Annotated in this window: 50 protein-coding genes (2 of these 50 running past the window's edge); 23 read left to right on the top strand and 27 right to left on the bottom strand. The window is 72.0% G+C overall.

Going from position 1 to position 57,208, the window contains the following annotated elements:
• Positions 1-145 carry the 5' portion of a sigma-70 family RNA polymerase sigma factor gene (locus tag OP04_RS05025; protein ID WP_033338282.1) on the bottom strand. Its footprint begins 734 nt before the window's first position, so the window shows 145 of its 879 coding nt (coding positions 1-145); it begins with the start codon at positions 143-145; its stop codon lies beyond the left edge, outside the window.
• 134 nt (positions 146-279) lie between these two features.
• On the opposite strand from OP04_RS05025, the gene OP04_RS05020 reads away from it, so the two are divergent.
• The gene (locus tag OP04_RS05020) at positions 280-1,341 is read left to right on the top strand and encodes a lysylphosphatidylglycerol synthase transmembrane domain-containing protein (protein WP_063746542.1); all 1,062 of its coding nucleotides are present in this window, start codon (positions 280-282) and stop codon (positions 1,339-1,341) included.
• Positions 1,342-1,500: 159 nt separating this feature from the next.
• On the top strand, positions 1,501-2,949 hold the full coding sequence (locus OP04_RS49165; RefSeq protein WP_051797106.1) for a diguanylate cyclase domain-containing protein: 1,449 nt from the start codon (positions 1,501-1,503) through the stop codon (positions 2,947-2,949).
• Here OP04_RS49165 and OP04_RS05010 read toward each other — a convergent pair whose 3' ends face one another.
• Positions 2,950-3,738 carry a Rossmann-fold NAD(P)-binding domain-containing protein gene (locus tag OP04_RS05010; protein WP_033338281.1) on the bottom strand — a complete coding sequence of 263 codons (789 nt, stop codon included), beginning with the start codon at positions 3,736-3,738 and terminating at the stop codon, positions 2,950-2,952. It lies immediately after the preceding gene.
• Positions 3,735-4,715 carry an NADP-dependent oxidoreductase gene (locus OP04_RS05005; protein WP_033338280.1) on the bottom strand — a complete coding sequence of 327 codons (981 nt, stop codon included), beginning with the start codon at positions 4,713-4,715 and terminating at the stop codon, positions 3,735-3,737. The genes OP04_RS05010 and OP04_RS05005 overlap by 4 nt, the downstream gene beginning before the upstream one ends.
• Positions 4,716-4,785: 70 nt before the next feature.
• On the opposite strand from OP04_RS05005, the gene OP04_RS05000 reads away from it, so the two are divergent.
• Both OP04_RS05000 and OP04_RS04995 read left to right on the top strand, forming a co-directional pair.
• On the top strand, positions 4,786-5,766 hold the full coding sequence (locus OP04_RS05000; protein ID WP_033338279.1) for a GlxA family transcriptional regulator: 981 nt from the start codon (positions 4,786-4,788) through the stop codon (positions 5,764-5,766).
• Positions 5,767-5,894: 128 nt separating this feature from the next.
• Positions 5,895-6,935: an alpha/beta hydrolase family esterase gene (locus tag OP04_RS04995; RefSeq protein WP_051797105.1), complete on the top strand. Its 1,041-nt coding sequence runs from the start codon at positions 5,895-5,897 to the stop codon at positions 6,933-6,935.
• Here OP04_RS04995 and OP04_RS04990 read toward each other — a convergent pair.
• The 7 genes from OP04_RS04990 to OP04_RS04960 all read right to left on the bottom strand — a co-directional run bounded on the left by OP04_RS04990 (position 6,885) and on the right by OP04_RS04960 (position 13,728).
• Entirely contained in the window at positions 6,885-7,259 is a 375-nt protein-coding gene (locus OP04_RS04990; RefSeq protein WP_033338278.1) for a hypothetical protein, read from the bottom strand. The two genes, OP04_RS04995 and OP04_RS04990, sit on opposite strands and share 51 nt — an antisense overlap.
• Positions 7,260-7,300: 41 nt before the next feature.
• Positions 7,301-7,798 (bottom strand): hypothetical protein, encoded by a 498-nt coding sequence (locus OP04_RS04985; RefSeq protein ID WP_157239298.1) that lies wholly within the window; start codon positions 7,796-7,798, stop codon positions 7,301-7,303.
• 53 nt (positions 7,799-7,851) lie between these two features.
• The gene (locus OP04_RS04980) at positions 7,852-8,691 is read right to left on the bottom strand and encodes an extracellular catalytic domain type 1 short-chain-length polyhydroxyalkanoate depolymerase (protein ID WP_198153721.1); all 840 of its coding nucleotides are present in this window, start codon (positions 8,689-8,691) and stop codon (positions 7,852-7,854) included.
• A gap of 23 nt (positions 8,692-8,714) precedes the next feature.
• Positions 8,715-9,152, bottom strand: coding sequence for an NUDIX domain-containing protein (locus OP04_RS04975; protein WP_051797104.1), 438 nt, complete (start codon positions 9,150-9,152; stop codon positions 8,715-8,717).
• A 2-nt stretch (positions 9,153-9,154) separates the two neighbouring features.
• Positions 9,155-9,919, bottom strand: a complete 765-nt coding sequence (locus OP04_RS04970; protein WP_232323480.1) for a dienelactone hydrolase family protein — start codon at positions 9,917-9,919, stop codon at positions 9,155-9,157.
• A 127-nt stretch (positions 9,920-10,046) separates the two neighbouring features.
• Positions 10,047-11,975 (bottom strand): putative bifunctional diguanylate cyclase/phosphodiesterase, encoded by a 1,929-nt coding sequence (locus OP04_RS04965; protein WP_051797103.1) that lies wholly within the window; start codon positions 11,973-11,975, stop codon positions 10,047-10,049.
• Positions 11,976-12,045: 70 nt separating this feature from the next.
• Positions 12,046-13,728 (bottom strand): sensor histidine kinase, encoded by a 1,683-nt coding sequence (locus OP04_RS04960; protein ID WP_033338275.1) that lies wholly within the window; start codon positions 13,726-13,728, stop codon positions 12,046-12,048.
• 180 nt (positions 13,729-13,908) lie between these two features.
• On the opposite strand from OP04_RS04960, the gene OP04_RS04955 reads away from it, so the two are divergent.
• From OP04_RS04955 to arfB, 4 genes are all read left to right on the top strand, one after another.
• Entirely contained in the window at positions 13,909-14,580 is a 672-nt protein-coding gene (locus tag OP04_RS04955) for a hypothetical protein (RefSeq protein ID WP_033338274.1), read from the top strand.
• Between the two features lie 10 nt (positions 14,581-14,590).
• Positions 14,591-15,460 carry a class F sortase gene (locus OP04_RS04950; protein ID WP_051797102.1) on the top strand — a complete coding sequence of 290 codons (870 nt, stop codon included), beginning with the start codon at positions 14,591-14,593 and terminating at the stop codon, positions 15,458-15,460.
• 268 nt (positions 15,461-15,728) lie between these two features.
• A complete protein-coding gene (locus OP04_RS04945; protein WP_085066231.1) occupies positions 15,729-17,117 on the top strand; it encodes an NAD(P)/FAD-dependent oxidoreductase in 1,389 nt (462 codons plus the stop codon).
• A gap of 48 nt (positions 17,118-17,165) precedes the next feature.
• Entirely contained in the window at positions 17,166-17,591 is a 426-nt protein-coding gene (gene arfB / locus OP04_RS04940; RefSeq protein WP_033338273.1) for an alternative ribosome rescue aminoacyl-tRNA hydrolase ArfB, read from the top strand.
• Between the two features lie 636 nt (positions 17,592-18,227).
• Here the strand turns inward: arfB and OP04_RS04935 are convergent.
• Positions 18,228-19,160, bottom strand: a complete 933-nt coding sequence (locus OP04_RS04935) for a LysR family transcriptional regulator (RefSeq protein ID WP_033338272.1) — start codon at positions 19,158-19,160, stop codon at positions 18,228-18,230.
• A 157-nt stretch (positions 19,161-19,317) separates the two neighbouring features.
• Here OP04_RS04935 and OP04_RS04930 point away from each other — a divergent pair, with 157 nt between their 5' ends.
• Genes OP04_RS04930 through OP04_RS04920 form a run of 3 tightly spaced genes read left to right on the top strand, consistent with a single transcriptional unit; the run spans position 19,318 to position 22,539 of the window.
• Complete coding sequence (locus OP04_RS04930; protein WP_157239296.1) at positions 19,318-19,752, top strand: hypothetical protein; 435 nt, start codon at positions 19,318-19,320, stop codon at positions 19,750-19,752.
• Between the two features lie 10 nt (positions 19,753-19,762).
• Positions 19,763-21,199: a TldD/PmbA family protein gene (locus OP04_RS04925; RefSeq protein ID WP_033338270.1), complete on the top strand. Its 1,437-nt coding sequence runs from the start codon at positions 19,763-19,765 to the stop codon at positions 21,197-21,199.
• The gene (locus tag OP04_RS04920; protein WP_033338269.1) at positions 21,196-22,539 is read left to right on the top strand and encodes a metallopeptidase TldD-related protein; all 1,344 of its coding nucleotides are present in this window, start codon (positions 21,196-21,198) and stop codon (positions 22,537-22,539) included. Before OP04_RS04925 ends, OP04_RS04920 begins: the two co-directional genes overlap by 4 nt.
• 3 nt (positions 22,540-22,542) lie before the next feature.
• On the opposite strand, the gene OP04_RS04915 is transcribed toward OP04_RS04920, so the two are convergent.
• Complete coding sequence (locus OP04_RS04915; RefSeq protein WP_033338268.1) at positions 22,543-23,622, bottom strand: winged helix DNA-binding domain-containing protein; 1,080 nt, start codon at positions 23,620-23,622, stop codon at positions 22,543-22,545.
• Between the two features lie 29 nt (positions 23,623-23,651).
• Between OP04_RS04915 and OP04_RS04910 the strand changes: the two genes are divergently transcribed.
• The 3 genes from OP04_RS04910 to OP04_RS04900 all read left to right on the top strand — a co-directional run bounded on the left by OP04_RS04910 (position 23,652) and on the right by OP04_RS04900 (position 29,033).
• Complete coding sequence (locus tag OP04_RS04910; protein WP_033338267.1) at positions 23,652-24,803, top strand: MFS transporter; 1,152 nt, start codon at positions 23,652-23,654, stop codon at positions 24,801-24,803.
• 8 nt (positions 24,804-24,811) lie between these two features.
• The gene (locus tag OP04_RS04905) at positions 24,812-25,693 is read left to right on the top strand and encodes an aminoglycoside phosphotransferase family protein (protein WP_198153720.1); all 882 of its coding nucleotides are present in this window, start codon (positions 24,812-24,814) and stop codon (positions 25,691-25,693) included.
• Positions 25,694-25,757: 64 nt separating this feature from the next.
• Positions 25,758-29,033, top strand: coding sequence for an NACHT domain-containing protein (locus OP04_RS04900; RefSeq protein ID WP_051797101.1), 3,276 nt, complete (start codon positions 25,758-25,760; stop codon positions 29,031-29,033).
• Here OP04_RS04900 and OP04_RS04895 read toward each other — a convergent pair.
• Positions 29,018-29,461, bottom strand: a complete 444-nt coding sequence (locus OP04_RS04895; RefSeq protein WP_033338432.1) for a DUF5990 family protein — start codon at positions 29,459-29,461, stop codon at positions 29,018-29,020. The genes OP04_RS04900 and OP04_RS04895 overlap by 16 nt on opposite strands.
• Before the next feature lie 100 nt (positions 29,462-29,561).
• On the opposite strand from OP04_RS04895, the gene OP04_RS04890 reads away from it, so the two are divergent.
• The gene (locus OP04_RS04890) at positions 29,562-30,344 is read left to right on the top strand and encodes an alpha/beta fold hydrolase (protein ID WP_198153719.1); all 783 of its coding nucleotides are present in this window, start codon (positions 29,562-29,564) and stop codon (positions 30,342-30,344) included.
• Here the strand turns inward: OP04_RS04890 and OP04_RS04885 are convergent.
• A complete protein-coding gene (locus OP04_RS04885) occupies positions 30,322-30,825 on the bottom strand; it encodes a hypothetical protein (protein ID WP_033338265.1) in 504 nt (167 codons plus the stop codon). The genes OP04_RS04890 and OP04_RS04885 overlap by 23 nt on opposite strands.
• Positions 30,826-30,896: 71 nt before the next feature.
• Here OP04_RS04885 and OP04_RS04880 point away from each other — a divergent pair, with 71 nt between their 5' ends.
• Positions 30,897-32,132, top strand: a complete 1,236-nt coding sequence (locus OP04_RS04880) for a Gfo/Idh/MocA family protein (protein WP_033338264.1) — start codon at positions 30,897-30,899, stop codon at positions 32,130-32,132.
• 202 nt (positions 32,133-32,334) lie between these two features.
• On the opposite strand, the gene OP04_RS04875 is transcribed toward OP04_RS04880, so the two are convergent.
• The 8 genes from OP04_RS04875 to OP04_RS04840 all read right to left on the bottom strand — a co-directional run bounded on the left by OP04_RS04875 (position 32,335) and on the right by OP04_RS04840 (position 43,771).
• Positions 32,335-33,339, bottom strand: coding sequence for a beta propeller repeat protein (locus OP04_RS04875; protein ID WP_033338263.1), 1,005 nt, complete (start codon positions 33,337-33,339; stop codon positions 32,335-32,337).
• A 21-nt stretch (positions 33,340-33,360) separates the two neighbouring features.
• Entirely contained in the window at positions 33,361-34,065 is a 705-nt protein-coding gene (locus OP04_RS04870) for a hypothetical protein (protein ID WP_033338262.1), read from the bottom strand.
• 89 nt (positions 34,066-34,154) lie between these two features.
• Positions 34,155-35,648, bottom strand: a complete 1,494-nt coding sequence (locus tag OP04_RS04865) for a class I SAM-dependent methyltransferase (RefSeq protein ID WP_033338261.1) — start codon at positions 35,646-35,648, stop codon at positions 34,155-34,157.
• Positions 35,649-36,624: 976 nt separating this feature from the next.
• Positions 36,625-38,061: a DUF1996 domain-containing protein gene (locus OP04_RS04860; protein WP_232323479.1), complete on the bottom strand. Its 1,437-nt coding sequence runs from the start codon at positions 38,059-38,061 to the stop codon at positions 36,625-36,627.
• Between the two features lie 381 nt (positions 38,062-38,442).
• Positions 38,443-40,452 (bottom strand): beta-galactosidase, encoded by a 2,010-nt coding sequence (locus tag OP04_RS04855; protein WP_051797146.1) that lies wholly within the window; start codon positions 40,450-40,452, stop codon positions 38,443-38,445.
• A gap of 126 nt (positions 40,453-40,578) precedes the next feature.
• Positions 40,579-41,919: an ABC transporter substrate-binding protein gene (locus OP04_RS04850; RefSeq protein ID WP_033338259.1), complete on the bottom strand. Its 1,341-nt coding sequence runs from the start codon at positions 41,917-41,919 to the stop codon at positions 40,579-40,581.
• 46 nt (positions 41,920-41,965) lie between these two features.
• Positions 41,966-42,868 carry a carbohydrate ABC transporter permease gene (locus OP04_RS04845; protein WP_051797100.1) on the bottom strand — a complete coding sequence of 301 codons (903 nt, stop codon included), beginning with the start codon at positions 42,866-42,868 and terminating at the stop codon, positions 41,966-41,968.
• A gap of 3 nt (positions 42,869-42,871) precedes the next feature.
• The gene (locus tag OP04_RS04840) at positions 42,872-43,771 is read right to left on the bottom strand and encodes a carbohydrate ABC transporter permease (protein WP_033338258.1); all 900 of its coding nucleotides are present in this window, start codon (positions 43,769-43,771) and stop codon (positions 42,872-42,874) included.
• Positions 43,772-44,013: 242 nt separating this feature from the next.
• On the opposite strand from OP04_RS04840, the gene OP04_RS04835 reads away from it, so the two are divergent.
• The 5 genes from OP04_RS04835 (at position 44,014) to OP04_RS04815 (ending at position 49,258) form a co-directional block, all read left to right on the top strand.
• Positions 44,014-45,003, top strand: a complete 990-nt coding sequence (locus OP04_RS04835) for a LacI family DNA-binding transcriptional regulator (protein WP_033338257.1) — start codon at positions 44,014-44,016, stop codon at positions 45,001-45,003.
• A gap of 635 nt (positions 45,004-45,638) precedes the next feature.
• Entirely contained in the window at positions 45,639-46,559 is a 921-nt protein-coding gene (locus OP04_RS04830; RefSeq protein ID WP_033338256.1) for an SDR family oxidoreductase, read from the top strand.
• A gap of 86 nt (positions 46,560-46,645) precedes the next feature.
• Positions 46,646-47,869: an MFS transporter gene (locus OP04_RS04825; RefSeq protein ID WP_051797099.1), complete on the top strand. Its 1,224-nt coding sequence runs from the start codon at positions 46,646-46,648 to the stop codon at positions 47,867-47,869.
• A complete protein-coding gene (locus OP04_RS04820; protein ID WP_033338255.1) occupies positions 47,866-48,438 on the top strand; it encodes a TetR/AcrR family transcriptional regulator in 573 nt (190 codons plus the stop codon). Before OP04_RS04825 ends, OP04_RS04820 begins: the two co-directional genes overlap by 4 nt.
• A gap of 10 nt (positions 48,439-48,448) precedes the next feature.
• Positions 48,449-49,258: a PhzF family phenazine biosynthesis protein gene (locus OP04_RS04815; RefSeq protein ID WP_033338254.1), complete on the top strand. Its 810-nt coding sequence runs from the start codon at positions 48,449-48,451 to the stop codon at positions 49,256-49,258.
• A 157-nt stretch (positions 49,259-49,415) separates the two neighbouring features.
• Here the strand turns inward: OP04_RS04815 and OP04_RS04810 are convergent, their stop codons facing one another.
• Positions 49,416-50,750, bottom strand: coding sequence for an FAD-dependent oxidoreductase (locus tag OP04_RS04810; protein WP_033338253.1), 1,335 nt, complete (start codon positions 50,748-50,750; stop codon positions 49,416-49,418).
• A gap of 21 nt (positions 50,751-50,771) precedes the next feature.
• Positions 50,772-52,274, bottom strand: coding sequence for an arabinosylfuranosidase ArfA (arfA, locus tag OP04_RS04805; RefSeq protein ID WP_033338252.1), 1,503 nt, complete (start codon positions 52,272-52,274; stop codon positions 50,772-50,774).
• Between the two features lie 235 nt (positions 52,275-52,509).
• Between arfA and OP04_RS51015 the strand changes: the two genes are divergently transcribed.
• Positions 52,510-53,928, top strand: coding sequence for a lamin tail domain-containing protein (locus OP04_RS51015; RefSeq protein WP_085066248.1), 1,419 nt, complete (start codon positions 52,510-52,512; stop codon positions 53,926-53,928).
• On the opposite strand, the gene OP04_RS04795 is transcribed toward OP04_RS51015, so the two are convergent.
• The 3 genes from OP04_RS04795 to OP04_RS04785 form a co-directional block, all read right to left on the bottom strand.
• Entirely contained in the window at positions 53,925-54,542 is a 618-nt protein-coding gene (locus OP04_RS04795; protein ID WP_051797098.1) for a lipoprotein, read from the bottom strand. The two genes, OP04_RS51015 and OP04_RS04795, sit on opposite strands and share 4 nt — an antisense overlap.
• A gap of 156 nt (positions 54,543-54,698) precedes the next feature.
• Positions 54,699-55,778, bottom strand: a complete 1,080-nt coding sequence (locus OP04_RS49160; protein ID WP_157239294.1) for a hypothetical protein — start codon at positions 55,776-55,778, stop codon at positions 54,699-54,701.
• Positions 55,771-56,322: a hypothetical protein gene (locus OP04_RS04785; RefSeq protein ID WP_033338251.1), complete on the bottom strand. Its 552-nt coding sequence runs from the start codon at positions 56,320-56,322 to the stop codon at positions 55,771-55,773. Before OP04_RS04785 ends, OP04_RS49160 begins: the two co-directional genes overlap by 8 nt.
• 367 nt (positions 56,323-56,689) lie before the next feature.
• On the opposite strand from OP04_RS04785, the gene OP04_RS04780 reads away from it, so the two are divergent.
• Positions 56,690-57,208: the 5' portion of a hypothetical protein gene (locus OP04_RS04780; RefSeq protein ID WP_033338250.1), read on the top strand. Its footprint extends 204 nt past the window's final position; the window shows 519 of its 723 coding nt (coding positions 1-519); its start codon is at positions 56,690-56,692; the stop codon falls past the right edge of the window.

Below are 57,208 nucleotides of genomic sequence, written 5' to 3'. Positions count from 1 at the left end.
CGTCGCGGTTGACGTGCGCCGGGACCCGGCCGAGCATGTCACGCACCAGGTGGCCGACGAGCGGCATGTTGGCGCGGATGAGCTCCTCGCGCTCGCGGTCGTTCATCGACGCCGGTGCGCTCGCGGTCGTGGTCGTGGTGCTCATCTGCGGTTTCCCCCCGTTGGAAAGTCAGCACGTCGCTGGCCAGGGAGAACTTTCCGGTGCGTGGGGTGCGCCGCCGGTTGCCGAAAGTTGCGATCCGGTTGTACCGGGCCGGGAAAGCCTCAGCCGCGGGGATCATGGAGAAACCAAGAGCTTCCAGGGGGTACGAGACGGACCGCGCGACACACGGCCGATGGCGGCGCTGGCGCCCCGCGCTCCTGGTGGCGCTGGGCGCGGCCGCGGTGTTCCTGCTCCGCGACCGGCTGCCCGACCCCGATGAGGTCTGGACCGCGATCACCACCGCGAGCCCGTGGTGGCTGCTGCTCGGGGTGGCCGCCGAATGGGTGTCGCTGGCGATGTTCGCCCGGCAGCAGATGTGGCTGCTGCGCGGGCTGGGCGTGGCGGTCGGGATCGGCCCGGCGCTGGCCATGACGTACAGCCGCTCCGCGATCGCGATCACCATGCCGGCCGGGTCCGCGATGTCGGCCGGGTTCGCCTACCAGACGTTCCGGCGCTGGGGCGCGAGCCGGGAGGCGGCGACCACCGTGATGGTGCTGTCCGGCGCGTTCTCCGTGCTCGGGCTGGTCGTGCTCTACGTGCTCGGGTACGCGCTGATCGTGCTGGAGGACCCGGGTGCGGCCTGGTCCGCGCACCCGGTGGCCACGGTGGCCGCGGCCGCGGGCGTGCTGACGCTGGCCGCGATGATCACCGCGAGCGTGTTGCGTGACCGTCGGCGAGCCGGCCCGGTGGCCGCCCCGGCCGCGCTCGGTGATCCCCCGGCCGGGCGGATCGCCGCACTGCTCGCCACGCTGCGTGCGGTCGGGCCGGTCGCGCTGGGGATGCACGGGCGGTACCGGCGGATCGCGCTGCTGTTCGCGGTGATCAACTGGTTCACCGACCTGTGCTGCCTGGCCGCGGTCGCGTACGCGTTCCACCTGCCGCTCACGTTCGTGCAGCTCGGCGCCGTCTACGTGGTGGTGCAGCTGGTCCGGCAGATCCCGGTCACGCCCGGCGGCATCGGCGTGATCGAGGCGAGCCTGCTGGCCGCGCTGGTCTCGGCCGGCGCGGCGCAGGGGCCGGCCGCGGCTGCCGTGCTCGGCTACCGCCTCCTGTCCTGCTGGCTGATCATCCCGGCCGGGCTCTTCACCTGGGCCGTCCTGCGCCGATCGTCCTCCGGGGTGACCGTCCCCGCCCGCTGACTCCTCGGTCCGCGCACCTGAGACCGAGGACACCTCCCGTTTTCTCAGGCGAGCGGAGAGAACGCCGAAGGGGCAGCCACGCGAATCGCACCGTGAAGTTACGGAGAGCGACCCGGAACTCGGGAGCGGGGAGGAGGATGGGTCGTGGTGGCTGCAACCATGAGCGACACGGCGCGCCTGAGGGCGCTGGTCGGGATCGCGCGGGCGGCGAACAGCGCGCTCGCCGACCCCGCACGGCTGGCCGCCGTCGTCGTCCAGGCCGCCACCATCGTCGCGGACAGCGCGTCGGTCTGGACCCAGTCCAGCACGCACCGCACGCTCAACCGGGTCGGCGCCACCCACCGGGACCCGGACGCGGACGCGGCGCTGCGCGAGATGCCGGGCAGCATCACGATCGGTGACTACGACGGCTTCGTCACCGCGGTCACGGACAGCGGCGTGGCGGCCGTGCTCGATCCGGCGGAGATCCGTACCCACCTGGATGCTCTTGATCCGGCGCTGGTCGCCGGTCTGTCCATCCTCGGGATCAGCGCGGTCTCGATCCAGCCGCTGCGCGCGGAAGGCCACCCGACCGGGATCCTGGTCGTCACCCGCGACGAGGGCGGCGACGCGTTCTCCGAGTCCGATCTCGCGTTCCTGCAGGCCGTCGCGGACATGGCGGCGAACAGTCTGTCCACGGTCGACCTGCTCAACGGCTCCGCGGTCGCGTTCGAGGAGATGCGCGCGCAGGCCGAGATCGTCAACCAGGTCTCCGACGTGATCGTCTCCTGGGACGCCGACGGCCGCATCGTCACCTGGAACACCGCGGCCGAGGGCGTCTACTACTACAGCCTCGCGGACGCGGTCGGCTGCGACGCGCACGCGCTGCTGGACACGCGCTTCATCAGCGAGGACGGCGAGCCGCTGACGTTCGAGGACGTCATCCCGCTGATCCGCGACGCCGGCGTCTGGAACGGCGAGCTGCGCCAGCGCCGCGCGGACGGCGAGGAGGTGGAGATCCTCTGCTCGCTGACCGGCCTCCCGGAGCAGGCCGGCAACTCGTTCGCGGCGATCATGGTCAACCACGACGTGACCGAGCAGCGGCGCAAGGAACGGCTCGCGCTCAACGACGCGCTCACCGGGCTGCCGAACCGCCGCTTCCTCACCCACCACCTGGCCCAGACGCTGAAGCGCTGGCGTCCCGGCACCGCGCCCATGGGCGTCTACTTCCTGGACCTGGACGGGTTCAAGAAGGTCAACGACACCATGGGCCACGACGCCGGGGACGAGGTGCTGCGCGTCACCGCGGCCCGGCTGACCGAGGTGCTGCGCGGCGGCGACGTCGTGGCCCGGCTCGGCGGCGACGAGTTCGTGGTCGTCTGCCACGCGGTCGGCGACCGCGCGTCCGCCCGCGCCGTGGCCGACCGCCTGATCGAGAGCTGCGGCGTGCCGATCGCGGTCGGCGGCGACGAGGACGCCCGCGTGGTGCCCAGCATCGGCATCGCCATGGTCGACGACGAGTCCGCGCCGCCGGAGGGCCAGGAGTTCGAGGCCGACGAGGTGCTGAAACTCGCGGACGGCGCCATGTACGAGGCGAAGCGCGGCAAGGGCGGCCCGGTCTTCGCGTGACTAGTGGCTCTCCCACCAGTCCCGGAACGTGCGGGCCGGGCGACCGGTGACGGTCCGTACCGTGTCCGTGATCCGGGCCTGGCTGCCGGTGGCGATGATCCGGTCCAGCGCGGCCATCCGGTCCGCGCTCGGCGAGAACTCGGACAGGTACGCCACCAGCTCCTCCGCCGTGACGTCCTTCGCCGGCACGCCCATGATCGCGGCGACCTCGGCGTAGGTCAGCGCCTCCGGGCCGGTCAGCACCAGGTCTGCGTTCGGCGCGGTCGCGGACGTGAGCAGGGCCGCCGCCACGTCCGCGATGTCGCCCGCGTCGATCAGCGCGACGCGGGCGCCGTCCGTCGAGGTGAGCAGCGTGCCGCCCTCCCGGACACTCAGCGCGTGCGAGTGCGCGGGGGTGACCACGTTCTGCATGAACCAGGTGGGCCGCAGCACGGCCCACTCCGCGAAGCGGTTCCCGAGCAGCTCACGCACCGGGGCCGGGTCCGCGGGTGACGAGCTGAGCAACACCGCCCGCTGTACGCCCGCGCGCGACGCCGCGTCCAGGAACGGCGCCAGGTCCGCGCCGCCGGGCGGCGGCACCAGGTAGGCCGCGGTGCTCCCGCCGCTCCCGCTGATTCCGGTGCTCTCGGCCCTGCCGTTGAGCGTGGCCGGGAACGTCTCCGGGCGGGTCCAGTCGAAGCCGGTCGCACGCCGGGACACCGCGGTCACCGCGTGGCCCCGGTCGCGCAGCAGCGCGGCCACCCGGCTGCCGGTCGTGCCGAGCGCGGCCGTGACCAGCACGTGCGTCACGCCCGGTCCTCGGCGACGCGCAGCACGACCTTGCCGCGGGTGTGGCCCTCCGCGGCCACGCGCTGTGCCTCGCCGGCCTCGGCCAGCGCGAACTCGGCCGCGACCTCGACCTTCACCGCGCCCTCGTCGATCAGCGTGGCGATCCGGGCCAGCGCCGAGCCGTCCGGCTCGACCAGGAACGCGCTGGTGCGCACGCCCGCGGCGTCGGCGGCCGCGGCCAGCTCCGGCGAGACACCGGACGGCACCGCGATCAGCAGCCCGCCGGGCCGGAGCGTCTCGATCGCCCGGGTGCCGGTGCTGTCGTACGCGTCGCCGACCAGCTCAAGGACCACGTCGACGTCGCTGACCTCCTTCTCGAACCGGCCGGCGGTGTAGTCGACGACCTCGTCCGCGCCCAGGTCGCGCAGCCACTGCTGGTTGCGCGGGCCGGCGACCGCGATCACGTGGGCGCCCAGGTGCTTGGCGAACTGCACCGCGAAGTGCCCCACACCGCCGGCGGCCGCCGTGATCAGCACGCGCTGTCCGCCGCGCACGGCCGCGGTGTCGACCAGCGTCTGCCACGCGGTCAGCGCGGCCAGCGGCACGGCGGCGGCCTGCGCGAACGTGGCCGTGGCCGGCTTGCGGGTGAACTGCCGGGCCGGGGCGGTGACGTACTCGGCGTACGCCCCGGCCTGGCGCGGGAACCACGGCATGCCGTAGACCTCGTCGCCCGGTACCAGCGTGGTCACGCCGAAGCCGACCTCCTCCACCACGCCGGCCACGTCCCAGCCGAGGATGAAGGGCGGCGCGCCGAACACGTGTGCCATGCCGATGCCCTCGCGGGTCTTCCAGTCGGCCGGGTTGGTGCCGGCCGCGTACACCCGGACGAGCACCTCGGTGGGCAACGGGGCCGGGCGTGCGACGCGCTCCACGGTCAGGACCTCCGGGCCGCCGAAGGAGTGCTGGCGGACCGCGTTCATCAGGTTGTTCTCGCTCATGGGACAAGTCTGGATTTCATGATCGGCCGTCAACAGCGGCACGAATGACAATGAGCGTAATATTCGTGCCATGCCTCATCGTGTTGCCGTACTCGCCCTCGACGGCGTCATGCCCTTCGATCTCGGCATCCCCACCCGCGTGCTGAGCGAGGCGTGGGACGCGGACGGCGCGCCGCACTACGAGATCGTCATCTGCTCGCTGGACGGGGCGCCGGTGCGTACCAACGCGGGCTTCTCGATCTCCGTCGATCACGACCGGAGCGCGCTGGCCGGGGCGGACACGGTCGTCATCGCCACCCAGGAGCCGTCCGCCGCGATGCTGGCCAACGGCTCGGCCGACCCGCTGGTGGTCGAGGTGCTGCGGTCGCTGCCCCCGTCGACGCGCGTGGTGAGCACCTGCACGTCCGCGTTCGTGCTGGCCGCGGCCGGGCTGCTGGACGGGCGCGCCGCGACCACGCACTGGACACTGACCGACCGGTTCGCCGCGCTGTTCCCGTCCGTCGAGGTCCGGCCGGACGTGCTCTTCGTCGACGCGGGCCGCGTGCTGACCTCGGCGGGCGCGGCCGCGGGCATCGACCTGTTCGTGCACATCGTCCGGTCCGACCACGGCGCGGCCGTCGCCAACGACGCGGCCCGGCGCTGCGTGGTGGCACCGTGGCGGGACGGCGGGCAGGCGCAGTTCATCGCGCACCCGACGCCGCCGGAGTCGTCGCTGGGGACCGGGCCGACGCGGGCCTGGGCGCTCGGGCGGCTGCATCTGCCGCTGACGCTGGCGGAACTGGCCTCGCACGCGGCGATGGGCAAGCGCACGTTCAGCCGCCGGTTCGTGGCGGAGGTCGGGGTGACGCCGCTGCAGTGGCTGATCGCGCAGCGCGTCGACCGGGCCCGCACACTGCTGGAGAGCAGCGACCTGCCGGTGGAACGCATCGCGACCGAGGCCGGCTTCGGCAGCGCCACGCTGCTCCGCCAGCACATGCACGCGATCATGGGCATCACGCCCCAGCACTACCGCCGCACCTTCCAGGCCCCGGACGCGGTCCCGGCGCCATAGGGCCCCGGCCACCGGGCGATCCGGCGAACGGGACCGGCACCCCGATCAGGGATTCACGCTTGTTGATCTCATGCCCGGACATCGGTAATATCCACCCCGATCACTGTCAAGACGCCCATGAGGAGCCGATGGTGCCGGAACGCCCCGCTCGCAAGGCAGCGCTCGCCCTCCTCGCCGCCGCCACGTGCGTCGCCGCCATGGCATCGCCGGCGTCCGCGGCCGGGCGAGAGGCGGCCTGCACCAGGCCGGAGCCGACCGGTGACCTCACCGTCGACGTCGCGTTCGAGGGACGGACATATCCGGTGCTGGTGCACGTCCCGCCGGCTCTCCCCCGTACCGGCCGGGTGCCCCTGGTCCTGAATCTGCACGGCAGCAGCGGCAACGGACCCGGCCAGATGGACTACAGCGGCCTGCGGGTCGTGGCCGGTGAGGGTGGCTTCATCGTGGCGGCGCCCAGCGGCGCGATCGAGTTGCCGCAGAACCCGATGCCGCCCGCCGGCAGCTGGGCGTGGAACGTGCCGGGCGTGCCCACGACCGCCGGCCAGCTGCCGCCGCCGGACGCGCGGGACGACGTCGCCTACCTCGGTCACGTGATCGACGAGCTCGCCGCGCGCCTGTGCACCGACACGCGGCGCACCTACGCCACCGGGCACTCCGGCGGCGCGCGGATGTCGTCGGCGCTCGCCTGCCGTCTCTCCGGCCGGATCGCGGCGATCGCGGCCGGCGCCGGGCTGCGTGCCGGCCGCCCGGACCCGGACGACGTGAGCGTGCCGGAGCTGCAGGACTGCCTGCCGGAGCGGCCCGTGCCGGTCCTCGCCTGGCACGGGCAGCAGGACACGGTCAATCCGTACCCGGGCAACGGGGACCTGCGCTGGGGTTACGCCGTGCCGGTCGCGGCACAGTCCTGGGCGCGGCTCAACGGCTGCCGCAGCGGCCCGGAGGCCACCACGGTCACCGCGCACGTGACCCGGCTGACGTACACCGGCTGCCGGCAGGGCGCCGACGTCGTGCTCTACCGGATCAGCAACGGCGCGCACGTCTGGCCCGGCGTGACCGAGCCCGGCACCGAGATCGACGCCTCCCGGATCCTCTGGGACTTCTTCGCCCGGTTCCGCCGATCAGCGGAACCCGCCCATCAGCCTGCGGAAGAACCCGCCCTCCGGCGGTAGTGCCGGCCCGCGCAGCGGCGGCGACGACACCCGCCGCGCGATCGGCCGGTCGTAGTCCGTGTGCGCGATCGCGTCGACGGCCTGCTCCGGCGTGAAGTGCTCGGAGCCGTCGATGACCGGCACGAACCCGACCAGCATGCCGTTGCGCAGCACCTGCGCCTCGAGGCCGGCGGTGCCGTCCGTGTCCCAGACCGCCTCGCGGCCGTCGGGCAGGTTGATGCGGATGCCGTACTGCGTCTGGCCGGCGCGGGCGAGCTGCAGGTGCGCCGGCACACCGAGGGCCCGGAGCTGGTCGACCGCCCATCGTGCTCTGTGTTCGTCCACCTCCCGGACCGTAACGCGACCCGCTGAGAGAAAACTGAGTCCTACGTGGCCCGTACGTACGCGGTCACGGCCGACCCGTCGCTGAGCGCATGGACGAGCGCGTCGATGTGGTGGTCGGGCGCGGGGGCGGCGGTATACAGCACGAGACCGCCCTGGGCATCGATGGTCCAGCCGAGCGCGGCGGCCCGCCCGTCGACGGCCCAGTCCGGGAGCACGAGGGGCGCGTCCTGCTCGGCCAGCCTGTTCAGGCCGAGGAACCGGTCCATGCACGATTCGTTGCCGTTTACCTGCAGGTACAGGTCGTGGGACGGCCCCGGGACCGCGTAGCCGAGGTCGTGCGTGAGGCAGTCCGGGACGACCAGGTGCGAGCGGGCGAGCGCGCCGGTCAGCGAGATCGTGCCGCGGTCCGCGGGGTAGGCGCGCGCGTCGCGGCCCGGACCGGACGCCCGGGACACCGCGATCAGGATCGCGACGATCAGCGTGACGACCACCGCGACCGTGATCAGCGCGGTGGTGCGCTCGTGCAGGCGTACCCCCATGATCTTCATAGTGCCGCATCCGGTGGGCGGGTGTGGTGCACGACGTGTGCAGATCAGGTGGAGGAGAAGAACGCCCACAGCTCCGCGGTGGCGTCCAGCGCGTCCGACGGCGGGTCCAGGTCGAGCAGACGTTCCGCGGCGGGCTTGGCGGCGGAGCCGGGCCACTGGTGCCCGGCGCCGGCCACGGTGATCATCTCGACGCGGCGGCCGGACGCGCACGCGGCCCGGGACCGGGTCACCACACCGGTGACCGCGACGGACGGCGCCGCGCAGGCGTCGACGGCCTGCCACCGCGCGTGCAGCGCCGGGATCGGCGGGCCCTCGATGCGTACCCACTCGCTGTCACGTTTGCTCCGGCCGCCGTCGTACGGCACGCTGCGGTCCGCGTCGCCGTGGATGTGCAGCACGGAGATCGGGTCCGGCGCGGGGCAATCGCCGACCTGGGTGCCCGCGACCGGCCCGATCGCCGCGAACACGCCGTGGGTGTCGCAGGCCAGCCGGTAGGCGAGCATGCCGCCGTTGGAGATTCCGGTCGCGAAAACACGGGACGAGTCCACGCCCGGCACGTCCGCGACCAGCGCGGTGATGAACGCGACGTCGTCGACGCCGTCCCGGGCGGGCGGGCCGCAGCAGTGGTCGCTGACGTGCCAGGCCCGGTTGAGGCCGTCCGGGTAGGCGACGATCACGCCTTCCCGGTCGGCGAGCGAGTCCCACCCGTACGTCTCCTGCGCCTGCCGCCCGGACCCCGCGCCGCCGTGCAGCATGACGACGAGCGGAGCCGGCCCGTCCGGCAGCGAGGCCGGCCGGTACAGCCGGTACGTACGGTCACCGATCGTGTGTTCCGTCGTGGTGCTCGTCGCCGCCGGGCCGCCACACCCGGCGACGAGGAGCACGGCCAGAACGGCAAGAACCCTGCTCAGCGGTCCCACGGCAGCCCCAGCCGCGGGAAGACCCGGGAGAGCACCGCGTCGTAGTGGTCCGCCCAGCGCACGCCGGGCAGGTCCGCGATCGGGGTGAACTCCATGGCCGCGCCCTCGTTGCACTGCACCTGGTCCTGGGCGACGGTGGTGTGACCGAGGTAGATCGCGTACTCGGTGAGCGTGCCGGGGTCGCGCACGGACGGGGCCGTGCCGTTCCAGACCAGCTGCAGGTCGCCGTCCGCGCGCAGGCCGGTCTCCTCCTCCAGCTCGCGCGCGGCCGCCTCGATCAGCGTCTCGCCGGGCTCGACCGCACCGCCGGGAAGGCACCAGCGGTGCGGCGCGACCGGCGTGTTGCCGTCCCGTAGCTGCAACAGGACACGGTCGTGCGGGTCGCACAGCACCACGCCGGCGACGGTCAGGGAGATCTCGCTCATGGTCACGAGCGTACGAGCGCGACCTCGTCCAGGAAGTCCCGGAAGCGTGCCCAGCTGCGGATGTCGGCCTTCTCCCGGTACGCCGGGGTCTCCGGCAGCGTGAACGCGTGCGGCGCGCCCGCGTAGCTGACGATCTCGAAGTCGACGTCCGCGTCGCGCAGCTCGGACTGGAACGCCACCACGTCCGCGTCCGGGACGACCGGGTCGGCCGCGCCGGTCAGCACCAGGATCGGCGCGGTGATCGCGGCCGCGTCGCTCGGCTCCTGTGTGATCAGCCCGCCGTGGAACGACACGACGCCGGCCAGGTCCGCGCCGGTGCGGGCGAACTCGAGCGCGGCCGAGCCGCCGAAGCAGTAGCCGATGACGACGATCCGGGACGCGTCGACGCGCGGGTCGGCCGCGAGCACGTCGTAGGCGGCCCGGACACGCGCGCGCAGCAGCGGCAGGTCGCCGTAGTACTTCATGGCCTCGGCCTGGCAGTCCGCCATCTCGGTCGGCCGGATGCCCGCGCCGTAGAGGTCCGCCGCGAACGCGACGTAGCCGAGCCGGGCGATCATGTGGGCGCGCAGCCGCGTGTACTCCTGCGGCCCGGTCCAGTCGTGCAGCACCAGCACGGCCGGGCGCGGGCCGCTCACGGCCGCGTCGACGGTCAGGAAACCCTCCAGCGCGACGCCGTCGTGGTCGTAGGCGACGGTCTCGTCCGCCAGCTCCCCGGAGAACGGCACGGTCCGGAGCAGCGCGTCATGCTTCGCAGAAAAGTTGATCACTCAACTACTCTAGGCACACCGGAAGAGCGCGGGAACCAGGACCCGTTGTTCCCGCTCCCCGGGTGGTCACCTTCCGCGCGCTCCCGCGGCCGGCGGATCCGCGGGTGGTCACCACGAGCCACACCGATCAGGCCGTGGCCAGCCCGAGATCCGCGCCGGAGCCCGCGGGGTGGGTGCGCAGCCACTCCGACAGCGGCCCCGGCATCGCGATGCCGTACCCCTGCGCGTAGTCGACGCCGATCTCCTGCAGCCGCGCGAGCGTGGCCTGGTCCTCGACGAACTCCGCGACCGTGGACAGGCCCATCTGGTGCCCGAGGTCGTTGATCGTGCGGGTCATCACGCGGTCCAGCTCGTCGTGGACCAGGTTCTTGATGAACGCGCCGTCGATCTTGAGGAAGTCGACCGGCAGGTTCTTCAGGTACGTGAACGAGGACAGCCCGGTGCCGAAGTCGTCCAGCGCGAACCGGAACCCGAGGTTGCGCAGCTGGGAGATGAACTCCGCGGCCGCGCGCAGGTCCGTGATCGCCACCGACTCGGTGATCTCGAAGCAGATCAGCTCCGCCGGGATGCCGGAGATGGCCAGCTGCGCCTGCACGTAGTCGATGAACTCGGCGTCGCCGATCGACGGCCCGGACAGGTTGATCGACCAGTGGTCGCCGATCTTGCCGTCCGGGACCACGGCCGCATAGCCCTGGTAGTGCGCGGCCAGCACCTCGAACGCGTGCGCGACCACCCAGCGGTCCACGGCCGGCAGCAGGTCGTACCGCTCCGCCGCGGGCAGGAACAGGCCGGGCGGGATGATCTTGCCTTCCTCCGTGCGCATGCGCAGCAGCAGCTCACCGAACTGGTAGTCACCGTCCTGCACGCGGGCCCCGGGCACGCGCGCGATCGGCTGGTAGAACAGCTCGAACCGGTCGTCGCGCAGCGCGGTGACCAGGCGCCCGGCCCAGTCCATCTCCTCCTGGTGCTTGGCCAGCGCCGCGTTGTCCGCCCGGTACACCTCGACCCGGTCCCGGCCGCGCTCCTTCGCGGTGTAGCAGGCCGCCTCCGCCGCGATGATCAGCTCCTCCGGCCCGACCGCGAGCGGCGTCACCGGCACCACGCCGATGCTGGCGGTCAGCGCGACCGCCTGGCCGTCGACCTGGAACGCGAGGTCCGCGACGCCGCGCCGCATCCGCTCCGCGACCGTCACGCCGCCCTCGTCCGCGGTGGCCGGGATCAGCAGCCCGAACCGGTCGCCGCGCAGCCGCGCCACGATCGCGTCGTCGCCGGCCAGCTCCGTGATCAGCTCCGCGACCCGGCGCAGCAGCTCGTCGCCCTGCGTGTGCCGCCCGGCCTCGCTGATCAGCCGGAAGCGGTCCAGGTTCACCATGCACAGCGCGTACGGCGCGGAGCCGGACGCCACGATCGCGTCCGCCAGCCGGCGGTCGAACCCGGCACGGTTGAGCAACCCGGTGAGCGCGTCGTGGCTGGCCTGGTGCGCCAGCTCGTCCGCCGCGGCCTTGCTCATGTCCTGCGCGGACTCGGTCATCCGCCAGTTCGCGATCGCGGCGACCGCGGCCCCGGCGATGAACAGCGCATGGATCGCGGCCCACTTGATCGGCTCGGTCCTGGCGGCGTCGTGCGCGTAGACGTCGTGCGGCGCGAACACGCCCACGACCGCGTGCTCGACCAGGACGAACGCGGTGGCCAGCAGGAACGTGACCCACTCCTGGTAGAGCACGATCACGAAGAGCATGACGAAGAAGTGGAAGTGTGCCTCGGTCTGCCCGCCGGCCAGCCCGACCAGCACCGCGGACGAGCCCATCAGCCCGAGCGTGGTGATCGACGCCCGCCACCGCCGGGACAGCCCGCGATATCCGCCCAGCGCCACGGCCACGACCAGCGGGAACACGATGACGAGCGCGTCCGCCGCGTCCCGGCCGCGCATCACGCCGAAGACGTAGAGCGCGACCGCGTGCAACCCGAGCACCCACAGGATCACGCGATGGCGCCGCTCCCAGGCCTCCCCGGGGAGCGGCCGCCCCTGCGGCAGGACGGACCTGATGGCCCGCACCCAAGCTCTCAGCACGTCTTCCCTATCGGTCGCTCCGGACACCACCTGAGATCCAGAACACCACAAACCATCAGGGGGTACGGGCCGGAAGCGTGAACACGATCGTCGTGCCGCCGCCCGGCGTCTCCTCCGCCCGGATCCGCCCGCCGTGCCGCTGCACGATCCGCAGACAGGTGGAGAGCCCGATGCCGTGCCCGGTCGCCTTCGCCGGGTCGACCATGGCGAACATGTCGAACACCCGCTCGCGGTGCGCGGCCGGGATGCCGATGCCGTTGTCCGCGACCCGGACCAGCACGCCCTCGCCGGTCTCCTCGCCGCTGACCTCGATCAGCGGCGGCCGCTCCGGGCAGCGGTACTTGATCGCGTTGCCGACCAGGTTCTGCAGCAGCTGGCGGGCCAGCGTGGGGTCGCAGTCGACGTGCGGGAGCGCGCCCACGGGGCGTACCGTCGCCTGATTTTCCTTGATCGTGGTACGCAGGTCGACCATGGCCTGGCCGAGCACCTCCGCGAGATCGGTGGGCCGGCGGACCGTGGGCGCGTGCCCGGCGCGCGCGTAGGTCAGCAGCGACTGGATCAGCGCCTGCATCCGCACCACCGAGCGCGCGGCCGTGCCCACCCAGCCTCGGGCCTGCTCGTCCAGCTGCGCGCCGTAGAGGTCCGCGAGCAGCTCGAGGTAGCCGGCGACCACGGCCAGCGGCGACGCGAGATCGTGGCCGGCGACCGCGGCGAAGTTCGTCAGCTCCGTGTTGGAGCGCTCCAGCTCCGCGACCGTGGCGTTCAGCGCGGCGTGCGCGGCCTCCATCTCGGCGCGGTGCGCGCGGTCCGCGGACACGTCCGTCATCGCCACCACCGCGCCCAGCGGGATGCCGTCCGCGGCCTCGATCCGGCGGCCGGTCACCGACACGCGCCGCGCCGGGCGGTCCGGCGGCTGGATCACGATCTCCGCGTGGTCGACCGCGCCGTCGCGCAGCGCCCGCAGTGCCGGAATGTTCTCCAGGGTCAGCGGCGTCTCGCCGTCCGTCTCGTAGAGCGCGTACGACGCGGACAGCTCGTCCGGGCCGAGCGAGCCGTCCGCGTCCGTGCCGTGCCACTCGCGGGCCGCGCGGTTGAACAGCGCCAGCCGCCCGAACGGGTCCACGGCCACGATCGCCACGTCCACGCTGTCCAGCACCGCATCCAGCAGCTGCTGTCGCGACTCGGCCTCGCGAAGCGCCCGCTGGGCCACCGCGCGCGCCGACTCCGCCTCCGCGGCCAGGTCCGTGCGGATCCGGGCCTCGCGGCGGCGCGCGAACAGCGCCAGGATCACCCGGGCGAGGTCCTGCAGGCGGTCGATCTGCGCGCCGGTCAGCGTGCCCGGCGCGTCGTCGAAGACGCAGAGCGTGCCGAGCGCGTGCCCCTCCGGCGTGACCAGCGGGACGGAGGCGTAGAAGCGCACGCCGGCCAGCCGCCCGGTCACCCACGGGTTGTCCCGGTAGACCGGGTCCTCGCCGGCATCCGGCACCACGACCGTTCTGCCTTCGAGGAGGCGGATCGCGCACATGGAGTCCGTGCGCGCGGAGTCGCCGCCGTCGAAGCCGGTCGTGGTCAGCTGGCACTGCCGGTTCTCGTCGATCAGGTTGAGCGTGGCGTTCGGCACGCCCGCGACCAGCGCGGCGACGCGCACGACGGCCTCCAGCTCGTCGTCCGCGGGCGCGTCGAGCAGGCCGTACTCGTGCAGCGCGGCCAGCCGCGACCGCTCGTCGTGCTCGCTCATGCGTGTTTCTTCGGCAGCGTGCTCATCGATCTGAGCGGGCGGGACGCGAACAGGCTTTCGGTGAAGACGTGACCGATTCGTGTCGGCTGCTGGACACCATGCGTCACCGTGTGCTGGGACCATTGCGCGGTTCCACAAGCGACCTTTCTGTTCCGCCGACTTTTGCGAAGAGGCATCGGCATGTCCGACTACACACCCCCGCCGACGAATCCCCCGCCGGCGAGCCCGCCACCGACCCCGCCGCCCAGCACCCCGCCACCGGCGTACGGCGCGGCCGGCGGCGGCCGGCGCCGGACCACCTGGATCACCGTCGTGGGCGTGATTCTGCTGCTCCTGCTGTTGCTGCTCCTGCTGGCGTTCTGCCGCGGCGGCGACGGCGACCCGGTGGCGTACCCGTCCGGTTCCCCCTCGCCGGGCACCACGGCCACCGCCACGGCGACGCCCGGGACGCCGGGCGGCTCCGGCACGCCCGGCACCACGACCGGCCCGCCGGCCACGCCGACGCCGACCTCGACCGTGCCCGGCGGCTACCCGACCACGTCCGGCCAGCCGTCACCGCCGGTCACCCCGACCGGCACCGGCTCTCCGACGGGCGGGCCGACCGGCGAGCCCACCGGTGGGCCGACCGGCACGCCGACCCCGGGTCCGACCGGGAACCCCACGGGCGGGCCGGCCACCACGCCCGGTCCCGGCGGCACCACCGGCGCGCCGTACCCGAACGGCGGCCCGGACACCGGCGTCGGCCCGCAGGGCGGCAACGGCCTGAACGGCACGCTGATGGCAGGATTGGCGCTGCTGGCGGCCGCGGGTGTCGCCACCGTCGCCGCGGTCCGGCGCCGGCCGCGCGCCTGAACGGAACTAGATGAGCAATGAGGTACGGGCACGGCTGCGACCCCACATCGCGGTGGTCGCGGCCGTGCTCGCACTCGCCGGCACCGTGCTGACCGTCCAGGGTGCCCGCCAGGAGGCCGCGGCCGGCACGGCCGAGTCCGCCCGCGTGCACGCCACCGGCTTCCCGGAGCTGGAGACCGACGAGCACCGGTCGGGCGGCGCCGACCCGGCCTCGCCCGGTGATGGGGAGCCCGCATCGCCGCCCGGTGCGGAACCGTCCTATCCGCGTGGCGAGGGATGGCTGCTCCCGGCCCCGACCACGTCCGACGAGACCGGCGCGATCGTCCCCGCGCCGCCCGCGACCGGCGCGCGCATGGGTGGCGGCGCTCCACGCTGGACCCCGCTCCCCCGCAGCGTCCCGGCAACGCTGGAGATCCCCGCGATCGGCGTCCGCTCGTCGCTGCTGTCGCTGGGCCTGCGCCCGGACGGCACGGTCGAGGTCCCGCCGCTGACCGGCACCGCGGACGCCGGCTGGTACCGCCACTCCGTCACGCCCGGCGAGACCGGCCCGGCCGTGATCCTCGGCCACGTCGACTCCGTCGAGACCGGGCGGGGCGTCTTCTACCGGCTGACCGACCTGACCCGCGGCGCGGAGATCCTGGTCACCCGCGAGGACGGCGTCACGGTCGTATTCACGGTCACGAGTCTGCGCCGCTACCCCAAGGCGGAGTTCCCCACGGAGCGCGTCTACGGCCCCACCGACGCCCCCACGATCCGGCTCGCGACCTGCGGCGGAGCCTACGACCAGATCTCCCGCACGTACGTGGACAACGTCGTCGTCTACGCGACCGCCGCGCCCGCCACCGCCACCCCGGAGGCCGGTGACCGCCCCGATCACTGACAGGGGCGGTGTGGGTTTTCTCAGCGACCAACGGCGATGCTGGCAGGGAGCCCACTACCGCCCCGGCCACCCGCCCCTAACCGGAGTGAACGCTCCGCTCATGCGACGACCGGTGCCCGCGGGAGCAACGCTGCCGGACCACCACGAAAGTGGGAAGAAAAGGTCTTGAAGGCTTTTGACCTTGGGAAGTAGATGGGCGTTTACCGCCCATCGGGGGACGAGGAGACCGTAGCGTGAGCGCTGGGGTCTTCGGGGGAAAGGAAGAGCCATGAGTGATCAACACAGGGTTGTCGTCGTGGGCGCCGGGTTCGGCGGGCTCTTCGCCACGAAGGCGTTGAAGCGCGCGGACGTGCACGTCACCTTGATCAACGGCACCACGCACCACCTGTTCCAGCCACTGCTCTACCAGGTCGCCACCGGGATCCTGTCCGAAGGGGAGATCGCGCCGCCGGTGCGGGAGATCCTGAAGAAGCAGGAGAACGTGGAGGTGCTGCTCGGCTGGGTCACCGAGGTGGACGTCGCGCAGCGGACGGTGACCGCCACCGCGACGACCGGCATCGAGTACCAGGTGCCCTACGACTCGCTGATCGTGGCCGCGGGCGCGTCCCAGTCGTACTTCGGCAACGACCACTTCGCGGAGAACGCGCCCGGCATGAAGAGCATCGACGACGCGCTGGAGCTGCGCGGGCGGATCTTCGGCGCGTTCGAGATGGCGGAGCTGGAGACGGACCAGGAGGCGATCGACCGCTGGCTCACGTTCGTCGTGGTCGGCGCCGGTCCGACCGGTGTGGAGATGGCCGGTCAGATCGCCGAGCTGGCCCACCGCACGCTGCCCGGACAGTTCCGGCGGATCGACCCGAAGCGGGCCAGGGTGATACTGGTCGACGCCGTCGACGCGGTGCTGCCGAGCTTCGGCGACCACCTGTCCACCCAGGCGCTGCGGCAGCTGCACAAGATCGGTGTCGAGGTCGAGCTGGGCACGAAGGTGGTCGGCGTCGACGAGGGCGGCATCGACGTGGAGACCGTCGGCGGCGCGAAGCGCATCGAGGCGGCCACGAAGATCTGGGCCGCCGGCGTGGCCGCGCCGCCGCTGGCGAAGAAGCTGGCCGAGGCCGCGGGCGCGGAGACGGACCGGGCCGGGCGCATCCTGGTCAATCCGGACTGCACCGTCCCCGGGCACCCGGAGATCTTCGCGCTCGGCGACATGATGTCGCTGAACCGGCTGCCCGGCGTGGCACAGGTCGCGATCCAGAGCGGCCGGTACGCGGCCGACACCATCAAGCGGCGCCTGGCCGGGAAGCCCGCACCGGAGCCCTTCAGGTACTACGACAAGGGCAGCATGGCCACGATCTCCCGGTTCTCGGCCGTGGCCAGCACCGGGAAGATGCACTTCACCGGCGTGATCGGCTGGTTCATGTGGCTGGCCGTGCACCTGCTCTACCTGGTCGGCTTCAAGAACCGCGTCTCCACGATCGGGCACTGGTTCGTGTCGTTCGTCGGCAACGGCCGTGCCGAGCGGGTGACGACCACGCAGCAGGTGGTGGCGCGTACGGCGATCCGGCGGCTGGGCCTGCTGGACACGTCGGTCCCGGCGAGCGAGGGGGTGCCCGCGTCCGTCGCGGTGTCCAAGCTCGGTTCGCCGGTCTCCCGCGGCTGAGACCTCCGGGTGGGCGGGCCGCAGGGCCCGCCCACTACCGTGGAGCGCATGACCGATGATCTCCACGTCTCCGACCGGCTGGTCATCCCGGCCGCGGAGTTGAGCTGGCGGTTCTCCCGCTCGGGCGGCCCCGGCGGGCAGGGCGTCAACACCACGGACAGCCGCGTGGAGCTCAGCTGGGATCTGGGCGCGTCCGCCGTGCTCCCGCCGGTGCTGCGCGAGCGCGCGATGCAGCGGCTCGGCGGCCGCCTGGTCGACGGCGTGGTGACGATCGCGGCGTCCGAGCACCGCTCCCAGCTGCGCAACCGCGAGGCCGCGCTGGAGCGGCTGGCCGCGCTGATCGCCGGCGCGGTCGCGGCCCCGCCCCGCCAGCGCCGCGCGACGCGGCCGACGAAGGGTTCGGTGGAACGCCGCCTGACCGCGAAGAAGCAGCGCGGCAACATCAAGCGCGGCCGCCGTGGCGAGCACGACTGACCGGGCCACCGTGCCCGCCCGGCCTGGGCGATGCCCGGCAGGCACGCCTGTGGCCCATGGCGAAACCTCTCCGATCCCGCTTCGACGGCGCCTCGCGGGCCGGCCGACCCGCGCGAACCGGCTCCGACGGGGCGGGCAAAGCGGAGCGCCAGCGAAGTCTTTGCCCGCCCCGAGGTTTGCCCGCGGGAGCATGCGGGCCGCACCACGCCGGAAGCGGGAAAATGATCTTCCGGAATTTGATCTTCCGAACTTTGATCTTCCGAGCCTTCTGATCGTGAAGTCCGCGCCTGGCTCGATCAACCGGGCACTCCATGCCCGAAATATCACCATAAGGCGACCGGCGACCGGCGCCGGCGTTCCGCGCAGGCCGCCCGCACGCGTGTGTGGATCATTGACGTCTGCGAAATGGCTGCCACAAGCGCTCCCCGACCGCCATTTCGCAGACGTCAATGATCCACACACGGTGATGTGACGGCCGCGCTTGCGGAGGACTCCGGGTGGAGCCTCGCAGAGTGACCATCCTTCGGCTCTGGCTCTCGTCGGTACCTGTCGCCCGGTCAGCTTTCCGCGCCGGAGTGAGGCCGCGATCGGCCCGCGGAGGCTATGTCACAAAATTTCGGGCACGACGTGCCCATCTCACGCCAGTTGACGGCCAGGCGCCCAGGTCCCGGGCCGGTCGAGCGCAGGGCTGCCCGCGGCGAGGTGGTCGCGGAGCGCGTCCAGCGCCGGGTGGCGGTTGTCGCGGTGCCGGAGCAGCGAGTGCGGATAGACCGGCGCCGGGTCGGTCAGCGGGATCCGCCGCAGCCCGTGACCGTCCGGCCAGACCAGGCGCGTCCGCTCCCCGATGATCGTGGCCAGCGCCGGCGTGTCCGCGACCGTGTCGAGCAGTGCGTCCGCCCCCAGGTTCGGCCCGGTCGCCTCGATCGTCAGCCCGAACCCGGCCGCGAGCGCCGCGTAGTAGGCGGCCCACTCCGTCCCGGGCGCGATCCCCGGCATCCAGATCCGGTGCGCTCTCAGCTCCGTCACGGTGACCGATCGTGCCCCGGCCAGCGCATGGTCCGGCCCGGTGAGCAGCTGCAACGCTTCGTCGAGGACCCGGACCGCGCGGACGTCCTCCGGCAGCAGTTGCCCCGGCATGCCGACCGCCCGGAACGACGCGTCGATCGTCCCCGCCCGGATCGCCGCCACCGCGGCCTCCAGGTCGAACAGCTGCACCACGTCGAGCGCGATCCGCGGGTGCGCCTCGTGGAAGTCGCGGATCATCCCCGTGGTCGCGAGCCGCGACGCGATCACGTCGATCCGCAGCGGACGGCTCCCCGGCCGCACGGACGCCGCCGCCCGGTCGACGGCCCTCAGCAGCTCCCGCGCGTGCGGCAGGAACGCCTGCCCGTCGATGGTGAGCGTGGTACCGCGTGGCGCACGGGTGAGCAGCGGCACGCCGAGGTCCCGTTCCAGTGCCGCGATCCGCTTCGAGACCGCCTGCTGACTGACGGACAGCACGTCGGCCGCGTCCTGGAACCGCCCTGCGTCCACCACCGTCACGAACGTCCGCACGGTCTCCAGATCCACCCCGCAAACCTACAACCATCGGTGGTACGAGGTGCGCGTTGCCGTCGCCCCCAGCTGCTGGAGCGGGCGCGTCCGGTCCACTCCTCGTTGTGCGCCGGCCTGCTCTGAGGCTTCCCGGAAATTCGGTCCGCACGCACTCATCCCTGGACGCCCCATCATGCGTATGACGGTGTGCGGCACGCCGCCGGATCGTGACCATCGTCCGGCGGCAGGCCGCCTGAACTCGCACGTCGGTGAAAGGAAAGCCTTGTCCGCTGGACACGACATCGCCCGCCTGCTGGTCCTCGCGCTCGCCGGCGCCGGCCTTGCGGCGTGCGCGCCCACCCCGCTCGGCAGCACCGGCACGGTGATCTCGATCGACCCGAAGGTCTGCGTGGAGGCGGAGACCGGCGCCGAGTACTGCTTCGAGCAGATCACGGTGCAGAAGAAGGTTCCGGGCGTGAATGTCGGCGACTGTGTGGAATTTGAGCACACGCCGCCGAAGAAGCCGGGCGGGTTCTTCCGCCTGGAGAGCATGAACCGCTGCGGCGAGGCGGCGGAGGAGATCGATCCGGACGCGGATCAGGATGTGGATCAAGAGCAGAACCAATAGCCTGGGGTCCATGAGCGACTTCGACGAGGCACAATCGGCGGTCGAGGCGGCGCTGGCCGCCGGCGCCCGCTACGCGGATGCGCGGGTGATGCATCGGCGGTACGAGTCGATGCGCGCCCGCAACGGCGAGATCGAGGAGCTGACCCAGCGTGAGGACGCCGGCCTGGGCGTACGCGCGCTGGTCGGCGACTCCTGGGGCTTCTACGCCATTTCCGAGTTGTCGGACATAGCGGCACGGAAGGCGGGGCGGGTCGCGGCCGAGATCGCGGAGGCCTCGGCGACCGTGCCGGGGCGGCGGGTGGAGCTGTCCGCGGCGGCCGCGAGCATCGACAGCTGGGCCGGCGGGTGCGAGATCGACCCGCTGGCCGTCCCGCTCTCGGACAAGGGTGACCTGCTGTCCGGCGCCACCAAGACCGCGCACGCGGCCGGCGCGGACCTGGCCGAGGGCGTCTACCAGATCTGGGACACGGCCAAGTGGTTCGTCTCCTCCGAGGGGCACCGCATCGACCAGCGCATCCGCGAGTGCGGCGGCGGCATCTGGGCGACCGTGATCGGCGACGGCGAGACACAGCGCCGCTCCTACCCCTCGTACCGCGGCCAGTACGGCACGCGCGGCTGGGAACTGATCCAGGAGCTGGACTTCGGCGCGCACGCGGCCCGGATCGCGGACGAGGCCCGCGCGCTGCTCACCGCGCCGCTCTGCCCGGCCGGCGAGACCACGCTGATCCTCGGCGACGAGCAGATGTCGCTGCAGATCCACGAGTCGATCGGGCACGCGATCGAGCTGGACCGGATCCTCGGCTGGGAGGCCGCGTTCGCCGGCACCAGCTGGCTCGATCTGACGAAGCTGCACCAGCTGCGCTACGGCTCCCCGCTGCTCAACATCGTCATCGACCCGACGATCCCGGGCGCGCTCGGCTCGTTCGGCTACGACGACGAGGGCTCGCCGGCCGTGGCGCGCGACGCGGTCCGGGACGGCATCTGGGTCGGCGTGCTGGCCGGCCGGGACTCCGCGGGCGTGGCCGGGCTGCCCTACGGCGGCAGCGTCCGCGCGGACGGCGCGCTGTCGCTGCCGATGGTCCGGATGACGAACGTCGGCCTGGAGCCGGGCCCGCACACGCTCGACGAGATCATCGCGGCCACGGACGACGGGATCATGATGGAGACGAACCGCTCCTGGTCGATCGACGACAAGCGGCTCAACTTCCAGTTCGGCACGGAGATCGGCTGGGAGATCAAGCGCGGGAAGCGGGGGCGGATGCTGCGCAATCCCACGTACACCGGGATCGGCCCGTCGTTCTGGGGCTCGATGGACATGCTCTCCTCCGAGATCGTCCAGTGGGGCACGCCGAACTGCGGCAAGGGCCAGCCCACCCAGGTCGGGCACACCGGGCATCCGGCCGCGCCGGCCCGGTTCCAGAACGTGCGGGTGGGGGTGCGCGGATGATCGGCCCTGAGTTCCTGGAGACGGTAACGCGCGCGCTGCCCGGCGCCGAGGCCGAGGTCGTGGTGCGCCGGGTGACGCGCGGGCTGACCCGGTTCGCCGGCTCCGCCATCCACCAGAACATCGCCACCGAGACCGACCAGGTCCGGCTGCGCGTGCACCGCGACGGACGCACCGTGGCGCTGACCGGCCACGACCTGGACTCGCTGGTCGACCGTGCCCGCACCGCGCTGGCCGGCGCGCCCGCGGACCGCGCCTGGCCGGGGCTGACACCGCCCACCGCGCCGACGTCGCCCGGCAACGAGGACCCGGAGACCGCGGCCGCCACGCCGGCGGACCGGGCGGCCCGGGTGCGGGACTTCGTGCGCGCGGCCGGCGGCCTGGAGACGGCCGGGTTCGTGTCGACCACCGCCTACCGCGCGTCGTACGCGAACACGCTCGGCCACACCCTGGAGGGCGGCACCACCGAGGCCGCGCTGGACGGGATCGCGCGCACGGGCACCTCGGACGGCGTCGCCCGGTACGCGTCCGTGCGCCTCGGCGAGATCGACGGCGCCCGGCTCGGCGCCCGCGCCGCGGTGAAGGCACGCGCGTCCGCCCGCCCGGAGCCGCTCGCGCCCGGCCGCTACGAGGTGGTGCTCGAACCGGCCGCGGTCACGGACGTGCTGACCTGCCTCGGCCACTACGGATTCAACGGCCGGGGGTACGCGGAGGGCCTGTCGTTCGCCCGGCTCGGCGAGACCCAGCTGGACGACGCGATCACGCTGCTGGACGACCCGGTCGGGCCGGGCGGCGGCGGGCTGCCGTTCGACGCCGAGGGCACGCCACGCGACACGCTCACGCTGGTGTCCCGGGGCACCGTGCGCGCGGTGCTGCACGACCGGGCGACCGCGGCGCTGGCCGGCGGCGCCGCGACCGGGCACTACAGCGACGCCGGGTTCGGCCCGCTGGGCTCGTGCCTGCACCTGCGGGCGCCGACGCGGCAGCCGGCGGACGAGGTGGACGGCCCGGAGGCGGACTCGCACGTCGCCGCGCTGGTCGCGCAGGTCGGGCGCGGGCTGCTGGTGACGGACAACTGGTACACGCGCGTGCTCGACCCGAAGACGCTGGTGATGACCGGCCTGACCCGCAACGGGCTGTGGCTGATCGAGGACGGGCAGGTCACCCGGCCGGTGCAGAACCTGCGGTTCACGCAGTCGTACCCGCAGGCGCTCGGTCCGGGCGCGGTGCTCGGCGTGGGCGCGGCCGCGACCGGGCAGCCCGGGGACCGGCTCGGGACCGCGTACCGCGCGCCGGCGCTGCGGCTGGCGTCGTGGAACTACACCGGGAACGCGGCCGGGTGACGGTCAGTCCGTGAGGTCCAGGCCGGTCAGTTGCACGCCACGGAAGGCGGCCAGCCGTTCGGCCTGTTCCTCGATCGCGGTGCGGTCCATCGGCGCCCACAGCGTGATCTCCAGGCGGAACTTCTTGCCCTGTTTGCGGGGGCGCCAGGTGCCGAGCAGGTCACCGTCGGCCAGCACGATGCCAGGGCGGCCGAGCACGGGCCAGATCTCCTTGGCCCGTGCCGGGTCGTCGACCAGCAGGTCACGGTCCTTGGCCTGGAGGAAGAGGTCGTAGGGGCCGAGCAGCCGGGTGGCCTCGGCCGGGCCTGCGGTCAGCGCCTCCGCATCCTCGGCCAGAATGTCGGCCTTCCGCCCATTTATCGTCACACTGGTGACGTCGGCGGGCCAGCGTGCGGTCACCTCCTTGACCGGCGAGTCCAGGAACGCGGCCACCTGCTTCGGCGTGGCCGGCCCGAGCAGCCGGAGATACGTCCGGATCACGTCGAACTGCGGCTTGACGGTCTTCGCCGGAGAAAACCCCGGAATCCGCTGCAACACCGGCGGCGACGTGCCCGGCTGCAACTCCAGCCCGGCCCGGATCGCCGCCAGCCGGAACGGCATCTCCCACGCGTGCGTCACCCCGCACGGCTTGCAGGCCCGCAGGTGCGGCGCGTCCAAGACCTTGCTCAGCCGCCCCGACGCATCACCCTTCACGGTCGGCTTCGTCACGATCTTCCGCAGCGCGGCCGCGACCTGGTCCAGCCCCTCCAGGTTGCCGATCCCGGCCTGGCGCAGCGGCTTCGACGCGTCATAGATCCGCTTGCCCGCGTCCTCGTCCGAGAACGGCGCCACCGCCGCCGCCACGTCCGGCAGATCCGCCCGCCGGTACAGATGCGGCCCGCCCCGCAGCGTCCACAGCATGCTGAGATCCGCATGATCGTCCAGCCCGCGCACGGTCAGCGCCCACGCCGCGCCGTCCGGCCCGGTGTCCTGCACGCCGTAGTCCAGCACCGCCGTGTCCGCGACCGTGCCGGTCCCGGGCGCCCGGTCCAGCTGCTGCGCCCGGATCCGGAATCCCAGCACCTGCTCCCGCGTGACCTCCACAGTGTTCCCTCCTTCGATATGTTTACGGCGTGAAGAAAGCCCGACTCGCGACCGCGCTGCTCTTCCTGCTCTACGGCACCATGATCGGCGCCTGGACCGCACGCATCCCCGCGATCAAGGAACGCCTGGCCCTCACCGACGGCCTGCTCAGCCTCGCACTCCTCGCGCTGGCCGCAGGCGCGATCACCGGCATGCAACTCGTCGGCGCGCTCGTCGACCGGCACGGCACCCGCCGGGTCCTCACCGCGGTCGCGGTCCTCGACGGCTTCCTGCTGATCCCGGTCGCGCTCGCGCCGGGCCTGGCCACCCTCGCCGCCGCACTCTTCGTCTTCGGCGTGGTGCACGGCACGCTCAACGTCGCCATGAACGCACGCGGCGTCGAGATCGAACGGGCCTGGGGCTCCCCGATCATGTCCTCCTTCCACGCGGCCTACAGCGTCGGCGGCTTCCTCGGCGCGGCGGCCGGCGGCGCGTTCGCCGCGGCCGGCGCCGGACCGGCCGTCACGTTCGCCTCCGTCGCGGTGGTCATGGCCGCGGTCGCGGCCTGGGCGGTCTCCTCCGGCTGGCAGGTCCACGGACAAGACCACACTGCCACGGGGGTACGACAGGAGTCCGGCCGGCTGCACGGCGTACTGCTCCTGGGCGCGCTCGCGTTCTGCGCGCTGATCGGCGAGGGCGCGGCCGCGGACTGGAGCACGGTCTACGTCCGGGACAGCCTCGGCGGCTCCCCGGCGCTCGCGGCCGGCGCCTACGCCGCGTTCTTCGCCGCCATGACCGCCGGACGCCTCGCCGGTGACCCGCTGACCGCCCGCTACGGCCCGGTCACCGTCGTCCGCGCCGGCGGGCTGCTCGCCGCCGCCGGCCTCGGCATCGCGCTGCTGATCGGCCACCCGGTCGCCGGCGTGACCGGCTTCGGCTGCCTCGGCGCCGGACTGTCCACGATCGCGCCACAGGTCTTCTCCGCGGCCGGCGCGCGCAACCCGGACCGTCCGGCGCGCGCGATCGCCCGCGCGGCCAGCATCGGCTGGCTCGGGTTCTTCGCCGGCCCGGTCCTGATCGGCGGCGGCGCCGCGCTCACCGGACTGCCGGTCGCGCTCGGCATCCCGGTCGTGCTGGCCGCCGTGATCGTGCTGGCCGCACGCTCCGTGGCGACTGGCGCTCCGGCCCCCGCACGACCATGATCTCTGGAATGGACGGACGGGCGGGCATCGACGCGGCACTGGTACGACGGCTGATCGAGGCACAGTTCCCGCAGTGGGCCGCGCTGCCGATCCGGCCGGTCGAGGTGGACGGCTGGGACAACCGGACGTACCGGCTCGGCGACACGATGAGCGTGCGACTGCCGACCGCGCCCGGGTACGTGCCCGCGGTCGCGAAGGAGAACGAGTGGCTGCCCCGGCTCGCCCCGCACCTGCCGGTGCCGATCCCGTCCGTGCGCGGCGCGGGCGTGCCGTCTGCGGAGTACCCGTACCCCTGGTCGGTCCGTGACTGGCTCTCCGGCACGACCGCGATGGCCACGCCGCCGGCCGACCTGCCCCGGTTCGCGGAACAGGTCGCCGCGTTCCTCCTGGCGCTGCAACGATGCCCGGCCGACGGCGGCCCGCCGGCCGGCGCGCACAGCTGGCACCGCGGCGCGCCACCCGCGTTCTACGACGACGAGACCCGGGCCTGTCTCCGCACGCTGAAGGGACACATCGACACGGATCGGGCAGCCGCGGTCTGGGCGGACGCACTGGCCGCCGACTTCACCGGCACACCGGTCTGGTTCCACGGCGACATCGCCTCCGGAAACCTGCTGGTCCGCGACGGCGCGCTGGCCGCGGTGATCGACTTCGGCACGTCCGGCGTCGGCGACCCGGCCTGCGACCTGGTCATCACCTGGACGTTCTTCGCCGGCGAGAGCCGCCGGGCCTTCCGGGCCGCGGTCGGGCACGACGAGGGTGCGTGGGCGCGGGCGCGGGGCTGGGTGCTCTGGAAGGCGATGCTCGTCCTGACCGAGGTGATCGACACGGACCCGCGCGAGGCCACCGACCTGCACCGCCTCATCACCGACGTCCTGGCCGACGCATAGCGGGCTGCCCGCACCGGAGCCGCCGGTGCGTAACCGGACGGTGTCCATAAGCGATACTGCCAACGTGTCCAGAACCATCAGCTACGACGATGCCGTCACGCTTCTCGGTGGCGACCGCAGCAAGATCGTGAAGGTGATCGACACGCTGCTGGGCGTCGGGATGCTCGCGCTGGTCGGCCCGTTCCGCGACGTCCTCGGATGGTTCGACGCCAAGGCCGAGCTCAGCCGCGTCACCGCGGACCTGGTCACCCGCCTGACCGAACAACGCTCCGGGCTTTCCCGCGTCGAACGCACCCGGCGCCTCGAGGCCGCGCACGCCGTGATCGCGGTGACCGCGTTCTTCGAGGCGATGGCGGAGGCCGGGTCGCCGCTGCCGCACGGCGACCTCGAGCTGACGGCCGAGGAGCAGACGTCACTGTCCCGCAGCAGCTCACCGCCGCACGACGGCGGCCGGTTCCGCGGCAGCGCCCACCCCCACGCGCTGCTCGACGGCGCGTCCGCGCCGGTGCCCGGGGCGGCCCAGGCACACGAGGACTTCCGGAAAGAGCTGGCCGACCACTACGAGAGCCTGGCAGGCGCGGTTTCCGCGTTCGTGCAGGGGCTGGCGGCGTTCGAGCGGCTCGACGAGACCGCACGGGCCCAGGTACTCGCGGCGATCGCGGCGGTGCCGGGGCCCGCGATCGCCCGGTACCAGAGTCTGCTCGGGCGGCTGGCGGTGGACTTCCCCGAGGTCGCGTTCTGGGCGGGCCTGCGCGAGCACGCCGCCACCCACGAGCGCCTCCGCGACGTCACCACGGGGCTGGAGGCGCTCCGCGAGACGCTGGACGCGATCGCCGGTGGCCGGGCCCCGGACGAGCGCCGCCACGGACTGGCGGTCGCCTATCGGGCCGCGATGCGCCAGCCGATCGCGCCGTCCGGCGAGATACCGGCGGGGCTGCGGGTGCCGACGCTCGCCGAGGCGTTCCTGCCGCAGCTGTACCGTGCCTCCGCGGTCACCGCGACGTCCGCGCTGAGCAATGAGGACTGGTGGGAGCGACGGCCGGTCCGGGACGACCTGCTCGCGTTCCTCACCCGCCATCTCACGTCGCCGGAGGCGGTCGCCGGGCCGCTGCTGGTCCTCGGCCAGCCGGGCTCGGGCAAGTCCGTCGTGACCCGCATCCTCGCCGCCCAGCTGCCGCCGTCCGACTTCCTGCCGGTGCTGGTCGTGCTGCGTGCGGTCCCGGCCGCCGCCGACCTCCAGGACCAGATCGAGCACGCGATCCGGGACACGATCGGTGACCGCGTCGAGTGGCCGGCGCTGTCCCGCTCGGCCGGGGACGCGCTGCCGCTGATCATCCTGGACGGGTTCGACGAACTGCTGCAGGCCACCGGCGCCAACCAGACCGACTATCTGCAGAAGGTCGCCCGGCTCCAGCGGCGCGAGGCGGATCAGGGACGCCCGGTCGCGGTCATCGTCACCAGCAGGACCAGCGTCGCGGATCGTGCACAGGCGCCGGACGGCACGGTCGCGCTGCGGCTGGAGCCGTTCGACGAGTCCCGGGTCGCGGCCTGGCTCGGCGTCTGGAACCGGGCGAACGCGGCCCGGTTCACGGGCGAGGTGGCGCCGATCTCGCTGGACACCGTGATGCGATATCCGGAGCTGGCCTCGCAGCCGCTGCTGCTGCTCATGCTCGCGCTCTACGACGCCGAGGGGAACGCGCTGCGGTCCGCCGGCGCGCTGCGCCCCGACCAGTTGTACGAGCGCCTGCTGGCCCGGTTCGCGCGGCGCGAGGTGGAGAAGATCGCCCACGGGCTGCCGCCGCGCGAGGTGGCCAGGCGGGTGGAGGCCGAGCTGCGACGGCTGAGCGTGGTCGCGTTCGCGATGCTCAACCGGGGTGCGCAGTGGGTGACGCAGGACCAGCTCGAATCGGACATGCAGGCGCTGCCCGGCCTCAGCGGGGCCGGCCCCGCGTCCACCGGTGCCGACGGCCTGCGTGCGCCGCTGCAGACGTCGGAGCTGGCACTCGGATCGTTCTTCTTCGTGCACCGCGCCCGCGCCACCCTCGGCCGGGCGCGGCTGGAGTCCTATGAGTTCCTGCACGCCACCTTCGGCGAGTACCTGGCCGCCCGCCTGATCCACAGCATCGTCGGGGAGCTGGTCGCCCGGGAACGGGTGACCACGTTCCATACCGGCAATGCCGTCGACGACGACCTGCTCCACGCCCTGCTGTCCTTCGCGCCGCTCGGCTGGCGCCGGCAGGTGGTGATCTTTCTCCGGGACATGGCCTCCGCGCTCGACGACGCCGCGCGTGCGGAGTGGGCGGACCTGCTGACCCAGGTCTACCGGACGGCGCAGCTGCCGCGCTCACCACGTGCCTTCGCCGGATACACGCCGCAGTTCCTCACCGTGCCCGGGAGCATCGCCGCCTATACCGCCAATCTGCTGCTGCTCATCCTCAGCGTGGCGCCGGTCACCGCGTCCCGTCTGACCGGCGGCGATGCGGCGCGGGGGCGGGAGACGCCGATCCGCGCGTGGCGGCAGGACAGTCGCCTGTGGCGCTCGCAGCCGTCGTCGAGCGGCTTCAGCGGGCTGGTCGACCTGGTGGCGCTCGATCGGGTCATGGACGAGCACGGAGTGCGCGACGTCGTGATGCGTCTCACCGACATACCGGTGGCGGCGCCGCCCACCGTGGATCTGCACTGGGTGTTCCAGGAGCACCCGCCGCGGATCGACTCCATGTCGCATCTGCGCAGGGAGGCGCATTTCACCTGTCATGACGACGACGATCTGCAGCAGCACCTGAACGATCCCCTGTTCGAGGCCGGTCTCCACGAGGAGAGCGGCAACGTCAGCCGGCTGGAGGACGGGTTCACGACGCCGCCCGGGATGATTCTCCGGCTGCTCTTCTCGGACGGGCTGACACCGGCGCAGCGGGCGGCCGTCTACCGGAGATGGATCGTGGTCTCGAGGTCCAGCCGGGCCAGGCGGCTGCTGCTCGACCAGCTGGCGACCGATCGGGACGCCGATCCGGAAACGGTGCTGTACGTCCTCAACAAGATCGATCCGGATCTGGCCGGGGCCGCGTTCCTGCGCTGTGTGAGCGCGCACCTCGGCCGGGGCGCCAGGTTCGACCGTGACCTCAGGAACCATCTGTACCGAGCCGTCTCCGGGGATGTCGACACCTGGGACCGGGACGGCCTCGACGCGATCCTGCGCCTGCACGAGGCCGGGCCACCGGGCCACGCGATCGACGACGACGCGGCCGAGCTGCTCGTCAGCCGGTTCGCCGGCACGAGCCGGGCGCTGGCCGCGCGCATCCGGTCGATGGCCGCGCCGAGGAACGCTCAGACGAGGGGCTGAACCGACCACGCAACGTGCGGCGGCCGTACCGTGGCGCAGATCGGTCCGCCCTTCGCGTCCGTCAGGCCGAGCCGTGCGACCAGCACGCCGCGCCCCGTCACCGCCGCCGCGATCAGCTCGTCCCCCGCGTCCGCCGGGTGGATCTTCGCGCGCCGGAAGCCGTGGAAGACGCCGGACGCCACGGTCCCCCACGACAGGTACACGAACCGCGCCCCGCGCTTCCCGTGGATGAACGGCCCGCCGAAGTCCGGGCCGTCCTTCGTGGTCACCTCGACCTGCCAGACCGCGGACTCCGCATCCCCGGGGACGAGTGAGATCACCTCGTCGCGGCGCTGGATGCCGACGTGGACGGCCGGATAGGGCGGGCCGGCCGGGTTGGTGTCCGCCACGCGTCCCGGCAGGTCGAAGCCCTCGATCCGCAACTGCACGAGACCAGCTTCGCACCCCGGAGAACCGAAAGGGGAATACCACGCGCGACATGACCGCGACCACAGCGCCGTCCGCGCCCGCCCGAATAAGCTGACACCCGTGGAGCCCATCGAGCTGGACCGGGACGGCACCGTTCTGCACGCGCTGTGGCGGCAGGGCGCGGGAACCCCGCTGGTGATCATTCCCGGCGTGATGTCGGACGCGAAGAACTGGCGGCGCGTGGCCGACGCGATCGACCGCCCGGAGCCGGTCCTGATCCTGAACCGGCGCGGGCGGCAGCCCAGCGGCCCGCTCGGCGACGGCTACAGCGTCGACACCGAGGTGCTGGACCTGCTGGCCTGGATGCACCACCTCAAGGAGCCGGTGCGGCTGTTCGGCTGGAGCTACGGCGGCCTGATCGCGATCGAGACCGCGAACCGCACCCGCGCCGTCGACCGGGTCATCGCCTACGAGCCGATCCTGCGCCCGTTCGCCGCCCACGCGCTCCCCGTGCTCCGGGACGCGAGCAACGCCGATGACCTCGACCGCGTCGTCGAGATCGTCCACCGGGAGATCGGCAACGCCACGGAGGAGCAGGTCGCGGCGCTGCGGGCCACCCCGGCCTGGGAGCTGCTGCGCACCTGGGCCGCGCCGGTGGCCGGTGAGACGGCCGCGATCAACGCGTTCGCCCCGGCGTGGGAGGACATCACCGCGCCGGTCGATCTGATCGTCGGCGGGGAGAGCCGCGGCACGCCCTACCGGCAGTCTTTCGACATGGTCGCGGCGCTGCTGCCGGCGGCCGGGCTGCACACGCTGGAGAAGCAGGGCCACCTCGCGCACGCGGAGGACCCGGAGGCGCTGGGCGCGACGGTCACCGGCCTCATAGCCGCTCGCGCAGCGTGACGCCCGGGTTGAGGTGCTCCCACTCGCGGACCACCTCGTTCGGCACGGCGGCGATGCGGATCCGGTCGCCGCGGACGATGCGGGGGTACTGCTTCGGCACCAGGTACTCGCCGATCAGCAGGTTGACCAGCAGCAGGAGCACCACGGCGAACATGGCGACCGGCCCGATGACGTCGGTCCGGTCCGGGCGCATGATCAGCGACCAGGCGACCCAGGTGAGCGCGCTGACCCCCAGGACCAGCATCAGCGGTACGACGAGCCGGCTGCGGAACCGTTCCAGCGCGTAGCTGCGCTGGAGGATCTGGGCCTCCGACTCGGTGACCGGCAGCTGCAGGACCGCGGTGGTGTTGCCGGCGCGCCACAGCGGCAGGCAGGAGATCTCCGCGGTGCCGGCCGCGTACTCCCCGTCGAAGATCGAGCGGGGCGGCAGGTGCAGCTGCGACAGGTCGGTCCGCGCGATGACCACGGTGGCGGTGTCCATGGGTCCTCCCTCAAGAACAACACTGTAGGCATGATGGGGGCACGAAAACCCGCAATCGGGAGGAGTGCCGGATGACTCCGGTGACGGTGGCGCTGGTGGGCGCCGGGAGCCGCGGGCAGAACTACGCGGAGTGGATCGCGGAGCATCCGGACCGGGCGCGCCTGGTCGCGGTCGCGGACCCGATCGCCCTGCGCCGGGAGAGAACGGGCGGCACGCCGTACCCCCGTTGGCAGGATCTGGTGGCCGAAGGCCGCATCGCCGACGCGGTGATCATCGCGACGCAGGATCGCGACCACGTGGCCCCGGCCGAGGCGTTCGCGCGGGCCGGCTATCACGTGCTGCTGGAGAAGCCGCTGGCGCCGACCGCGGACGAGTGCCGCCGGATCGTGCGCGCGATCGACGACGCCGGCGTCATGCTTGCGGTGTGCCACGTCCTTCGCTACACCGCGTACACGGATGTGGTGAAGCGCGTCGTGGACGAGGGCACGCTCGGTGACGTGATGAGCGTGGAGCATCTGGAGCCGGTCGGCTGGTGGCACTTCGCGCACTCGTTCGTGCGTGGCTCGTGGCGGCGGGAGGACGAGTCCGCGCCGATGCTGCTGGCCAAGTCGTGCCACGACCTGGACTGGATCTCCTACGTGACCGGCCGCCGGATCGAGCGCGTGTCGAGCTTCGGCGGGCTGCGCCACTTCCGCCCGGAGAACGCGCCGGACGGTGCCGCCGAGCGCTGCCTGGACTGCCCCGCGGAGCCGGACTGCCCGTACTCCGCGCCCAAGCTCTACCTGCGCACGCTCCGGGAACGCGGGCTGCGCTGGCCGGTCAGCGTGATCACGGACGTGCCGGAGGAGGCGGCCGTGCTGTCCGCGCTGCGCGACGGCCCGTACGGCCGGTGCGTCTACCGCGCCGACAACGACGTGGCCGACAACCAGGTGGTGTCGATGGAGCTGACCGGCGGCGTGACCGCGTCGTTCACGGTCACCGCGTTCACCGCGCAGGACCACCGGCAGACCCGGATCTTCGGCACGCACGGCATGCTGACCGGCGACGGCGTACGCGTGAAGGTCCATGATTTTCGCACCGACACCGTGACCACGCTGGACTCCGCCGCGATCGGCGACGCCACCGCGGGCGGCGGGCACGGTGGCGGGGACGCGGGTGTGATGGACGCGTTCATCGCCGCGGTCGCGGCCGGCGATCCGTCGCTGATCCGCTCAGGGCCGGGCGAGTCGCTCGCCAGCCACCTTGCGGTCTTCGCGGCCGAAACAGCGCGTCACACCGGCACCGTGGTCACGGTTGACGCTGTGTGATGAGCAGTGGATGAGCTACCGAATGGACATCACGCTGGGTCACAATCGACGCATGTCGTGCAGTTGTTCGGTGGCGGGCCTGTCCCGCCCGTCGGGGCGCCGGTCGCCCGTGCGCACCTGTTCCCGCTGCCGGCGCTGGTCAGGCGCGTCCGCGCTCACGCCGCACGTGCCGGTGGCGATGACCGGCGCGAGCTCGTGCAGCCTAGCCGCGCACCAGCCGGGCGATCCGCCCCGCCTCTCCTGACGCCCAGCAGGCGCCGGGCACGCAGTCGACCGAGTCGAAGCTCCCGCCGTCGAACTCGGTCCAGGTCCGGCCGCCGTCCGCGCTGATCGAGCTGCCGGTCGGCCCGACCGCGAGCACCTTCGGGCCCGCCCAGGCCGCGCCGGAGCGGTACTCCCCCGGAGGCGCGGCCGACGCCGCCCACCCCGCGCCGCGGGTCACGGCCGCCCCGGAAGGTGCCGACTCCGGCACCGCGTAGTCGCCGCCGACCGCCACACCCTGACCGCCGGGCCCGAACGCCAGCGAGTAGATCCCCGCGGACGGCCCGGACGGCACCGGCGTGTCCGTCACCCGCCAGCTGCGTCCGTAGTCAACGCTGGCGAACACTCGGGCCGTGGCGCCGCCGCCGGTCGCGAACCAATAGCGCCCGTGCTCGCCCGCGACCAGGCAGGTGCCGCTGGCCGCGAACGCGAACTCACCCTCCAGCGCGGCCGGCAGGCGCGCGGGCAGCACGGACCAGCTGCGCCCGCCGTCCGCCGTGGACAGGATGCGGAACGCGCCGCCGACCGGGTCGGAGAGCGCCAGCCCGTGCCGGTCGTCCGTGAACGCCAGGCAGTCGTAGAACGCGGCCTCGTCCGGGTTGCGGAACGTCTCGGTCCAGGTGCGGCCGCCGTCGCCGGTCCGGTAGACGCGCGACTCCGCGCCCGCGCCGATGGACAGCGCCACGGCCCGCCGCGCGTCGAACGCCTCGATGTCCCGGAACTGCAGCGTCTCCGCACCGGCCGGGCCGACCGACTCGACGTGACGGCCGCCGTCCACGGTGCGCAACACCGTGCCCGCGCTGCCGCCGGCCCACACGACCTGCGGCGACACCACGGACAGGCCGCGCAGCCGCGCGGTGCTCCCGGTCTCGGTGAGCTGCCAGGAGGGGGATGGCGGCCCGCTCAGGGTCGAGACCGCCATGACCACCGCGAGAACCGAGTTCATGCCGCCGAAGCTAGCATGAGATCAATCGATGCGTGTGCCGCTGAACACGATGGACGGAATCGCGGCCGCGACCGCGCTCAGGTCCGCCAGCCGTCGCGGGATCCGGGCGATCCGCGCGTCCGGGATGACCGCCTCCGCATAGACCAGCGTGGACTCGACCACCGCCCAGTCGCGCACCCGGGCCTTCGCGGACGCGCGCCGCAGCGCCTCCGTCATCACCAGCGACTGCACCTCCGGCGGCATCACCCGGTCCGTGTCCGTGACGCTGAACGCGGCCGAGCAGGGCCGCAGCCGCAGCAGGAACACGGTCTCCTCGCGCCGCACCGCCACGCTGCCGGCGCCGAACGTGTACGCATGGTTGAACACGTCGAACGCCTGCCCGTCGATCTCACCGCTGAGCACGCGGGAGAACTCGTTGCCGGCCGCGTTCCGGCTCAGGCCGACGTTCGGGAAGCGGTCCTCCACCTCCGGGTCGTCCACCGTGTATCGCCAGCCGCGCTGCACGGCCAGCAGCTTGCGCTTGCCGGTGTCCGGCCCGGCGTCCTCGGTCGCCTCCCGCGCGGACCGGATCAGCAGCGCGAACCCGGCCACGGCCAGCACCAGGCCGACGCCGAGCGCGACGCCGCCCACCGCGTAGTCCCGCGTGCCGACCAACTCCAGCAGCCCCCAGAACGTGGCCAGCGTGCCACTGATCAGACCGAGCCACGCGACGACCTTGCCGATCATGCGGATGCCTCCTCAGCGACGCTGAGGATCCTTTCACCTGAATCCCCCGCCCGGAGGTGGCCGATTGCGCGCGCACCGGAAAAACACCCTCACGTGTTCAGCGGCCGCCGCGCGATCAGCAGCACGTGGGTGACCGGCCAGTCGAGCGCCGTGCCGTCCGGGCGGTGCAGCGACGCGACCGGAGCCAGGCGATTCTCCACGATCCAGTCGTTGCGGGTGGTGTGCGAGGCCGCGTCCACCTCGAACCCGACGTCGGTCAGCAGGCTCTTCCAGTCCGCCATCTCCAGCCCGCAGAACTGCTCCTGCGTCTCGGACTGCCAGTTGTCCGTGTAGTCCTTCCGGGTGAGGAAGTCCATCGCGTCGCCGAGCGTCAGCTCCACCTCGCCGTCCCCGACGTCCGTGAACGAGAACGGGAACCGGAAGTCCACCGCGAACTGGTCCAGCCGCGCCCGCGTGGACAAACCAGACATATATCCAGCAACATCGGCGGGGAGCTCCTTGCACGGCTCCGGCGGACTGTCACCGTCCGCCGTCGACAACCGCATCCGCACCAGCCGGTCCTTCCCGTCCGGCCCGCACACGTCGCTGTTGATCCACACGCCGCCCGGCACCGTGTGCGCGTAGATCGCGGCCACGAACCGCCGCAGCGACTCCATCCGCGCGCCGTAGGACCAGATCTCGTGCGTCAGCGCGAACGTCATCGTCGTGTCGATCGACCGCGGCGCGAACACCGCCCCGCCCAGCACGTTGCGGTGGTAGAAGAACACGTTCGGATTCGTGAACCCGCCCTGCGCCTTCCTGTGCACGCACTCCTCGAACAGGTGCCGCGCCACCTCCACGCCGATCAGGTCGCTCTCCCGCAGCGCCGGCTCCCGGTCCGCCTCCTCCAGCACCGCGCCCGCGCCGCACCCGACGTCCACGATCCGGCCCGGCCGCACGTACTCCCGGACCAGCCGCCACTTCCGGTCCGCGCCGGCCGCGAACGCCTCCACATACGTCCGGTAGTCGCGCGTCGCCGTCAGCCCGCCCTCGTCCCCGACCACCGGATCGTTGACCACCGCGCGCACCGACTCGACCAGCCGGTACCGCGCGAACACGTCCACGCTCGCCGGATGCGCCAGCTCCCGCCAGCTCTCGTCCCCGGCGGCCAGCCGCATCAGCACGTCCCACGGCCGTTCCGGCACCGTCTCCAGCGCGGGATCGTCCTCCACCGGCATGATCGTGAAGCCCAGCGCCGCGTACATCCCCGCCACCGCCGGCGTCGAGCACGCCACCACCGCGTTCTCCGGCGTCAGCTCCAGACCGGTCGCCACCTGCACGTTCTTCACGGTGACCTCGGCGAACCGGTCCGTCGGCGCGGTGTCGAACACCGGCACCACCAGCGAGCGCAGCCCCGTCATCGCGCTGAGCCGCTCGATTGCGGCCTCCCGCCGGTGATACGGCACCGGATTCCGCTTCGTGTTCTCGTGGTTCGCCGACGTCACGGCCCACACCACGGTCGCGTCCGCCGCCGCGCGCGTCAGAAACTCGGCCTGAAATCGCGTCAGCAGGTGGTGCCGCCCGGGAAACAGCAGGTAGTCCATCCGACCCTTCCTACTGCACCCACGTTGCAAAACCAAGATCAAACCCAGCCTTTCCCGCTTCCGGCGTGGCCGAGTTCCGCGCGCTCCCGCGGCCGGCGGATCCGTGGGTGGTCACCCAAAACCCGCACGGGCGATCACCACCCCGGAAAGGCTCGCCGGCGCCTGCGCACGGGCGCTCCGCACCCGACATTTCGCCATACTGGCCTTTCGGCGTCGAGGTTCGGCCTCCCCCGCGATCGAGCGGGCACTCCGTGCCCGAAATTTCATGAAATAGCGGTATGAGGCCCACCGCATCCTCACCCTGACGCCGGAAACTGATCGGAACATAGGCCCCCGCCACGAACCGAAGCCGAAGGACTTTCGCGCCCGCGAGGCGCCACCCGAAGGTGCCAGATGGAATCAGTAACGGTGCCGCCGCAGACACCTACCGCCGGACCGGCACCCCGCACAGTCGACCGCCACAGCCGAAAGGATCATTGGGTGCCGCAAAAACCAGGTCAACTCGCGCTGTTGACCTGGTTTTTGCGGCACCCAATGATCCATTCCGGCCAGGCGTCGAGGCCAAGCCGGACCCAGACTGCCCGCCGGGCCCATTGCGCCCGAAATATCGGCACATCGTCGACAGGAAGAGATCGTTGTCGCGCTCACTGCCCTTTCGGCGGGCTGAAGGGGCAGTGAGCGCAACAACGATCTTCCACGGACCGCACGAGCCGCATAGACCACCGGCCTTCGCCAGCTATGTCATGAAATTTCGGGCGAAGCGCGCCCGGACGAGGTCGCGGCCAGGCTGAACCCTGACGACAAAAGTCAGCAGTGGATACCTGCGCATGAAAGACACATAACCCGCCTGGCGGCGGGCGGGAGAGCAGGGATCTTCGGATCGACGCTTCGGGTGTCCGGCGCGGGCCGGGGTGGAACGCGGGAGGCCCCGCGTCACTCCGGTGGAGTGGCGCGGGGCCCGGTGGAACCGCGAGCGTCAGAAACCGCCCTGCGCGTTGCACTTCGCGTGCTGGTTGATGCAGTTGCGGACGCGCTCGGCCAGCGCCTGCGGCACCCAGGCGTTGAAGAAGTCGCCGTGCATGGAGTAACCGGTGCCGGACGAGAGCTTGACGCCCTCGGTGTCGGTGTTCAGCGGGTACGGCAGCATGAACGAGATCGACGGGATCGCGACCGGGAACTTGCCGGAGCACTTGCCGGTGTTGTCGGCCGGGCCGACGTGCGACTTGTGGTCCGGGCTGTCCAGGTGCACGCCGTCCCAGCAGTCCGGGAACGTGAGCTGGCGGATCAGCTCCGCGGTGGGCGCGCAGACCGGCCATTCACCGTTGGCCGTGCGACCGGTCTCGCCACCGTTGCCCGCGCACCAGAACTGGTTGTTCTGACCGGTGCTGGTCTGCTGCTTGGCGTCGCCGACGATCATGCGGAAGCCGGACGGGAACGGCACGGTCGCGGCGTAGTCCTTGAGGCGCGAGCCGTAGTAGACCGTGACCTCCTTCGGCATGACCGGCTTGCCGTCCTTGAGCAGCGTGGGCACCCAGTACGCGGAGAAGTCCTGCGTGGAGGGCTCACAGGTGGTGTTCTTCGACGCGAACAGCGACTCCGCCGTCGACGCCGCGCCCGTGCTCTTGTTGCCCCAGAACGTGTGGTCGTGCGACGCGCCCGCGATGCCGGGGAAGACGATCGGGTCGTCCGGCTTGGTGTGGCTGATCTTGCAGGAGGCGTGGAACTCCGGGACCATCCGCTCCTTCGGCGTCTTCGGCGTGATCGCGCGGAACGCGGCCAGTTCCTGCGCCCACGTCGCCTGGTCCATGACCACCCAGCCGTTGCCGGTCTGCGGCGGCGTGCCGGTCGGGGTCGGCGAGACCGAGACGGACGGGGAAACCGAGGGGGACGCCGGCACGGACGGGGAGGCACTGCCCGGCACGGAGGCGGACGCGGACGGCACGGCGCCGCCACGGGTGAAGCGCAGCCAGTTGATGTTCACGAAGTCGCTGCGGCTCTTGCTGACCAGGTTGACCACGACCGTCTGCGGGCCGCTGAGCGTGGTCGGGCTGTTCGCGGTGCCGGTCACCCAGCTCTGCCAGTTGCCGGTCTTGGTGATCGGGAACGCGGCCAGCAGCTCGCCGGTCTGGCTGCCCTGGCGCACCTCGACCGTGCCGCCGTCGGTGTTCGCGGACGCGACGCGCGCCTCGATGGTCAGCGGCGTGCCGGTCGCGCCGAGGTCGACCTTGTCGTAGCGCATCCAGTCGCCGTTGCTGAGCCAGCCGACGTTGCGGCCGCCGCCGGTGTCGCTGGTGCCCTCGGTCTGGGCACCCTGGTGCGCGGCGTAGGACTCGGCCTCGAGGACGCCGGGGATCCCGGTGCCGCTGCCGGCGTTCGCGGTCGCGACGAGCACGCCGCTGCCGACCACGGCCACCGCGACCGGTACCGCGAGCAGGAACCACCGCTTTTTACTCTTTTTTGCTGATTTATCCGGCGTAGACAGCGGAGCCGAGGGGTCGCTCTGCATGGTGAATGGCCTCCGGGCCGATATAAGGTGTGGGCGCCGCGCAGCGAGGTCAGTGCGCGCGGATGTTCCGGACGAGACTCTAGGGCCCGAGAGAGCGCTCTCACAAGTCGTACCGGCCGCCTTAAGACAAACCTAAGGGTGCACTGCGACCCGGCCACCGTCTGTGCAGAGACGGCGACCGGGCCGGGTGAATCAGTCCGCGCGGGCGGGTCCGGGCTGGATCCGGTCCCACCCGCACGGGGCCTGTCGGGTGCTCCGCACGACCCTGCCGGGGCGCGCAGCACCGCCCTATCGGGTGCGCAGCACCGCCACCGCGCGCGGTGGCAGCGGCGTGATGCTGCCGAGCAGCGGCTCACCGGTGACACCCGGCAGCTCGACCGGCACATCGGTCCGGTTGATCAGGAACCAGAACTCGCGGTCATCGCCGGTACGGATGGCCAGCTCGACCTGCCCGCGCGCCTCCTCCGGCAGCGGGCTGGCGATCCCGGCCGCCCGCAGCAGGTCCGCCAGCAGCGGCGTGAGCCCGTCCGGCCCGAGCCGCGTGGAGACGTAGGTGGCGGAACCCTCGGCGCCACCGCCGGGCGCGCCGTCATCAGAACCGGAACCGACCGCCGCCACGGTACGCCGCGTGATCGCCGCCCGCCCCGCGTGCTCGCCGGTCTTGTACCAGGCCAGCACGTCCACGTCCGCGCCGGTCACGTCGATCCGGTCGGTCCAGAGCGTGCCGTCCGCGCCGTTGTCCAGTGTGACGCTGTCGCCCTCGAGCAGCGGCCCGAACTCCTCGATCCGGATGCCGAGCAGGTCGCGCAGCGCGCCCGGATATCCGCCGAGCCAGATGTGGTCGTCCTCGTTCACGATGCCGGAGAAGTACGTGGTGACCAGGTGGCCACCGCCGGCGACGTACTCGGACAGCCGCGTGGCAAGCGAGGACGGCACCAGGTGCAGGATCGGCGCCACCACCAGGTCGTAGCCGTCCAGCGAGGCGGACACCGGCACCACGTCCGCCGGCACGCCGTTGGCCAGGAACGCGGTGTACCAGTCCAGCGCCTCCTGCCGGTAGCGCAGCCGGTCCGTCGGGTGCGAGTCGAGCTCGCTGGCCCACCACGAGTCCCAGTCGAAGAGGATGGCCGCGCGGGACCGCGCCTGATCCGTACCCGCGATGGGTTGAATGGTTTTCAGATCCTGACCCAGCTGGGCCACCGCGCGGAACACCGCGCTGTCCGTGCCCGCGTGCGGGAGCATCGCGGAGTGGTACTTCTCGGCGCCGGCCTTGGACTGCCGCCACTGGAAGAAGCAGACCGCGTCCGCGCCGTGCGCGACGTGGACGAGCGAGTCGCGGCCCAGCTCGCCGGGGCGCTTGGCCAGGTTGATCGGCTGCCAGTTGACCGCGCTGGTGGAGTGCTCCATCAGGAACCAGGGGCGGCCGGACGCGATGTGGCCGGTCAGGTTCGCGGAGAAGGACAGCTCGTCGAGACCCTGCGGGCCGGGCGTGTAGTAGTGGTCGTTGGAGACGAAGTCGACCTCGGACGCCCAGTCCGCGTAGTTCATGCCCTTGGTCTCGCCCATCACCATGAAGTTCGTGGTGATCGGCACGTCCGGCGTGATCGCGCGCAGGATCTCCCGCTCCGCGACCAGGTAGTCCTTGAGCGCGTCCGAGCTGAAGCGCTTGAAGTCCAGCTGCTGCGTCGGGTTCGGGTAGCTGGCGGCCTGGCGGGGCGGGAGGATCTGGCCCCACGCGCTGTACCGCTGCGACCAGAACGCGGTGCCCCAGGCCTCGTTGAGCCCGTCGATGGTCCGGTACCGGGCCTTGAGCCAGTCGCGGAACGCGTGCGCGGCGTCGTCCGAGTAGTCGTAGACGTTGTGGCAGCCGAGTTCGTTGCTGATGTGCCAGGCGGTCAGCGCGGGGTGGTTCGCGTACCGCTTGGCCAGCTCCCGGACCAGGGTGAGGGCGTAGGAGCGGAAGACGGGCGAGGTGGGCCGCCAGTGCTGCCGGGCGCCGGGCCAGAGCGTCGCGCCGGTGCTGTCGACCGGGAGGACCTCCGGGTGCGACGTGGTCAGCCACGGCGGCGGCGAGGCGGTGGCGGTGGCCAGGTCGACCGCGATGCCGTTGGCGTGCAGCAGGTCCATCGCGTCGTCCAGCCACGCCCAGTCGAACGTCTCCGCGTTCGGCTGGATGCGGGCCCAGGAGAAGATCGCGAGCGAGACGATGTTGACGCCGGCCTCGCGCATGGCGGCCACGTCGGAGTCCCAGACCTCACGGGGCCACTGGTCGGGGTTGTAGTCGGCGCCGAACGCCATCCGCGGGCCGGCCTCGGTACCGGGCCAGCGCAGCCACCGGTGTTCCACGTGTGTTGCTCCCTTGTGGTGGGTCTGTTCATGGCCGCGCCGGGCCCGTGACGGACCCGGCGCGGGGACAGCACGGACTTACTTGGCGGTGAAGCCCTGCTCGTTGCCGTACTTGATGGACGCGTCCTGCCAGGCCTTCAGGCCGTCCGCGAGCTTGGTGGGCGTGATGTACGCCTGGCCCGCGGTGTCCTTGAAGATCGAGTTCGCGTAGACCTGGAACGGCAGGTACTGCCAGCCCGGGACCACGGCCGCGGACGACGCGGCGAAGAGCTCGTTGATCTTCTGACCGCCGAAGTACGGGAACTCCTTGCCCTGGAACTCGGGCGAGTTGAGGTCCGCGGTGGTGGCCGGGAACGCGCCGTTGTCGATGCGGGTCTTCACGCCCTCACCGTTGGTCAGGTAGTCCAGGAAGCCGTACGCCAGCGCCTTGCGGGTGGAGGCCTCCATGACCGACATCGCGGAGCCGCCGTTCTCGGCGGAGGCGTTGCCGCCCGCCTCCCACTGCGGCATCTTGGCGACGCGCCACTTGCCGGCGCCGTTCGGCGAGCCGGAGACCAGGTTGCTCGGCATCCACGCGCCGACCACGAGCGTGGCGAGCGTGCCGTTGCCCAGCGCCTGGAACCACTCGTCGGTCCAGCCGGAGATGCTCGACAGCAGCTTCTCGTCGATCATCTTCTGCCAGAGCGTGGTGTACTTCTGCGCGCCGGCGTCCGCGAAGTTGATCGTGACGTCCTTCTCGCCGCTGACCGTGTACGGCTTGCCGCCGGCCTGCCAGATCATCGACGTGGTGGTGCCGGCGTCGCCGCTGTCCGAGGCGATGTAGACGTTCGGGTCCGCGGCGCGCAGCTTCTTGGCGGCCTCGTAGTACTGCTCCCAGGTCTCCGGCACGGCGATGCTGTGCTTGTCGAAGACCTCCTTGTTGTAGTAGAGCACCATCGGGCCGGAGTCCAGCGGCAGGCCGAAGACGCCGCCGTTGGGGGTGACGCCGTTCCACGGGCCGGGGGCGAACTTGTCCTTCAGCGCGGTGGCGCCGAAGCCCGCGATGTTCGCGACCTGCTTCTGCAGCGCGAACTGGGAGAGCGCGTAGTACTCGATGTGCGCGAGGTCCGGGACGCCCTTGCCGGCCTGGAGCGCGTTCTGCAGCGCCACGTACTGGTCCGCGTTCGTACCCGCGTTGACGACACTGATCTTGACCTTGGGGTACTTGGCCATGAACGCGTCCGCGGTCGGCTTGATCGTGGTGTCCCACGACCAGATCAGCAGCTCGCCGCCGTCCGTGAGCGCCTTGGTGACGTCGTCCGCGGTGACGGTCTCGCCCGCCGGCGCGTCGTCGTCGTTGCCACAGGCCGAGAGCGCCACCGTGGCGAAGGCCGCGGCGCCCGCAAGGCGCAGCAGGTTGCGCCGAGAGGTATACATCATTCCCGATAATCCTTCCGAAATTTTGTAACGGTGCCCTTGCGGAAAGTCACTCCTTGACGCTGCCGGCGGCCAGGCCCGACTGCCAGTAGCGCTGAAGGAGCAGGAAAGCGGCGATCAACGGAATGATCATGAGGAGCGATCCGGTGATCACCAGGTGGAAGATGACCTCGCCGCCGTTCGTCGTCGCCTGTGCGTTCCACGCGTTCAGGCCGAGCGTGAGCGGGTACCAGTCCGGGTCCTTCAGCATGATCAGCGGCAGGAAGTAATTGTTCCAGGTCGCAACCGTGGTGAAGAGCAGAACCGTGACGATGCCGGGGGCCAGCAGGGGGATGCCGACCTGGAAGAACGTGCGGAACTCGCCGGAACCGTCCACCCGCGCCGCTTCCAGCAGCTCCGTGGGGATCGCGTCGTTCGCGAACGTCCACATCAGATAGAGGCCGAACGGTGAGATCAGCGAGGGGATGATGATGGCCCAGGGCGTGTCCGTCAGGCCCATCTGGCTGAACATCAGGAACGTCGGGACCGCGAGCGCCGTGCCGGGCACCGCGACCGCGCCGATGACGACCGCGAACACGCCGCCCCGGCCGGGGAAGTTGAACTTCGACAGGCCGTAGCCGCCGAGCACGGCCAGGAACGTGGCGCCACCCGCACCGGCGACCACGTAGAGCAGCGTGTTGAGGAACCAACGACCGAAGATCCCGTCGTTGTACGTCAGCGTCTGCACGATGTTGTCCCACAGCAGGAACTCACCGTCCGCGAACCACAGGCCGAACGAGTTGGTCAGGCCGGCCCGGCTCTTGGTCGCGTTCACGATCAGCCAGAACAGCGGCACGATGCTGTAGAGCAGGATGATGCCGGTCGCCAGCGTGAGCGCGAGGCTCTTCCTCGGCTTCGTGCTGTAGCGCTTGATCTTCTTCGGTGCCTGCGTCTTCTGGAGAGTTGTCGTCACCGCTCAGCTCCCCTTCCGCATGCCGCGCAGCTGGATCACGTAGGCGATGATCATGGTGACCAGGCCCATGATGATCGCGATGGTCGCCGAGTAGTTGTACTGCTGGCCGTTGAAGGACAGCGAGTACGCGTAGTAGTTCGGCGTGAAGAACGTGGTGATCGCGTTCGGCGCGAGCTTCTGCAGAATCGACGGCTCGGTGAACAGCTGGAAGCTGCCGATGATCGAGAAGATCGTGGCGATGACCAGCGCGCCCCGGATCGCCGGGAGCTTGATCGAGCGGATGATCCGGAACTGGCCGGCACCGTCGATCTCCGCGGCCTCGTACAGCGAGTTCGGGATGACCCGCAGCGCGCTGTAGAAGATCAGCATGTTGTAACCCACGAACTCCCAGGTCACGATGTTGCCGATGCTGGTCAGGATCCAGTCCGGCCCCAGCGGTGCGGGGATGTTGATCCCGAAGGCCTCGTTGATGTTGCCGACCAGGCCGAACTGGTTGCCGTACATGAAACCCCACATGATCGCGGCGACCACGGCGGGAACCGCGTAGGGCAGGAAGATCGCGATCCGGAAGAAGTTCGCCCCGTGCAGCCGGCCGCTGTCGATCGCGAGCGCGGCTACCAGCGCGATGCCGAGCATGATCGGCACCTGCACCAGCAGGAAGATCGCCACCCGGCCCAGGCCGTCCCAGAAGTTCGGGTCGGTCAGCGCCTGCTGGTAGTTCTCCAGGCCGACGAACGAGGTGCCACCGATCAGCCGCGTCTTGAACAGGCTGATGTAGATCGAATATGCGATCGGAGCGAGGAACACCAGCGTGAAGACCGCCATGAACGGTCCTACGAACTGCCACCCGGTCCACGACCGCCTGCGGCGCGGCTTCACCAGCGCCGCTTGCGCCGTAGTCATCCCATGTACCCCCTAGCAACACTGCTATGTTTGCGCAAACATACAGCTCAGTTCGTCGCGGTTCACCAGGGGTCGGAGGTTTCGATCCGGTAAAGCCTGTGACGGCAGTGCAATGTTTACGTAAACATCGTGCGGTGATAGTTTCACCACGTTAACGGCGCGTCAAGAGTTAGGCGGCAGGGTTGTTCTCCTCGGAAAATCCTGAGAGCACCGGGCCCCAGCGGCGCAAACGAGGTGTCTCGATGGCCGACGTCGCCCGTCTCGCGGGCGTCTCGGCCCAGACCGTCTCGCGCGTCTCCACCGGGCACCCCGGCGTGATCGACTCCACCCGCGCGCAGGTGCTCGCCGCCATGAAGGAGCTCGGCTACCGGCCGAACAGCGCTGCCCGCGCGCTCAAACGCGGCGAGTTCCGCACCATCGGCGTCCTGCTCTTCACGCTCGCCACCACCGGCAACAGCCGCACCGTCGAGGCGATCGCCAACCACGCCGCCCGCGAGGGCTACGCGATCACCATCATCCCGGTCGCCGCCCCCACCCAGGACGGCGTGCTCGGCGCGTTCACCCGCCTCGGCGAGCTCGGCGTCGACGGCGCGATCGTCATCCTCGAGGTCCACCTGCTCGACTCCACCCGCATCACGCTGCCGCCCGGCGTCCAGGTCGTGGTCGTCGACTCCGACGCCGGCGACACCTACACCGTCGTCGACACGGACCAGGCCGACGGCGCCCGCCAGGCCGTCCGCCACCTGCTCTCGCTCGGCCACGCCACGGTCCACCACGTGACCGGCCCCGCGTCGTCCTTCGCCAGCGAACGCCGCGCCGACGCCTGGCGCTCCGTGCTGGCCTCGTTCGACCGTGCCGCCCCCGCGCCGATCGTCGGCGACTGGTCCGCCGACTCCGGCTACGCCGCCGGCCTGCAGCTCGCGGACGATCCGTCCTGCACCGCGGTCTTCGCCTCCAACGACCAGATGGCGCTCGGGCTGCTGCGCGCGTTCCAGGAGCGCGGCCGGAACGTACCCGGCGAGATCAGCGTGGTCGGCTTCGACGACATCCCCGAGGCCCGCAACTTCCTGCCACCGCTGACCACAGTGCACCAGGACTTCGCGGAGATGGGACGCCGCTGCGTCCAGACGGTCCTCCGCCAGATCCGCAACGAGGTCACCACACCCGGCACCACGCTCGTCCCCACCCGCCTCGTCGAACGCTCCAGCACCGCTCCCCCGCCGTCCCTCTAGGCGGCGCCGCGCCGGCCGGCCAACCGCCGGCCGCCCGGTCGCGCACGACGCCGCGCTTCGGCCGGGCGTCGCGCCACAATAGACTCTGCGCCCGGCGATCCCTTGTCTCCCGTGCGTGCAGCCCGAAGACGCCCAGATCCGGGTATTTCCTGCTTCCGGCGTGGTCCGGCTTGCCCGCCCCCGCGTGCCACCGACGCCACCGACGCCACCGACGCCACCGACGAGCGTGCGGGCCAACCCAGGGACAACCCCAAACCCCGTATTCCCGCTTCCGGCGTGGTGGCGGTCCGCATGCTCCCGCGGGCAAACCTCGCTGCGGGCAAAGTCTCCGCTGGCGCTCCGCTTTCCCCTCCGCGTCGGAGCCGGTCCCGCCGTGGTCCCGAAAGAGCCGCGACCCCCGCCGCTGCTCGCGTCCCGGCCGCGGCCTCCGTCGGCGAGCAGGGCGACCTCTCCTCGGGTCGGCGCCGCTACACCTCGGGACTCGGTGTGATCACGGGGCCACCGTACCGGCGCGATTCTAGCAGTTTCGAGACATCATGTCTTGATTTGGTGGCCGTGATTCCCGCAACGAGACACGGTGACTCGTTATCGCCTACAGTTTCGATACACGATGCACCGAAACCTGGAGGGCAATCATGCGTGTATTCGTCACCGGCGCGACCGGCTGGATCGGCTCCGCCACCGTCGACGAGCTGCTGTCGGCCGGCCACGAGGTGGTCGGCCTGGCCCGTTCGCCGGAGAAGGCCGCCGCACTCGAGGCCAAGGGCGCCACGGCACTACTCGGCGATCTGGACGATCCCGGCTCCCTGCGCCGTGGCGCGGCCGGGTCCGACGGCGTCGTTCACCTGGCCAACAAGCACGACTGGTCCGATCCGGCCGGGTCGGACCGCGCCGAACGCGCCGCCGTGCAGACCATGCTCGACGCGCTGGCCGGCAGCGATCGGCCGTTCATGGTCGCCAATGCGCTCTCCGGACTGGTCAAGGACCGTGCCGCCCTGGAGACCGACGCGTCGCCCGAGGTCGGGCCCGGATCCGACCGCGGCGGCAGCGAGAACCTGACGCTCGAGTACGCCGACCGGGGCGTCCGCGCGATGGCCGTCCGGTTCGCGCCGTCCGTGCACGGGACCGGCGACTGGGGCTTCGTCACGTTCCTGGCCGATGCGGCCCGGCGGCAGGGCGCCTCCGGCTACCTCGGCGACGGCAGCACACGCTGGTCGGCCACGCACCGCACCGACGCCGCCCGGCTGGTCCGGCTCGGTCTGGAATCCGCGCCGGCCGGGACCAGGTTGCACGCGGTAGCGGAAGAGTCGGTCAGCACCCGGGAGATCGCCGAGGCGCTCGGGACCGCACTCGGCCTGCCCGTGGTCTCCGTCCCGCCGGAGGATGCGGACGCGCACTTCGGCTTCGTGGCCTCGTTCTTCGGCCTGGACATGACCGCCTCCAGCGCCCGCACCCGCGAGCTGCTCGACTGGACCCCGACCGGCCCGACCCTGATCGAGGACATCCTGTCCGGCGCCTACGGCACCGCCCGGGACGCGCGGAGCGGCGGGGTGTGACGGTGGCCCCAACCGTTGCGCCACTAGACCGATCTGTCTAATCTCGGGAACGACTAGATAGATCGGTCTACTCAATCGAGGTCCGTATGACGCCCACCGAAACCCTGGAACGACGCGACACGGCGGTGACCACCGCACCGCAACGGGCGGGGACCGGCACGCTGATCCTGCTGGCCTCGATCGTGGTGTCGTTCCTGGCCGCGTCCAGCGCGCCGACGCCGCTCTACGCGACGTACGCCGCGAGCTGGCACTTCTCGCCGATCACCACCACCGTCATCTTCGGCGTGTATGCGATCGCGGTCCTGCTCGCGCTGCTGCTGCTCGGCCGGCTGTCCGATCACGTCGGTCGCCGCCCGGTGCTGCTCACCGCGCTGACGCTGCAGGTGGCCGCCATGACGCTGTTCATCACCGCGGACGGGATCGGCGCGCTGCTCGTCGGCCGCGTGCTGCAGGGGATCGCCACCGGCGGCGCGCTCGGCACGCTGGGCGCCGCGATGATCGACGTCCACCGGACCAGGGGCACGCTGGCCAACTCGACCGCGCCCGCGCTCGGAACCGGCCTCGGCGCGCTCACGTCCGGCCTGGTCGTGCAGTTCCTGCCCGCGCCCACTCGGATGATCTACGCCCTGCTGATCGTGGCCTTCGCCGCGCAGGCGGTCGGCGTGTGGCGGATCCCGGAGTCGCGCGCACGCGGAAACGGTCTGCGGAAGGCGCTCACCCCGCAGGTCGGCGTGCCCCGCCACCTGCGCGCGCACGTGCTCACCGCGATCCCGGCGCTGTTCGCGGTCTGGTCGCTCGGCGGGTTCTACGGCTCGCTCGCGCCCGCGCTGGTCCGGCACATGTCCGGCTCCGACTCAGCGGTCTTCGGCGGGCTCGGGCTGTTCGTGCTCGCGGTCGCCGGCGCCGTCGCCACCGTGCTGTTCGATCGCACTCCCCCGCGTACCGTGATGATGTCTGGAATTGGCCTGTTGACCGTCGGCGCGGCCGGCACGCTCGCCGCGATCGGCCTGGACTCCGTGGCCGCCTTCTTCGCCGGGACGCTGGTGGCGGGCGCGGGCTTCGGCGCCGCGTTCCAGGGGGCGTTGCGCACGGTCGTGCCGCTGGCGGAGCCGCACGAGCGCACCGGGCTGCTGTCCGTGCTCTACATCGTGTCGTACCTCGGGATGGGCCTGCCCGCGGTCGTCGCCGGTGTGCTGGTCGTGCACGGTGGTGGACTGCTGTGGACCGCGCGGGGATACTCACTCTTCGTCATCGTGCTGGCCGGCGCCGCGCTGGCCGGCCTGATCGGGAACGGGAGACGCACACGATGAGGACGCCCGCGCGCCAGCGCCTGCTCGACGCGGCCGAGGAGCTTTTCTACGCCGAGGGCGTCCACACGGTCGGCATCGACCGGGTGATCGAGCACGCCGGTGTGGCCCGCGGCTCGCTCTACAACGCGTTCGGCAGCAAGGACGAGCTGGTCAGAGCATATCTGCAGCGCCGGGCGGACCGGATGTTCGCGCGCATCGAGGCGGCGGTGGAGCGGCAGGAGTCGGCACGGGACCGGCTCCTGGCGATCTTCGACGCGCAGGCGGACTGGCTGGCGGCCCCGACCTACAACGGGTGCGCGTTCGCGCGCGCGGCCGCGGAGTCGCCGCCGGACGGCGTGGCCATCGCATGCAGCCGGGAGTACCGGTCCCGCCTGATCGCGCTGCTCACGACGCTGGCGACGGAGGCGGGCGCGCCACAGCCGGCCGATCTGGCGCGTCAGCTGCTGCTGCTCTACGACGGCACGGCGAACGCGGGCCGCTACGAGCGCACCACGATCGCGGCGGTGGCGAAGGCCGCGGCGTCCGCGATCGTCGAATTGGCCCTCGACCCGCAGTCCACCCGCTCCTAGCGTCGGAGTCATGGAGATCCTTCGCTACACCGCGTTCAGTGACGACCCGTCCGGCGGCAATCCGGCCGGCGTGGTGCTGGACGCGACCGGTGCCACGGACGCGCGGATGCTGGCCGTGGCCGCCGAGGTCGGATACTCGGAGACCGCGTTCCTGTTCCCGCGCGCGGACGGCGCGCACGACGTGCGCTACTTCAGCCCGCTGGCGGAGGTCCCGTTCTGCGGCCACGCCACGATCGCCACCGCGGTCGCCCACGCGGACCGGCACGGCCCCGGCACGCTGCGGCTGCACACCCGCGCCGGCCTGGTCCCGGTGGAGACGACCGGCCGGACCGCGACGCTGGTCAGCGTGCCCCCGCGCGACACTCCACTGGACGACCTCGACACGCTGCTCGGCATCCTCGGCTGGTCACGCGACGAACTGGACCCGGCGCTGCCGCCGCGGGTCGCGTTCGCGGGCGCGTGGCATCCGGTGATCGCGGCGCGGTCCCGGGAGCGGCTGGCGAAGCTCGACTACGACCTCGACGCGCTCGGCCGGCTCATGGCCGCCCGGGACTGGACCACGATCGCCCTGATCTGGCGGGAGTCGGCAACCGTCTTCCACGCGCGCAACCCGTTCCCGCCCGGCGGCGTCTTCGAGGACCCGGCGACGGGCGCGGCCGCGGCCGCCTTCGGCGGCTACCTGCGCACGATCGGGCTCTCGAACACCACGATCACGATCCATCAGGGGTACGACATGGGCCGCCCGAGCCTGCTCACCGTGTCCGTCCCCGCGGACGGCGGCATCTCCGTCACCGGCACCGCCACGCCGATCGGCGGCTGAGTCACTCCCGCCGCCGGGCCGCGATCCTGATCACCACGACCGGCGCGACCACGACGGTGACCACCGCGACCAGGAGCGCGATGATCCACAGCTTGCCGCTGTGCAGCGAGAGCGCGCCGGCGATCCGGAAGACGGCGGGCAGTGCGGCGGAGACCGCTCAGGCCGCCCAGCCCACGTAGCCGTCCGGGCGCACCAGCGCGGCCCGCGCGCCGCCGATCGCGCCCGGCACCACCCGCGCCCCGTCGGCCCGCATGGTCGGGTCGTCCGTCACCAGCACCGCCTCGCCGGAGCTCAGGTGCTCGCCCAGCTCCGCCACCCGCGTCCCGGTCAGCGGATGGGCGTCCGGAGCGGCCGGATAGTGCACGTCGAGCGCGGAGAGCCGGCGCGCGATCGACAGTGACACCGCCGGGTGATCCGTGATCATGGTGCTGAACAGCTCGCGCAGCGCCAGTCCCTCCGGTCCGGTCGCGGTGATCAGCGCGGTCTGCGCCATCGTGTGCCGGGCCACGTCCGCACCCCACGGCCGGCGTTCCGCGTCGTAGGAGTCGAGCAACGAAGGCGCGGCGGTCCCGTGCACCACGGACGCGAGTTTCCACCCGAGGTTCATCGCGTCCTGGAGGCCGAGGTTGAGGCCCACGCCGCCGGCCGGGAAGTGCATGTGCGCGGCGTCGCCGGCCAGCAGGATCCGCCCGCGCCGGTACGACGCCGCGACCCGTGTGGTGTTGTCGAACCGGGACAGCCAGCGCGGGTCGTGGATGCCGAAGTCCGCGCCGGCGATCCGCGCGATGATGTCCCGCAGCTCGTCCATGGTGATCTCGCGGCGGCCGGGCTCCTGGTGCATCGGGTCGTAGCCGGCGATCCGGTACACGCCGCCCGGCATCGGCGCGACCATCATCGCGCCGGCCTCGTTCACCACGGCGAAGCCCGGTGGCGGCGGGTTGTCCGCCATCACGTCGCCCAGGTAGGAGTGGAAGCTCGGCGCGATCCCCTCGAAGACGATCCCGGCCGAGGTGCGTACCGCGCTCCCGGCGCCGTCCGCGCCGACCACCCAGGCCGCACGTATTGATTCCGAGTCGGTGGAAACGGTCACGCCGTCCGCGTCCTCGGCCACGCCCGTCACGGCCCGCCCGCGCACGATCGTCGCGCCCAGCTCGCGCGCCCGTTCCTCCAGCACCGCCTCGGTGCGCTCCTGCGGGTAGGAGAGGACGAACGGGTACGGCGAGTCCAGCACGGTGAAGTCGATCCGCTGGGCGAGGAAGCCGAAGTGCCAGGTCGGCAGCCGTACGCCGTGGGCCAGCAACGGCGCGGCCAGCCCGCGCATCGCCAGCTGCTCGATGCTGCGCGCGTGCAGCGCCATCGCCTTCGTGTGCGTGCCGCGCGCAGCACGGCGCTCCAGCACGAGCGTGTCCACGCCCGCGAGCCGCAGCTCGCAGGCGAGGAGCAGCCCGGTCGGCCCGGCCCCCGCGATGATCACCTGGCGATCGCCCGTCACGCCGGCAATGCTATATGCAGATCAACCGATAGTGAGGGCCGTCCATGACACCGGCGGCAGCGTGACCGTCAGTACCCCGTCCGTCAACATGGCCGTGTCGTTGACGCGCAATCCGACGCGCGTGGTGTCGGCCAGGTCGTTCACCGCGTGGATGTCGTCGTCCCAGATGCCCTCGGCGGCCACCGAAGCAGGGTTGAAACGGTGCAGATCGACCGTCAGCGTGGTCGGCTCCGTGAGGTGCCGGTTCTGCAGGAAGATCGAGAGACCGTCAGGAGAAACGGTCGCCGCCGCGTCCACCACCGGCACGTCGCCGTACTTCGCGGTCGGCACCGTGTCCGCGTCCAGCACCACGCGCAGCGCGTCGCCCCGGGCCGCACGCGACGTCACCGCGAACGGGAAGAACGTGGTCTGCCGCCACGCCGGCCCGCCCGGCTCGGTCATGATCGGGCCGATCACGTTGACCAGCTGCGCGAGACTGGCCGAGGTCACCCGGTCCGCGTGGTTGAGCAGCGAGATGAGCAGCCCGCCGAACGTGACCGCGTCCGCGACCGAGTACACGTCCTCCAGCAGCCGCGGCGCGACCGGCCAGTGGTCGACCGGGAACGTGTCCTCGACCGCGTTCCACCGGGACGCGTACCAAACGTTCCACTCGTCGAACGAGATCATCATCTTCTTCTCCGTGCGCTTGAGCGCGCGCACGTGGTCGGCCGTGGCCACCACCGCCTCGATGAACGCGTCCATGTCGACGCCGGACGCGAGGAAACTGGCGAGGTCGCCGTCGACCGGCTCGTAGTAGGCGTGGCAGGAGATGTAGTCCACGTCGGAGTACGTGTGCTCCAGCACGGTCCGCTCCCACGCGCCGAACGTGGGCATGTCCCGCGCGGAGGAGCCGCAGACGACCAGCTCAAGCGTGTTGTCGACCTGGCGCATCGCGTTCGCGGTGACGGACGCGAGCTTGCCGTAGTCCTCCGCGTTGCGCCGCCCGAGCTGCCACGGCCCGTCCATCTCGTTGCCGAGGCACCAGATCTTCACGCCGAACGGCTCGTCGCGGCCGTTCGCGGCGCGTTGCGCGGTCCGGGCCGTACCCGTCGGGATGTTGGCGTATTCCAGCAGCTCGATGGCCTCTTTCGGGCCGCGGGTGCCCAGGTTGACGGCCAGCATCAGCTCGCTTCCCACGTGGTCGAGCCAGGTCTGGAACTCGTGCAGGCCCACCTGGTTCGTCTCGGTGGAGTGCCAGGCCAGGTCCAGCCGGCGCGGGCGCTGCTCGGCCGGCCCGACGCCGTCCTCCCACTCGTAACCGGACACGAAGTTGCCGCCCGGATAGCGGATCGTGGACACGCCCAGCTCCCTGACCAGCTCGATCACGTCGCGGCGGAAGCCGTCCGGGCCCGCGCTCGGGTGTCCCGGCTCGTGGATCCCGTCGTAGACGTGCCGTCCGAGATGCTCGACGAACCCGCCGAACAGCCGCCGCTGCACGGTCCCGATCGTGAACGCCGGGTCGAGGGTGAGACGCGCGCGGGCCATGGTGTGCGCTCCTTGATCTGGGCCGACTGCCTACCATGTCGATCTTGGCACGAAGATCAAGATCAAAGTCATCCATGGGTACGCCCGAGAACTCCGTCACCCGTGAAGGAGCACACCCGCAGCCCCGTCCGGATCGTTGTTCCCGGCGATGGACGCGCGCCGCACGCAGCCCCGGCAACCGAACCGCTCCCCCGCCGCACTCAGCCGCCCCGCCGTCGCCGCCGACAGGGGCCGCATGTCCCGTCGACTCACCGCGCTCGCGGCCACGCTCCTCACCGCGGCCGTGGCTCTCGTGTCGCTCCCCGCCGCGCCCGCACAGGCCGTCGTTGACACACGGGCACAAACGGTCGCGCAACCCGCCGGTTCGGTGCAGGCCACGGGCGCCGGGCAGGCCGCCGGCTCCACGCAGGCCACAGGTGCCGGACAGACCACCGACCGGGCGCGGGCCGCCGGCACCGGGCCCTGCCGCACCGACGGGCGCGGGCCGGCCTGCCGTGTCTGGGCGGGCAGGGTCGACCACGTGTCGGACGGTGACACCGTGGCCGTCGACGTGTTCGGCGACGGGACCGCCACGCCGCTGCCGATCCGGCTGATCGGGGTGCAGGCCATGGAGCAGCACGTCTACTCAGGCGTGGTCTCCAAGCGGCGCGGTGAGTGCCACGCGCTGGCCGCGACCGCGCGCCTGGAGGAGCTGATCCGGTGGAGCGGCGGCCTGGTCCGGCTGACCGCGGAGCACCCGGGCAGCGTGTCGCGCGGGCGGGCGCTGCGCTCGATGGCCGTGAGGATCGGCGGGCAGTGGCGGGACGTGGGCCAGATCCTGATCCGCGAGGGCCACGCGCTGTGGATGCTGACCAGCGGCGGCGAGCAGGCCTGGAACGCGCCCTACCGGCTGGCGGCGCAGCTCGCCGCCCGGAGCGGCCGGAACCTCTACGACCGGGACGCGTGCGGGGCCGGGCCGTACCAGAGCGCGGCCCTGGACGTGTGGGTCAACCCGGACGCGGACGGCACCGACTCCGAGAACGTCAACGGCGAGTGGATCCGGATCGGCAACGCCTCCGCGACCGCGATCCCGCTCGGCGGCTGGTGGGTGCGCGACTCCGGGCTGCGCCGGTACACGTTCCCGGCCGGCACGTCCGTGCCCGCGCACGGCGCGATCTTCGTGCACACCGGCCGTGGCGTGCCCACCGCGACGCACCGGTACTGGAGCCTGCGCGAGCCGATCTTCGAGAACCCGACCTGGGACGCGGACGCGATCGGCGACGGCGGCTACCTGTTCGACCCGCAGGGTGACCTGCGCGCCTGGGACCTGTACCCGTGCGTCACCGGCTGCCGCACGCTGGCCGGCACCGTGCGGCTGACCGTGCGCACCGACGACCCGGAGCTGATCCGGATCACGAACGTCGGCAGTACGCCGATCGACCTGCTCGGCCACACCGTCACCACGGGCCCGCACGTCTACCCGATCACCACCCGCACCGTGCTGACCCCGGGTGACGCGCTCGACCTCTACCCGGCGGCGGGCATCTCCGACGGTCTCTCCCGCCACTGGGACAAGACCGAGGGCATCATGGGCGAGCGCGGCGGCACCGCGATGCTGCGCAACCGTTCCCAGTCCCTCGACGCGTGCGTGGCCTGGGGTTCCGCCCGCTGCTAGCTGATCGTCAGGCTGGACTTGGCCAGCTCGTACGCGGGCAGGATCGCCTCGTGCTCCTCCCCGTCGAGGCTGTCCAGCGCCACCACCACGGTGCCCTGCGGCGTGCCCACGGCGAACGCGCGCTCCGGCGTCGTCCCGGCGTCGAGCTTGCTCTCCTCGCGGTAGGTGACCTCGATGCCGGGCACGCCGCCGATCGTCAGCTCGGTGAAGGCCGGGGCCTCCGCGGCCGTGCCGATGAAGCCGGTCAGTCCGGCGCGCAGGTCGCCGGCCGCGCCGGTGTAGACGCGCAGGAAGCCGATGTTCCCGGCGGGCTTGGCGTCGATCTCGCAGGCCATCGACATCGGGCCCTTCTTGAGCAGGTCGGCCAGCTCCCCGGTCACGGGCGTCGCCTTCGGCGTGTAGGACTTCGCGAGCCCGAACGTGACCGGCAGCGCGCATCCGCTGTCCGCGGCCCCGACCCGCGCCACCTCGGCCGCACCCGCGGGTGCGGCGGCGGTGGCCGGTGCGGTCGTGCCCGGCTGTGTCTCCGGAGACTCGCTCTCACAGGCGGCGGACAGCATCAGCACGGTCATGGCGAGCGCGGCACCACGGCCGGCACGGAGAACGAGGGTCACGAGCGCAGGAGTCTACAAGCCGTCCACCTCCCGGGTTCTCCGGTGACCAACGGCGGCACCGGCAGGGAGGAGCGCCAGCGACGACCGGTGCCCGCGGGAGCATGCGGACCGCAAGCACGCTGGAAGCGGGAACATGAACTTGACTTTGATCTTGATCTATCGGGGTGGAACAGCCGTCAGGTCAAGCCGCGTGTCGGAGGCGGGGACGACGTAGACCGGGCCGGCGCCGGGGGTCCAGGTGTCCGGGAGCAGGAGCAGCATGTCGTTGCGCTGGGCGAGCAGGCGAAGGTTCCAGTAGCGGATGCGGTAGCGGCCGGCCTGCTCGCCGAGGTCCTGCGACTCGACGCCGTCGCCCGCGATGGCCAGGCGTTCCGGCGTGTAGAGCACCACGTGCGGGCGGGCGTCGAGGTTGGCCGCGAGGTAGCGGGCGTAGTCACGGCCGATCCGGTGCGCGTAGAGGCCGGTGGCCCACAGCAGGCCGGTGATCGCGAGCACGGCCAGCACGAGGCTGCGCAGGCGGGCCGGGATCGCGGCCTCCTCCGGCTGCTCCGGCCGGTCCATCAGCAGGTGGCCGTAGCCGACCAGCGCCACGGACGCGGCCAGGATCAGCGGCAGCGCGATGCCGAGCGGCTGGCCGATGCCGCCGCGGTCCAGCAGTCCGGCGAAGACCAGCAGGCAGCCGAGCACGCCGATCGTGCGGAGGACGCGGGAGAGGCGGCGGATCCCGCGGGTACGCGCCGGGGTCGCGCGATGCCGCAGGACCGGCACCACGATGCGGCGGTGCAGCGCGAGCGCGGGGAGCGCGACCAGGCCCACGAAGATCAGCGGCTGGAACGCGGCGTTGACGCTGTGGATCAGGTAGTCGGCGACGGAGAAGCCGAGCGCGGAGGCGTCCACGCCGAAGTAGTCGAACGTGGCGCGCAGCCGGATCGTGCCGAAGTAGTAGAGGACGGCGCTGATCAGCGCGGTCTGGGTGGCGACGCCGCCGGCGACCCGCCACATGGCACTGCCCCAGAGCGCGCCGGCGCGGATGCTCTCGGGGGCGTGCGGGTCGGGGCTGTGCGGGTCGGGGGCAGCCGGTGCGGATGCGGCCGGTGCGGCCACCGCGGAGGCGGCCGGCACGGCGGCTGCGGAGACGGCCGGGGCAGAGTCGGCCGGCGGCGGCACCGCGGGCGGGACCGGCCCGGATATGGATCCCGGACCGGTGGGCTGGGAAGGGACGGCGGGATCAGGCATCCCGCGCGGCCTCCGCCGAGGGTTCCGCAGCGGTCGGCGTCGGCGGGATCGCCGTGCCGGTCGTGGCCGGCGCCGTCGTCCGGGCGCTGTGCGAAGGGGTCGACTCGCCCCGCACCGGAGCCGCGTCACCCCGCACAGGAGCCGCGTCGCCCCGCGAAGGAGTCACGTTGTCGCGCACAGGAGACGCGTTCCCACGCGCAGGCAGGTCGCGCCCAGGCAGCACCTCGGGCGAGACCCCGGAGCCAGGCGTCGTTACCGGCACCGGCAGGTCGAGCACCGCGACCGGCTCGTCCCCCGGCTCCACCCGATCCCCCGACTCCGCCCGATCCCCCGGCACCCCGTCCTCCGGCGTCGGCGCGTGCTCCAGCACCACCGGCGTGAACTCCGGTTCCTGCCACGTCCCCGGCTCCGGCATCCACGGCCCGAGCAGCCCCCACCCGGAGAACGGCGCCTCCGGCATCAGCTCCGGCGACACCGGCTCCTCCGCGACGGCCGGCACCTGCCCGCCGTCGACGGGCGTCGGCGTGACCTTTTCGCCCCGCACGTCGTCAACACCATGTCGATGCTGCGGCGCCCCCGGCGCGCGATCATGCGCACCGGCCGCCGACCGCGCCCCCGGCGCACACATCGAGGGCAGCGGGTCACCGCCGAGCGGCGCGCAGCGTGCCGTCGCCGGGACCTCGGCCTCACGTGTGATCTCCGGGCTGTCCGACGAGCAACCCGCGCAGGCCCACAGGCCCAGACTCAGAAGGAAGAGCACGCCCGTCCGTACCGGGCGGCGAGAAATCACCACGGGTCGAGTGTGCGGCACTCTTCGTAGTTTGGGCAGGTCACAACCCCCGAAAACCCGGACAATCGCACGCTCGGGTGACGTGCGGTCCGTCACCCATAACCCGGCTACGCTTCGGGGCGTGAGATCGACGTTCTGGCTGGCGACGCTGCTGCTGGCCGGATGTGCCGCGCCGGGTGCGGCCGTGCCCGGCCCGACCGTCGTCCGCGTGGTCAGCGAGATCCACGACGCGGCCGATCGGCTGCGCGACTCGTCGTACCGTGTGGTGTTCGACATGACCCTGAGCGACCCGCCGGCGCGCTGGCAGGGCACGATGCGCACGCGCGGCGGGCAGGACGCGATCTGGTCCGTGGACGGGACCGCGAGTGACGACGGCACGGTGCTGGACACGGTGAGCATCGTCGACGCGGGCGGTGTCAGATACCTCAACCCCGAGATCAAAACCTTCAGCGGGTACGAATGGGCCGCGCTGGACGGCCCGCTCCGTGCCAGTTACTACTGGCGTCACGGCCGCCCCGTGCCACTGCCCGAGGCCGACCCGTTCGTCTGGTGCGATCTGTCGGACGCGCGGATGGCCGTCACCGCCCCCACCGCGGACGGCGGCCTGCGCTACCGCCTCACCGGCTGGTCCCCCGGCCCG

It is taken from the genome of Catenuloplanes japonicus (assembly GCF_000717135.1).
GTDB classification, from domain to species: Bacteria; Actinomycetota; Actinomycetes; order Mycobacteriales; family Micromonosporaceae; genus Catenuloplanes; species Catenuloplanes japonicus.
The sequence above is the reverse complement of the archived record's forward strand: the minus strand, read 5'-3'. Positions and strand labels throughout refer to the sequence as shown.

What these genes read in the sequence shown, in the direction of transcription:
- OP04_RS05020 (WP_063746542.1), top strand. Translation starts at nt 280, where the DNA reads ATGGAGAAACCAAGAGCTTCCAGGGGGTACGAGACGGACCGCGCGACA.
- OP04_RS49165 (WP_051797106.1), top strand. Translation starts at nt 1,501, where the DNA reads ATGAGCGACACGGCGCGCCTGAGGGCGCTGGTCGGGATCGCGCGGGCG.
- OP04_RS05005 (WP_033338280.1), bottom strand. Translation starts at nt 4,715, where the DNA reads ATGAGCGAGAACAACCTGATGAACGCGGTCCGCCAGCACTCCTTCGGC.
- OP04_RS05000 (WP_033338279.1), top strand. Translation starts at nt 4,786, where the DNA reads ATGCCTCATCGTGTTGCCGTACTCGCCCTCGACGGCGTCATGCCCTTC.
- OP04_RS04995 (WP_051797105.1), top strand. Translation starts at nt 5,895, where the DNA reads ATGGTGCCGGAACGCCCCGCTCGCAAGGCAGCGCTCGCCCTCCTCGCC.
- OP04_RS04985 (WP_157239298.1), bottom strand. Translation starts at nt 7,798, where the DNA reads ATGGGGGTACGCCTGCACGAGCGCACCACCGCGCTGATCACGGTCGCG.
- OP04_RS04975 (WP_051797104.1), bottom strand. Translation starts at nt 9,152, where the DNA reads ATGAGCGAGATCTCCCTGACCGTCGCCGGCGTGGTGCTGTGCGACCCG.
- OP04_RS04960 (WP_033338275.1), bottom strand. Translation starts at nt 13,728, where the DNA reads ATGAGCGAGCACGACGAGCGGTCGCGGCTGGCCGCGCTGCACGAGTAC.
- OP04_RS04955 (WP_033338274.1), top strand. Translation starts at nt 13,909, where the DNA reads ATGTCCGACTACACACCCCCGCCGACGAATCCCCCGCCGGCGAGCCCG.
- OP04_RS04950 (WP_051797102.1), top strand. Translation starts at nt 14,591, where the DNA reads ATGAGCAATGAGGTACGGGCACGGCTGCGACCCCACATCGCGGTGGTC.
- OP04_RS04945 (WP_085066231.1), top strand. Translation starts at nt 15,729, where the DNA reads ATGAGTGATCAACACAGGGTTGTCGTCGTGGGCGCCGGGTTCGGCGGG.
- arfB (WP_033338273.1), top strand. Translation starts at nt 17,166, where the DNA reads ATGACCGATGATCTCCACGTCTCCGACCGGCTGGTCATCCCGGCCGCG.
- OP04_RS04930 (WP_157239296.1), top strand. Translation starts at nt 19,318, where the DNA reads ATGCGTATGACGGTGTGCGGCACGCCGCCGGATCGTGACCATCGTCCG.
- OP04_RS04925 (WP_033338270.1), top strand. Translation starts at nt 19,763, where the DNA reads ATGAGCGACTTCGACGAGGCACAATCGGCGGTCGAGGCGGCGCTGGCC.
- OP04_RS04920 (WP_033338269.1), top strand. Translation starts at nt 21,196, where the DNA reads ATGATCGGCCCTGAGTTCCTGGAGACGGTAACGCGCGCGCTGCCCGGC.
- OP04_RS04905 (WP_198153720.1), top strand. Translation starts at nt 24,812, where the DNA reads ATGGACGGACGGGCGGGCATCGACGCGGCACTGGTACGACGGCTGATC.
- OP04_RS04885 (WP_033338265.1), bottom strand. Translation starts at nt 30,825, where the DNA reads ATGGACACCGCCACCGTGGTCATCGCGCGGACCGACCTGTCGCAGCTG.
- OP04_RS04880 (WP_033338264.1), top strand. Translation starts at nt 30,897, where the DNA reads ATGACTCCGGTGACGGTGGCGCTGGTGGGCGCCGGGAGCCGCGGGCAG.
- OP04_RS04875 (WP_033338263.1), bottom strand. Translation starts at nt 33,339, where the DNA reads ATGAACTCGGTTCTCGCGGTGGTCATGGCGGTCTCGACCCTGAGCGGG.
- OP04_RS04870 (WP_033338262.1), bottom strand. Translation starts at nt 34,065, where the DNA reads ATGATCGGCAAGGTCGTCGCGTGGCTCGGTCTGATCAGTGGCACGCTG.
- OP04_RS04865 (WP_033338261.1), bottom strand. Translation starts at nt 35,648, where the DNA reads ATGGACTACCTGCTGTTTCCCGGGCGGCACCACCTGCTGACGCGATTT.
- OP04_RS04855 (WP_051797146.1), bottom strand. Translation starts at nt 40,452, where the DNA reads ATGGCGTTCGGCGCCGACTACAACCCCGACCAGTGGCCCCGTGAGGTC.
- OP04_RS04850 (WP_033338259.1), bottom strand. Translation starts at nt 41,919, where the DNA reads ATGATGTATACCTCTCGGCGCAACCTGCTGCGCCTTGCGGGCGCCGCG.
- OP04_RS04840 (WP_033338258.1), bottom strand. Translation starts at nt 43,771, where the DNA reads ATGACTACGGCGCAAGCGGCGCTGGTGAAGCCGCGCCGCAGGCGGTCG.
- OP04_RS04835 (WP_033338257.1), top strand. Translation starts at nt 44,014, where the DNA reads ATGGCCGACGTCGCCCGTCTCGCGGGCGTCTCGGCCCAGACCGTCTCG.
- OP04_RS04830 (WP_033338256.1), top strand. Translation starts at nt 45,639, where the DNA reads ATGCGTGTATTCGTCACCGGCGCGACCGGCTGGATCGGCTCCGCCACC.
- OP04_RS04825 (WP_051797099.1), top strand. Translation starts at nt 46,646, where the DNA reads ATGACGCCCACCGAAACCCTGGAACGACGCGACACGGCGGTGACCACC.
- OP04_RS04820 (WP_033338255.1), top strand. Translation starts at nt 47,866, where the DNA reads ATGAGGACGCCCGCGCGCCAGCGCCTGCTCGACGCGGCCGAGGAGCTT.
- OP04_RS04815 (WP_033338254.1), top strand. Translation starts at nt 48,449, where the DNA reads ATGGAGATCCTTCGCTACACCGCGTTCAGTGACGACCCGTCCGGCGGC.
- arfA (WP_033338252.1), bottom strand. Translation starts at nt 52,274, where the DNA reads ATGGCCCGCGCGCGTCTCACCCTCGACCCGGCGTTCACGATCGGGACC.
- OP04_RS51015 (WP_085066248.1), top strand. Translation starts at nt 52,510, where the DNA reads ATGTCCCGTCGACTCACCGCGCTCGCGGCCACGCTCCTCACCGCGGCC.
- OP04_RS49160 (WP_157239294.1), bottom strand. Translation starts at nt 55,778, where the DNA reads ATGCCTGATCCCGCCGTCCCTTCCCAGCCCACCGGTCCGGGATCCATA.